The organism is Blautia pseudococcoides, assembly GCF_001689125.2.
Classification (GTDB): domain Bacteria; phylum Bacillota; class Clostridia; order Lachnospirales; family Lachnospiraceae; genus Blautia; species Blautia pseudococcoides.
The window spans coordinates 4,990,779-5,048,449 of sequence record NZ_CP015405.2 but is presented as its reverse complement, the minus strand read 5'-3'; the positions used below and the strand labels follow the sequence as shown (position 1 = coordinate 5,048,449).

56 protein-coding genes, 7 tRNA genes, 1 pseudogene and 1 riboswitch (2 of these 65 cut by a window edge) are annotated in these 57,671 nt (G+C 45.2%); of the genes and pseudogenes, 10 read left to right on the top strand and 54 right to left on the bottom strand.

All coding sequences use genetic code 11. The features are described 5' to 3' along the window. From A4V09_RS23690 to A4V09_RS23675, 4 genes are all read right to left on the bottom strand, one after another. On the bottom strand, nucleotides 1-341 hold the 5' end (the start) of the coding sequence (locus A4V09_RS23690; protein ID WP_065544500.1) for a 5-deoxy-glucuronate isomerase. The gene continues 445 nt to the left of window position 1, outside the view; only the first 341 of its 786 coding nucleotides appear in the window; it begins with the start codon at nucleotides 339-341; its stop codon lies beyond the left edge, outside the window. A gap of 208 nt (nucleotides 342-549) precedes the next feature. Further along, nucleotides 550-2,481, bottom strand: coding sequence for a 3D-(3,5/4)-trihydroxycyclohexane-1,2-dione acylhydrolase (decyclizing) (gene iolD, locus A4V09_RS23685; RefSeq protein ID WP_065544499.1), 1,932 nt, complete (start codon nucleotides 2,479-2,481; stop codon nucleotides 550-552). A 132-nt stretch (nucleotides 2,482-2,613) separates the two neighbouring features. Next, nucleotides 2,614-3,648, bottom strand: a complete 1,035-nt coding sequence (gene iolC, locus A4V09_RS23680; protein ID WP_065544498.1) for a 5-dehydro-2-deoxygluconokinase — start codon at nucleotides 3,646-3,648, stop codon at nucleotides 2,614-2,616. A gap of 470 nt (nucleotides 3,649-4,118) precedes the next feature. Beyond that, a complete protein-coding gene (locus tag A4V09_RS23675; protein WP_065544497.1) occupies nucleotides 4,119-5,156 on the bottom strand; it encodes a LacI family DNA-binding transcriptional regulator in 1,038 nt (345 codons plus the stop codon). Nucleotides 5,157-5,357: 201 nt separating this feature from the next. Here A4V09_RS23675 and A4V09_RS23670 point away from each other — a divergent pair, with 201 nt between their 5' ends. Beyond that, a complete protein-coding gene (locus tag A4V09_RS23670) occupies nucleotides 5,358-6,116 on the top strand; it encodes a polysaccharide deacetylase family protein (protein ID WP_065544496.1) in 759 nt (252 codons plus the stop codon). 81 nt (nucleotides 6,117-6,197) lie between these two features. Here A4V09_RS23670 and A4V09_RS23665 read toward each other — a convergent pair whose 3' ends face one another. Together A4V09_RS23665 and A4V09_RS23660 are read right to left on the bottom strand one after the other, a co-directional pair. Next, nucleotides 6,198-6,494, bottom strand: coding sequence for a hypothetical protein (locus A4V09_RS23665; protein WP_065544495.1), 297 nt, complete (start codon nucleotides 6,492-6,494; stop codon nucleotides 6,198-6,200). 9 nt (nucleotides 6,495-6,503) lie between these two features. Continuing rightward, on the bottom strand, nucleotides 6,504-6,671 hold the full coding sequence (locus A4V09_RS23660) for a hypothetical protein (protein ID WP_157123555.1): 168 nt from the start codon (nucleotides 6,669-6,671) through the stop codon (nucleotides 6,504-6,506). A 189-nt stretch (nucleotides 6,672-6,860) separates the two neighbouring features. Between A4V09_RS23660 and A4V09_RS23655 the strand changes: the two genes are divergently transcribed. After that, a complete protein-coding gene (locus A4V09_RS23655) occupies nucleotides 6,861-8,063 on the top strand; it encodes a coenzyme F420-0:L-glutamate ligase (protein ID WP_089280600.1) in 1,203 nt (400 codons plus the stop codon). Between the two features lie 133 nt (nucleotides 8,064-8,196). Here A4V09_RS23655 and A4V09_RS23650 read toward each other — a convergent pair whose 3' ends face one another. The 7 genes from A4V09_RS23650 to A4V09_RS23620 all read right to left on the bottom strand — a co-directional run bounded on the left by A4V09_RS23650 (nucleotide 8,197) and on the right by A4V09_RS23620 (nucleotide 14,299). Further along, nucleotides 8,197-8,949, bottom strand: a complete 753-nt coding sequence (locus A4V09_RS23650; RefSeq protein ID WP_084043759.1) for an IclR family transcriptional regulator — start codon at nucleotides 8,947-8,949, stop codon at nucleotides 8,197-8,199. Between the two features lie 106 nt (nucleotides 8,950-9,055). Continuing rightward, entirely contained in the window at nucleotides 9,056-9,904 is an 849-nt protein-coding gene (panB, locus tag A4V09_RS23645) for a 3-methyl-2-oxobutanoate hydroxymethyltransferase (RefSeq protein WP_065544493.1), read from the bottom strand. Further along, nucleotides 9,901-11,421, bottom strand: coding sequence for a tripartite tricarboxylate transporter permease (locus tag A4V09_RS23640; RefSeq protein WP_065544492.1), 1,521 nt, complete (start codon nucleotides 11,419-11,421; stop codon nucleotides 9,901-9,903). Before A4V09_RS23640 ends, panB begins: the two co-directional genes overlap by 4 nt. Before the next feature lie 22 nt (nucleotides 11,422-11,443). Then, nucleotides 11,444-11,869: a tripartite tricarboxylate transporter TctB family protein gene (locus A4V09_RS23635; protein ID WP_065544491.1), complete on the bottom strand. Its 426-nt coding sequence runs from the start codon at nucleotides 11,867-11,869 to the stop codon at nucleotides 11,444-11,446. 37 nt (nucleotides 11,870-11,906) lie between these two features. Beyond that, on the bottom strand, nucleotides 11,907-12,920 hold the full coding sequence (locus tag A4V09_RS23630; protein WP_065544490.1) for a Bug family tripartite tricarboxylate transporter substrate binding protein: 1,014 nt from the start codon (nucleotides 12,918-12,920) through the stop codon (nucleotides 11,907-11,909). A 15-nt stretch (nucleotides 12,921-12,935) separates the two neighbouring features. Continuing rightward, entirely contained in the window at nucleotides 12,936-13,565 is a 630-nt protein-coding gene (locus tag A4V09_RS23625) for a hypothetical protein (RefSeq protein WP_065544489.1), read from the bottom strand. Nucleotides 13,566-13,576: 11 nt separating this feature from the next. Next, complete coding sequence (locus tag A4V09_RS23620; protein WP_065544488.1) at nucleotides 13,577-14,299, bottom strand: ferredoxin family protein; 723 nt, start codon at nucleotides 14,297-14,299, stop codon at nucleotides 13,577-13,579. A 331-nt stretch (nucleotides 14,300-14,630) separates the two neighbouring features. On the opposite strand from A4V09_RS23620, the gene A4V09_RS25040 reads away from it, so the two are divergent. Next, complete coding sequence (locus A4V09_RS25040) at nucleotides 14,631-14,786, top strand: hypothetical protein (protein ID WP_171286271.1); 156 nt, start codon at nucleotides 14,631-14,633, stop codon at nucleotides 14,784-14,786. A 128-nt stretch (nucleotides 14,787-14,914) separates the two neighbouring features. Here the strand turns inward: A4V09_RS25040 and A4V09_RS26255 are convergent, their stop codons facing one another. From A4V09_RS26255 to A4V09_RS23605, 5 genes and pseudogenes are all read right to left on the bottom strand, one after another. Then, the gene (locus A4V09_RS26255; protein WP_330396589.1) at nucleotides 14,915-15,259 is read right to left on the bottom strand and encodes a recombinase family protein; all 345 of its coding nucleotides are present in this window, start codon (nucleotides 15,257-15,259) and stop codon (nucleotides 14,915-14,917) included. Nucleotides 15,260-15,271: 12 nt separating this feature from the next. Next, nucleotides 15,272-15,403, bottom strand: coding sequence for a hypothetical protein (locus A4V09_RS26250; protein ID WP_330396475.1), 132 nt, complete (start codon nucleotides 15,401-15,403; stop codon nucleotides 15,272-15,274). A gap of 75 nt (nucleotides 15,404-15,478) precedes the next feature. Further along, a pseudogene (locus A4V09_RS26930) lies at nucleotides 15,479-15,673 on the bottom strand (recombinase family protein); the annotation flags it as partial. A gap of 84 nt (nucleotides 15,674-15,757) precedes the next feature. Next, entirely contained in the window at nucleotides 15,758-16,798 is a 1,041-nt protein-coding gene (locus A4V09_RS23610) for a hypothetical protein (RefSeq protein ID WP_065544487.1), read from the bottom strand. Then, the gene (locus A4V09_RS23605) at nucleotides 16,795-17,148 is read right to left on the bottom strand and encodes a helix-turn-helix domain-containing protein (RefSeq protein ID WP_065544486.1); all 354 of its coding nucleotides are present in this window, start codon (nucleotides 17,146-17,148) and stop codon (nucleotides 16,795-16,797) included. The genes A4V09_RS23610 and A4V09_RS23605 overlap by 4 nt, the downstream gene beginning before the upstream one ends. 246 nt (nucleotides 17,149-17,394) lie before the next feature. Here A4V09_RS23605 and A4V09_RS26925 point away from each other — a divergent pair, with 246 nt between their 5' ends. Next, nucleotides 17,395-17,610, top strand: a complete 216-nt coding sequence (locus A4V09_RS26925) for an IS3 family transposase (protein ID WP_089280601.1) — start codon at nucleotides 17,395-17,397, stop codon at nucleotides 17,608-17,610. Between the two features lie 139 nt (nucleotides 17,611-17,749). Here the strand turns inward: A4V09_RS26925 and A4V09_RS23595 are convergent. From A4V09_RS23595 to A4V09_RS23500, 20 genes are all read right to left on the bottom strand, one after another. Then, nucleotides 17,750-17,833: transfer RNA gene (locus tag A4V09_RS23595), tRNA-Leu, on the bottom strand. Nucleotides 17,834-17,875: 42 nt separating this feature from the next. After that, nucleotides 17,876-17,948: transfer RNA gene (locus tag A4V09_RS23590), tRNA-Lys, on the bottom strand. Between the two features lie 16 nt (nucleotides 17,949-17,964). Beyond that, nucleotides 17,965-18,036: transfer RNA gene (locus A4V09_RS23585), tRNA-Gln, on the bottom strand. Nucleotides 18,037-18,055: 19 nt separating this feature from the next. Then, nucleotides 18,056-18,129 (bottom strand) — tRNA-His (locus A4V09_RS23580). Nucleotides 18,130-18,159: 30 nt separating this feature from the next. Then, nucleotides 18,160-18,233: transfer RNA gene (locus A4V09_RS23575), tRNA-Arg, on the bottom strand. 21 nt (nucleotides 18,234-18,254) lie between these two features. After that, nucleotides 18,255-18,325 (bottom strand) — tRNA-Gly (locus A4V09_RS23570). 27 nt (nucleotides 18,326-18,352) lie between these two features. Beyond that, nucleotides 18,353-18,427 (bottom strand) — tRNA-Pro (locus A4V09_RS23565). Nucleotides 18,428-18,654: 227 nt separating this feature from the next. Further along, the gene (locus A4V09_RS23560; protein ID WP_065544485.1) at nucleotides 18,655-19,137 is read right to left on the bottom strand and encodes a metallophosphoesterase family protein; all 483 of its coding nucleotides are present in this window, start codon (nucleotides 19,135-19,137) and stop codon (nucleotides 18,655-18,657) included. 22 nt (nucleotides 19,138-19,159) lie between these two features. Further along, nucleotides 19,160-19,759 (bottom strand): XTP/dITP diphosphatase, encoded by a 600-nt coding sequence (locus tag A4V09_RS23555; RefSeq protein WP_065544484.1) that lies wholly within the window; start codon nucleotides 19,757-19,759, stop codon nucleotides 19,160-19,162. After that, entirely contained in the window at nucleotides 19,728-20,915 is a 1,188-nt protein-coding gene (locus tag A4V09_RS23550; RefSeq protein WP_065544483.1) for a THUMP domain-containing class I SAM-dependent RNA methyltransferase, read from the bottom strand. Before A4V09_RS23550 ends, A4V09_RS23555 begins: the two co-directional genes overlap by 32 nt. After that, on the bottom strand, nucleotides 20,915-21,457 hold the full coding sequence (gene yfcE / locus A4V09_RS23545) for a phosphodiesterase (protein ID WP_065544482.1): 543 nt from the start codon (nucleotides 21,455-21,457) through the stop codon (nucleotides 20,915-20,917). The genes A4V09_RS23550 and yfcE overlap by 1 nt, the downstream gene beginning before the upstream one ends. Before the next feature lie 40 nt (nucleotides 21,458-21,497). Continuing rightward, a complete protein-coding gene (locus A4V09_RS23540; protein WP_065544481.1) occupies nucleotides 21,498-21,827 on the bottom strand; it encodes a rhodanese-like domain-containing protein in 330 nt (109 codons plus the stop codon). 150 nt (nucleotides 21,828-21,977) lie between these two features. After that, complete coding sequence (locus A4V09_RS23535; RefSeq protein WP_065544480.1) at nucleotides 21,978-22,283, bottom strand: hypothetical protein; 306 nt, start codon at nucleotides 22,281-22,283, stop codon at nucleotides 21,978-21,980. 517 nt (nucleotides 22,284-22,800) lie between these two features. Further along, entirely contained in the window at nucleotides 22,801-23,004 is a 204-nt protein-coding gene (locus A4V09_RS26920) for a tyrosine-type recombinase/integrase (protein ID WP_288868444.1), read from the bottom strand. 391 nt (nucleotides 23,005-23,395) lie between these two features. Beyond that, entirely contained in the window at nucleotides 23,396-23,680 is a 285-nt protein-coding gene (locus A4V09_RS23525) for an ISAs1 family transposase (RefSeq protein ID WP_065544479.1), read from the bottom strand. Then, a complete protein-coding gene (gene yicI / locus A4V09_RS23520; RefSeq protein ID WP_065544478.1) occupies nucleotides 23,677-25,929 on the bottom strand; it encodes an alpha-xylosidase in 2,253 nt (750 codons plus the stop codon). The genes A4V09_RS23525 and yicI overlap by 4 nt, the downstream gene beginning before the upstream one ends. A gap of 191 nt (nucleotides 25,930-26,120) precedes the next feature. Then, nucleotides 26,121-26,990 (bottom strand): carbohydrate ABC transporter permease, encoded by an 870-nt coding sequence (locus tag A4V09_RS23515; protein WP_242963898.1) that lies wholly within the window; start codon nucleotides 26,988-26,990, stop codon nucleotides 26,121-26,123. Nucleotides 26,991-26,996: 6 nt separating this feature from the next. Further along, on the bottom strand, nucleotides 26,997-27,884 hold the full coding sequence (locus A4V09_RS23510) for a carbohydrate ABC transporter permease (protein ID WP_065544477.1): 888 nt from the start codon (nucleotides 27,882-27,884) through the stop codon (nucleotides 26,997-26,999). A gap of 69 nt (nucleotides 27,885-27,953) precedes the next feature. After that, nucleotides 27,954-29,384, bottom strand: coding sequence for an ABC transporter substrate-binding protein (locus tag A4V09_RS23505; protein ID WP_065544476.1), 1,431 nt, complete (start codon nucleotides 29,382-29,384; stop codon nucleotides 27,954-27,956). A 93-nt stretch (nucleotides 29,385-29,477) separates the two neighbouring features. Next, the gene (locus A4V09_RS23500; RefSeq protein ID WP_065544475.1) at nucleotides 29,478-30,497 is read right to left on the bottom strand and encodes a LacI family DNA-binding transcriptional regulator; all 1,020 of its coding nucleotides are present in this window, start codon (nucleotides 30,495-30,497) and stop codon (nucleotides 29,478-29,480) included. A gap of 505 nt (nucleotides 30,498-31,002) precedes the next feature. Between A4V09_RS23500 and A4V09_RS23495 the strand changes: the two genes are divergently transcribed. Further along, nucleotides 31,003-33,495: a beta-mannosidase gene (locus A4V09_RS23495; protein WP_065544474.1), complete on the top strand. Its 2,493-nt coding sequence runs from the start codon at nucleotides 31,003-31,005 to the stop codon at nucleotides 33,493-33,495. Between the two features lie 250 nt (nucleotides 33,496-33,745). Here A4V09_RS23495 and A4V09_RS26915 read toward each other — a convergent pair whose 3' ends face one another. From A4V09_RS26915 to A4V09_RS23460, 7 genes are all read right to left on the bottom strand, one after another. After that, nucleotides 33,746-33,853, bottom strand: a complete 108-nt coding sequence (locus tag A4V09_RS26915; RefSeq protein ID WP_408606845.1) for a hypothetical protein — start codon at nucleotides 33,851-33,853, stop codon at nucleotides 33,746-33,748. 25 nt (nucleotides 33,854-33,878) lie between these two features. Beyond that, nucleotides 33,879-34,508, bottom strand: a complete 630-nt coding sequence (locus tag A4V09_RS23485; protein WP_065544473.1) for a D-sedoheptulose-7-phosphate isomerase — start codon at nucleotides 34,506-34,508, stop codon at nucleotides 33,879-33,881. Further along, entirely contained in the window at nucleotides 34,483-35,496 is a 1,014-nt protein-coding gene (locus A4V09_RS23480; RefSeq protein ID WP_065544472.1) for an ROK family protein, read from the bottom strand. The genes A4V09_RS23485 and A4V09_RS23480 overlap by 26 nt, the downstream gene beginning before the upstream one ends. Nucleotides 35,497-35,530: 34 nt before the next feature. Continuing rightward, entirely contained in the window at nucleotides 35,531-37,963 is a 2,433-nt protein-coding gene (locus A4V09_RS23475) for an alpha-mannosidase (RefSeq protein WP_065544471.1), read from the bottom strand. A gap of 158 nt (nucleotides 37,964-38,121) precedes the next feature. After that, entirely contained in the window at nucleotides 38,122-38,952 is an 831-nt protein-coding gene (locus A4V09_RS23470; RefSeq protein ID WP_065544470.1) for a carbohydrate ABC transporter permease, read from the bottom strand. Nucleotides 38,953-38,964: 12 nt separating this feature from the next. Further along, a complete protein-coding gene (locus tag A4V09_RS23465) occupies nucleotides 38,965-39,858 on the bottom strand; it encodes a carbohydrate ABC transporter permease (protein WP_065544469.1) in 894 nt (297 codons plus the stop codon). A gap of 60 nt (nucleotides 39,859-39,918) precedes the next feature. Continuing rightward, a complete protein-coding gene (locus tag A4V09_RS23460; RefSeq protein WP_065544468.1) occupies nucleotides 39,919-41,310 on the bottom strand; it encodes an extracellular solute-binding protein in 1,392 nt (463 codons plus the stop codon). Nucleotides 41,311-41,792: 482 nt separating this feature from the next. Between A4V09_RS23460 and A4V09_RS23455 the strand changes: the two genes are divergently transcribed. After that, nucleotides 41,793-43,022 (top strand): ROK family transcriptional regulator, encoded by a 1,230-nt coding sequence (locus tag A4V09_RS23455; protein WP_065544467.1) that lies wholly within the window; start codon nucleotides 41,793-41,795, stop codon nucleotides 43,020-43,022. A 13-nt stretch (nucleotides 43,023-43,035) separates the two neighbouring features. Here A4V09_RS23455 and A4V09_RS23450 read toward each other — a convergent pair whose 3' ends face one another. The 8 genes from A4V09_RS23450 to A4V09_RS23415 all read right to left on the bottom strand — a co-directional run bounded on the left by A4V09_RS23450 (nucleotide 43,036) and on the right by A4V09_RS23415 (nucleotide 53,065). Continuing rightward, nucleotides 43,036-43,506 carry a DUF1700 domain-containing protein gene (locus A4V09_RS23450; protein ID WP_065544466.1) on the bottom strand — a complete coding sequence of 157 codons (471 nt, stop codon included), beginning with the start codon at nucleotides 43,504-43,506 and terminating at the stop codon, nucleotides 43,036-43,038. Between the two features lie 183 nt (nucleotides 43,507-43,689). Beyond that, nucleotides 43,690-44,190 carry a COG2426 family protein gene (locus A4V09_RS23445; protein WP_065544465.1) on the bottom strand — a complete coding sequence of 167 codons (501 nt, stop codon included), beginning with the start codon at nucleotides 44,188-44,190 and terminating at the stop codon, nucleotides 43,690-43,692. Nucleotides 44,191-44,202: 12 nt separating this feature from the next. Beyond that, on the bottom strand, nucleotides 44,203-45,393 hold the full coding sequence (locus A4V09_RS23440; RefSeq protein ID WP_065544464.1) for a pyridoxal phosphate-dependent aminotransferase: 1,191 nt from the start codon (nucleotides 45,391-45,393) through the stop codon (nucleotides 44,203-44,205). A 109-nt stretch (nucleotides 45,394-45,502) separates the two neighbouring features. Continuing rightward, nucleotides 45,503-47,236: an ABC transporter ATP-binding protein gene (locus A4V09_RS23435; protein ID WP_065544463.1), complete on the bottom strand. Its 1,734-nt coding sequence runs from the start codon at nucleotides 47,234-47,236 to the stop codon at nucleotides 45,503-45,505. Between the two features lie 159 nt (nucleotides 47,237-47,395). Next, the gene (locus A4V09_RS23430) at nucleotides 47,396-49,138 is read right to left on the bottom strand and encodes a S8 family peptidase (protein ID WP_065544462.1); all 1,743 of its coding nucleotides are present in this window, start codon (nucleotides 49,136-49,138) and stop codon (nucleotides 47,396-47,398) included. A 97-nt stretch (nucleotides 49,139-49,235) separates the two neighbouring features. Continuing rightward, nucleotides 49,236-50,015 carry a formate/nitrite transporter family protein gene (locus A4V09_RS23425; protein WP_065544461.1) on the bottom strand — a complete coding sequence of 260 codons (780 nt, stop codon included), beginning with the start codon at nucleotides 50,013-50,015 and terminating at the stop codon, nucleotides 49,236-49,238. Between the two features lie 103 nt (nucleotides 50,016-50,118). Further along, nucleotides 50,119-51,804: a formate--tetrahydrofolate ligase gene (locus A4V09_RS23420; protein ID WP_065544460.1), complete on the bottom strand. Its 1,686-nt coding sequence runs from the start codon at nucleotides 51,802-51,804 to the stop codon at nucleotides 50,119-50,121. A 113-nt stretch (nucleotides 51,805-51,917) separates the two neighbouring features. Next, nucleotides 51,918-52,004, bottom strand: a riboswitch (ZMP/ZTP riboswitch). A gap of 92 nt (nucleotides 52,005-52,096) precedes the next feature. Next, entirely contained in the window at nucleotides 52,097-53,065 is a 969-nt protein-coding gene (locus tag A4V09_RS23415; protein ID WP_065544459.1) for a carbohydrate kinase family protein, read from the bottom strand. Between the two features lie 259 nt (nucleotides 53,066-53,324). Between A4V09_RS23415 and dltA the strand changes: the two genes are divergently transcribed. The 4 genes from dltA (at nucleotide 53,325) to dltD (ending at nucleotide 57,528) form a co-directional block, all read left to right on the top strand. Next, the gene (dltA, locus tag A4V09_RS23410; RefSeq protein WP_065544458.1) at nucleotides 53,325-54,869 is read left to right on the top strand and encodes a D-alanine--poly(phosphoribitol) ligase subunit DltA; all 1,545 of its coding nucleotides are present in this window, start codon (nucleotides 53,325-53,327) and stop codon (nucleotides 54,867-54,869) included. Further along, nucleotides 54,866-56,038, top strand: coding sequence for a D-alanyl-lipoteichoic acid biosynthesis protein DltB (gene dltB, locus A4V09_RS23405; protein ID WP_065544457.1), 1,173 nt, complete (start codon nucleotides 54,866-54,868; stop codon nucleotides 56,036-56,038). Before dltA ends, dltB begins: the two co-directional genes overlap by 4 nt. A 79-nt stretch (nucleotides 56,039-56,117) precedes the next feature. Further along, nucleotides 56,118-56,348, top strand: a complete 231-nt coding sequence (gene dltC / locus A4V09_RS23400; RefSeq protein WP_065544456.1) for a D-alanine--poly(phosphoribitol) ligase subunit DltC — start codon at nucleotides 56,118-56,120, stop codon at nucleotides 56,346-56,348. Between the two features lie 25 nt (nucleotides 56,349-56,373). Next, a complete protein-coding gene (gene dltD, locus A4V09_RS23395; RefSeq protein ID WP_065544455.1) occupies nucleotides 56,374-57,528 on the top strand; it encodes a D-alanyl-lipoteichoic acid biosynthesis protein DltD in 1,155 nt (384 codons plus the stop codon). On the opposite strand, the gene A4V09_RS23390 is transcribed toward dltD, so the two are convergent. Then, nucleotides 57,491-57,671 carry the 3' portion of a hypothetical protein gene (locus tag A4V09_RS23390; RefSeq protein WP_065544454.1) on the bottom strand. The gene runs 47 nt beyond the window's last position, so the window shows 181 of its 228 coding nt (coding positions 48-228); its start codon lies off the right edge, out of view; it ends in the stop codon at nucleotides 57,491-57,493. The genes dltD and A4V09_RS23390 overlap by 38 nt on opposite strands.

Here is a 57,671-nt window from a genome sequence, read left to right as displayed (position 1 = left end):
AACTCTGTATTGTTCTTTGTGCACTGTACTAAAATCTCGGAATCTGCCTCTGCAGTAACACGTACCTCTGTTCCTGTGCACACATGTACACACCAAGGCCCCTCTGTGAATACGTCCTTTCTGCTGACAGCCTCTTCATTTCCTTCCCATGTATAAACGATTTTTCCGGAGAGCAGAAGTACAGCCACTTCCTCACCGTCTCTTTTGAAGGATCTGGTCTCACCGGCTTTCATGCGGTAAACACGGATGTCCATCATCATGTCTTTGTATTCGTTGTCATAAGTTGTCAAAATCTTTTCACCATTTGCGTCAAACTCTGGGTATCCGAACACTTTTCCCATATCTAATATCCTCCTGCTACAATATATTTATGGTTCATATTCCTTACAGTCCGTAAGGGATCATCCATCTTCTTTTATATGCTGTTATCCTGCGGCAGCCTTCCGGTATCCAGCTGCAGCATCTGGTTTTGCCGCACCGGCCCGATTTCCCTGCAAGCCGCTGTTATTCCGGTTAAGGAAAAGGGCGGCCGTGTTGAGAGCGGATGGGTTAATAAGCTCTGGACTCATTACGTCCTGTCATAACGCCTTCGCAGGCTTTCTTTACGCTGTCCTTGTCAGATGTGGTAGCGATTCCTACGTTCCACCAGGATTCGTAACCGTCTGTCATGGTTTTTGGAATTACTTTCAGGTCAAAGAGGCAGGCAATATCCTGTTTCTTCGCATCCTCAAGAGCGTCAACCAGTTCAGCGATGGTTTTGCAGGTATATGTCTTCAGGCCATATCCCTCACCGATTTTTGCGTAGTCTACAGGAATCAGATCTCCGGTAGGTTTCTTTCCGTCTGTATAACGGAACTCTGTGGCAATACTTCCAATACCGTGGTTCATCTCCAGGTTGTTGATACAGCCGAATCCGCAGTTGTCGAATACTAAAATGTTTACTTTCTTTCTCTCCTGCATGATGGTCATGATCTCACTGTGGAGCATCTGGAAGCTGGAGTCACCTACCACACAGTATACTTCATTGTCCGGCTCTGCAAATTTTACACCCAAAGTCGCTGCAACTTCGTAACCCATGCAGGAATATCCGTACTCTGCATGATATCCGCCTCTCTTGTCTGTTCTCCACATACGCTGCATACAGCTGGGAAGGGAACCGCCTGCTGTGATGATGGTAGCGTCCTTGTCAATGGTCTTATTGATAGCAGCCAGTGCCGCGGTCTGTGTGATCTTACCGTTTGTCAGTTTTACGAACTCAGGAACTGTTCTGGGGTCTCTTGCCTTGATGATAGGCTCAAAGTCATCGCCTGTGTATTCGATGCCTGCCAGACGATCCCATTCTTTGTCCCATGCCTCCTTGGCTGCTTCGATCTCTCCGTTGTAGGAAGAAACATATCCTTTTGCGCGGAGCTTTTCAGCCAGGGCTTCCACAGTCACTTTCGCATCACCGATGGCTTTTACAGCGTCCATCTTGTATGCATGGTATCTATTGTTGTTAATGGTGACAAATTTCACGTCGTCATTTCTGAATAAGTGCTTGGAGCTTGTGGTGAAGTCGGAAAGTCTGGAACCTACAGCGATAACCACGTCAGCATCTTTTGCAATGACATTGGAGGCCAGGGTACCTGTCACGCCGATACCGCCTAAGCAGTAGGGATTGCTTGTCTGGCACGCGCTCTTTCCTGCCTGGCTCTCGCCGAAGGGAATATGGAATTCCTCGCAGAATTGCTCAACTGCCTCACCAGCTTCAGAATATTTCACTCCGCCGCCTACAATAAGCAGAGGTTTCTTTGCTTTTGCAATGATTTCGGCTACATCTTCCAGTTCTTCTTCCACAGCTACAGGACGTGTGATCCTGTGTACGCGTTTCTCAAAGAAATAATCCGGGTAATCATAAGATTCACCCTCTACATCCTGCGGAAGGGCGATACAGCAGGCACCTGTCTCAGAGGCGTCTGTCAGCACGCGCATTGCGTTGATCAGTGCTGTCATAAGCTGTTCCGGGCGTGTGATCCTATCCCAGTATTTACATACCGGCTTAAATGCATCATTTGTTGTTGTAGCCAGGCTGCTGCTCTGCTCTAACTGCTGCAGAACCGGATCAGGCTGTCTGGATGCAAAGGTATCAGCCGGGAATACCAGAAGCGGAATATTGTTCACTGTGGCTGTGGCGCAGGCTGTCACCATGTTGGCAGCTCCCGGGCCTACAGAGGAAGCACAGGGAATGATGCTCTTTCTGTTATTCTGCTTTGCAAATGCTGTTGCCACGTGGCACATGCCCTGCTCGTTTCTTCCCTGCATAACTCTTAACTGTCCCGGATTGGTATCCAGAGCCTCTCCAAGGCCCACTGCAATACCGTGTCCGAAAATGGTGAAGAAACCTTCTACGAATTTTGTCTCCACGCCGTCCATGGATACATACTGATTATCTAAAAATTTAACGATAGCCTGTGCAACCGTCATTCTTGTTGTCTTTGCCATGATTAATCTCCTTTCATTTTACCGTGCAGGCTTTGCCTGCGTTACGGGCGAGGGGGGAACTCCCGGCCCGCCCCGCAGTCAGTGTTTATGTTAGTATCTATGTCAACGGATCATATTTCCGCTATGATGCCTTTATACCCTTGCGATCATCTCTCCGAATTTTTCTTTTTCTTCTTTGATAAACGCGTGTACCGCATCCGGTCCCGGAAGGGAATCGGAACAGTTGTTGCTTCTTACCATCATGGAAGCCTCTGCGGAACCGAATTCCAGGCAGTCGATCACTTCCCATCCCTGATACAGGCCATATAAGAATCCTGAGCCGTATCCGTCTCCGCCGCCGAAACCTTTTCTGGCGTCGACCGGGAAGGGTTTGATGGAATATTTCTGTCCGTCGCAGGTGTAGGCTGTGGAACCTTTCATTCCGTGTTTGATCACAACGATCTTTGCGTTGTAACCCTGCCACAGGGCTGCGGACTCTTCATCTGTCATGCCCGGCTGAATCAGCTTTTCTGTCAGGTCAAACTCTTCTCTGGAACCCATAATGATGTCAGCCTCTTTTGCTACCATGGAATAATAGATCGCTATCTCATCACTGTTCTTCCAGTTGTATTCTCTATAGTCAATGTCAAAAATGATCTTTGTATTGTTTTTCTTGGCAAGGAGCACTGCTTTGATAGCGGCTTCTCTGGAAGGGCTCTCTGCCAGCGCTGTTCCGGAGATCAGGACTGCTTTTGTCTGTTTTATGTATTCCTCATCAATGTCATCCACATGAAGCTGTAAGTCAGCAATGCAGTTTCTGTACATCAGGATGCTGCTTTCCTTGGAGGATAACATCTCTGTAAATGTTAGGCCCAGCTTCTCACCGCCGGTGCATCTTGTAATGTGTGATGTGTCAATCCCCTGCTCATCGAAATAATCCACTACATAGTCACCAAACTGGTCATCAGATACTTTACCCAGAAAACCCGCTTTCATTCCGTGTCTGGTAACACCTACAGCGATGTTGGCCGGTGAACCGCCTACAAACTTCTCAAACATATGAACTTTCTTCAGAGGTTTGAACTCCTCTTTTACCTGGTCATTGTAAGCCGGGTTAAAATCAATTGCCACGCGGCCCAGTAATACCAGATCCATCGGTCTGCTCTGATCAAATTCTACATACTTCATAACAACTTTCCTCCTGTTTTCTCCATCCATGTTAGCGTGCTTTTTATTTATGTGTGCGTTTACGTGCTTTTCTTTTGTGCTTTTATAGTATCACACGCGCATAGAATGTGCAAGCACTTTTTTTGTTTTTACAACCTTTCTATCTTATGCACAAATATAAGGGTTGGTTTTGTGGCATTTTCACAATACTATGTGCGTGCTTTTAAATGTGTGCTTTTTAGCAGTGAACTTCCGACTGCAAGATTCCTGTGTTACAGAAGGCTTCACGAAGTCAGGCTTTTTCTCGCAAAATGTGTCTTTTGCCGGGGTCAAATATGATATATGAAGGTTTAAAGCCTTTGCCGGAAAATAAAAGCCGGGAATTATCGGAAAGAATGATAAGCGTACAAATCTCTTCCATTCTATCCGGAAATTCCCGGCTGCTGTCTCCTGGTTCCGCAGTGACTCTCCCATTGAAACCCGCAGATTTCCTATAGATTATATTTTGTCTTTATATTAATTTCCGTATACATATATTCCTTTTCCGGCCTTCTGCCCCTTCTTAACAAATCCGACAAAATGGACAAGGCCCGGTATCCCTGGTCATAGCCTTCCTGGTCGATGAGAAAATCCACGGTATCTTCCAGAAGCGCTTTCTCATTCTTAGGTGTCAGGTCATAGATGATGACATACGGACGTTTCTTAAGCTTCAGCTTGTCAAAAGCTTTTCTGACACCTGCCTGCCCGCCGGATGCCACAAAAACGCCCTCCAGATCCGGAAATGCTGACATAGCATTTACAATGATCTTCTCCACCTCATCCGTATGGTCAAAACTGCTCTGCACCCCCACCAGATCCATTTCCGGGAAACTTCTCTTTAGCTCCTCCACAAAACCATCCACCCTGCGGCTGCCTGCACTGTTGGAAAAGTATCCGGTGATGACCAGGACTTTTCCCTTCCCACGCATCATCATTCCCATAAGTCCAGCTGCCGTCCGGCCGCTTTTCCAGTTGTCAAGTCCCACAAAACAACAGCGTTTTGTGCCTACTATATCAGAGTTAAAGGTGACCACCGGTATGTTCCGCTCCTCTGTAAGTGCGTTGAGCTTAACCCTTACATTGTCGCAGTCCACAGGCATGACAGCCAGTCCATCAATACCTGCCTCCTCCAGTTCCGTGACCGCCTGCATCTGCTCGGATTCATCCACAGATGCATTTTCCTTTATAATTACTTCCATGCCCTGGTCCGCCAGTTTTTTGGCCGCATCCCGGATTCCTTTATTGACCTGCAGCATGAAGGATGATTGGGATAATTGGGTCACTACGCCGATCCGTTTCCCCCTGCTGCCCTGCTTTCCTGCGCTTTCTGCTTTTTTCCTGTGTTTTGGCACATATCCTATTTCAGACGCTATCTGTTCTATTTTTTTTGCCACCTCCGGGTTAATTCTTCCCCGGTTATTCAAAGCCCTGTCCACAGTTCCCCTTGAAACCCCTGCAAGCTCTGCAATCTGTTGTATTGTCCCCGCCATAATCCGCCTCCGGAATTTTTTGATTGATAGAATCTCTGCTGCACATGTAAAGCACATGTACATTCCCATTTAGCACGCGTTTTTTTCTATTATATCCTTTTGCACGCTCTTTTACAAGCAGTATATGAAAAAACATTTACTTCTTTTCCGCCCCCAAACGGCATATCATTATAACAACATTCTAATAGGGGGGATTCTCCCTTGCTTAAAAAATTGATCAATACCATTATCACACTTGGATTTGCCGGGGCACTGGTACTATGTGCTGTTACATATCTGCCAAAAGCCGTCTCTGTCAGCAGCACTGTCGGAAGCCGGGAACTCCCCATCTACTGTGTAAAGACCGATAAACCACAGATTGCCATCAGCTTCGATGCTGCCTGGGGCAATGAGGATACTGCCACACTCCTGGACATTCTGGCAAAACACAATGTCAAGGCCACCTTTTTCATGACCGGCGGATGGGTTTCCAGTTATCCTGACGATGTAAAAAAAATCTATGAAGCAGGCCATGACCTGGGCAACCACAGTGAGAACCACAAATACATGACCAAGCTCACAGATGAGGAAAAAACCCAGGAGCTCATGTCCGTACACAATAAAGTAAAAGAACTGACCGGTTATGATATGTTTTTATTCCGTCCCCCCTATGGGGACTATGACAACGATGTGGTTAAAAATGCCCGTGCCAATCATTACTACCCGATACAATGGGATGTCGATTCCCTGGACTGGAAAGATTACGGCGCTGACGATATCATAAAAAGGGTTACAGAAGATTCCCATCTGGGCAGCGGGAGCATTATCCTCTGCCATAACGGGGCCAAATATACCAAGGATGCACTGGATACCCTTCTCACTACTCTGCAGGAGAAAGGATATGAATTTGTTCCTATATCACAGCTTATTTACAAAGACAATTATCATATGGACCATGAGGGCAGACAGATCGCAGACTAAAAAAGACAGCGTACAGAACCGAAAACCGTATCCTGTTCCCTGTACGCTGTTTTTACCGCTTTCGCTTTCCCCCAGTCTTTCTTATAAAATGCCGGGCAGTTCCCTCATTTTCGCAGCCGCCCGGCTGTTAACAGTTTCCCGGCTGACCATTGTTTCATGAACTTTGTATCGGACCATCAAAATATACGGACCATTTCTTATAATGGATACCCGGTAAGTCACTTCAGGAACCTCCTCCCCGGACTTCCCCGTCTCCTTCCTATTCCAGTGATCCGGCTCATGATAAAAAAATCCCTGTACATATATGTTCCCATCCCAATACGCACCGGATTCTTGGTGATCCGGGCTGCTTTTGTTCAATTTCCCTATATAATTCAAAACACCTCTTTACCCGGACTTATATAATGTATAGGAAAATTCATTACCACTCTGTAATACACGATATCTTTCCTGTTCCAGCAGGATGCTGCTGCTGCTGTCGTGGAGTCCTCTTTGAACCACACCGGTTCCTCTGTCCTTTGCATCATTGTCCGGTAAAAGTACCGAATACTCCAAAAAAGGGCCATCCCCAGTCAACCTTGCGTCTTCCTCCGGATCTTCCATACCTGCAAGGGTATCTATTTTTCCCCTAATACAATTTTTTTGTCGGTTTCTGTCATGATTTACTTGCTTATTTTGGCAACAAACCGTAGAATAGTAATGGTGGCAGTGTCCACGAAAATGAAAAAATGGGGGAATATCATAATGTCTAAAATGGTAGGTACCATATCCCGCGGCGTCCGCGCTCCAATTATCCGTGAAGGGGACAACCTGTCGGAAATCGTAGTGGACTGCGTGCTGGAAGCTGCAAAAAGCGAACCCTTTGAGATTCGCGATAAAGATGTAATCGCTGTCACAGAGGCGGTGGTTGCCAGAGCACAGGGCAACTATGCCAGTGTGGAACAGATTGCCAAAGATGTACATGAAAAATTCGGTGATGATACCGTTGGTGTCCTCTTCCCGATCCTCAGCCGGAACCGCTTTTCCATCTGTCTGAAAGGAATCGCCAAAGGCTGTAAAAAAATCGTGCTCATGCTGAGCTATCCTTCTGACGAAGTGGGAAATCATCTGGTGGACCTGGACGCCATGGACGAAAAGGGCGTCAATCCCTGGACCGATGTACTGTCAGAAGAAAAATACAGAGAATTGTTCGGATACGAAAAACACGTATTTACCGGTGTTGACTATGTGGACTATTATAAAAATGTGATCCGTGAGAGCGGCGCAGAAGTGGAGATCATTTTTGCCAACAATCCAAAAGCGATCCTGGACTACACAACCAGTATCCTCACCTGCGACATCCACAGCAGAGAACGCACCAAACGCATCCTGAATGCCAATGGAGCCAAAAAAGTCTACGCGCTGGATGATGTTATGACACACAGCATCGACGGAAGCGGATACAATGACAAATACGGCCTGCTGGGCTCCAACAAAGCCACAGAGGATACCGTGAAGCTCTTCCCTATCCGCTGCGGAGAAATGGTTGATTCCATACATAAATCCGTTCTGGAAAAAACCGGCAGACATGTGGAAGTCATGATTTACGGTGACGGCGCCTTCAAAGACCCGGTAGGAAAAATCTGGGAGCTGGCTGACCCGGTAGTTTCACCTGCCTACACAGAGGGCCTGAACGGAACTCCTAATGAGGTGAAGCTGAAATACCTGGCTGACAATGATTTCGCTGATTTATCGGGAGATGAATTAAAAGCTGCCATTAAGAATTACATCCAGGAAAAAGATGAAAAAGCAGAAAACCTGAAGGGTACCATGGTAACCCAGGGCACGACACCAAGACGCCTGACAGACCTGTTGGGTTCCCTGGCAGACCTGACTTCCGGTTCCGGAGATAAGGGTACGCCTATTATCTATATCCAGGGATATTTTGACAATTACACAAAAGAATAATGGGTATAAAAAATCCAGGATTCCGGCCTTTTATAGACTGGAATCCTGGATTTTTGTCTGCCTGCCGGTTTCTGTATCCCCGGGGCATTCCTTCAGTCGGCACAGCAAAGGCGCCGCCCTGCAAATCTTTTTATCAAAGTTTTCTTCTGGCCTGTCCCGCATATTCATGCAGAAGCTTTCCTGACCGCCCGATCAATTCTTCCGTCATCCGTGTTGCAGGCCCGGAGACACTGATCGCACCTAACGGATAGCCATTTAAGTCCAGGATAGCTGCCCCCACACAGACCAGCCCGTATTCCAGCTCCTCCCGGTCTACCGCATAGCCTGCCTTTCTGATTTCTTCTACCTGCTGCTTTACCTGTTCCTGTGACTGCAGCGTATTCTCCGTATATTTGGTAAATTCCGTACCTTCAAGAATCTCTTCCAGTTCCGTTCCCGGCAGTTCCGCCATAATGGCTTTCCCCACTGCTGTGCAGTACATCGGCAGGCTTTGTCCGACCTTTGTACAGATCCTCATGGAATGGGGACTTTCTTTTTTCTCAATATATACCACATTTCCCTTCTCGCGGATGACCAGATTAACGGTTTCCTGGCACTGTCTGAGCAGTTCATCCAGATACGGAAGTACAATATTACGCAAATCAATCTGCACATGTGTGCCAAGGCGGAACAGTTCTATTCCCAGACGGTATTTTCCATCCGCATCCTGTTCCAGCAGCCCATGATATTCCAAGGTCCCCACCAGGCCGAAGGCTGTACTTTTATGCAGAGCAAGCATCTTGCTGATTTCCGTTATTCCGAGCCTTTGATGGTTTTCAAAGCATTTAAGAATAGATATGGCCCTTTCGACGGACTGTATAGTATTCTTTTTTTCTTTCATTTCCATGGTACTATTCTCCTAACATCCTTTAGTAGTTATTATAAGACAGCCTTAATTTGAAGTCCACCCAAATTTCCACTATTTTCCATATCCATCAAAATGCTTTTTATCTTCAGGCTTCTGTGATTCTTTGGAGCTTTTCCACCTCATCAGCACTCATTTTATATGTATGGACGCTGTCATCCGGAAAACTTCCGCTGCGCACTTCCCTGCAGTATTCCTGGAATGCCTCCTGCAGCTGCTGCCCCACATGGGCAAACTGTTTTACAAACTTTGGTGTAAAGTTGTCATACAGCCCCACCATATCCGCATAGATCAAGAGCTGTCCATGGGTATGGGATCCTGCTCCGATCCCCAGGATGGGAATGCCCGCCTGTCTGGTGACCGCCTCCCCCACAGCCGCCGGCACACCTTCCACCAGGATACTGCACGCCCCTGCTTCCTCCAGCTCTTTTGCCTGGCGGATCAATTTTACCGCGGCATCCGCACTCCTCCCCTGTGCCTTGTATCCTCCTAGCTCTGCCGCAAACTGAGGTGTAAGCCCGATATGTCCCATGACCAGAATCCCCACACTGCTGATGGCCCTGACCCGTCCTGCGATCTCCGGCCCTGCTCCCTCCAGCTTCACACAATCGCAGAGCGCTTCTTTTGTAAGCCGCCCTGCATTTTCCACGGCCTGCTGATCGGAGATCTGATATGACATATAGGGCATATCCCCCACAATAAAGGTCTCCGGCGCGCCCCTGCGCACAGCTTTGCAGTGGCTTATCATATCCTCCATGGTCACCGGATATGTCGTCTCATATCCCAACTGCACCATTCCCAGACTGTCTCCCACCAGGATCATGTCCACTCCGGCTTTTTCCTGGTATTTTGCGGTGAGGTAATCATAGGCTGTTAAATATACGATTTTTTTGTTTTCTTCTGCCATTTTTCTGAAATCTATTATACTTTTTTTCATACATCCTTATCCTTTCTTACGCTTAATTTTCGCTTCCGTATCTTTTTAACCGCAATTGGCATGATCATGAATAATACCATAAAAATCAACAGTGCCAACGAAATCGGTTTTTTAAGGAAGATTGCCGGGTCGCCGTTGGAAATCTGAAACGCCTGAGAAAAATACAGTTCCAATTTTGGTGTCAATACAAACGCAAGCAGCAGAGGGGCGGCCGGTATCCCACAGGTCTTTAAAATGTAGGCAGCAATACCTGCAATAAGCATAACCCCAACATCGAACATATTATTATTTGCGGAAAAAGCGCCTACAATACATAATGATGCAATGATCGGAGCTAAAATCCCGCTGGGAATACATAAAAGCTTCATTAAGAATGGAATGATACAGATCGCGACTAAAATACAAATAATATTACCAATATACATAGAAGCTATAAGCCCCCAAACAAACTCTGATTCCTGTGTAAATAATTGTGGCCCCGGCTTAAGCCCCCACATCATCAAACCGCCAAGTAAAACGGCTGCCGTACCCGAACCGGGAATTCCCAGTGACAGCAAAGGGGCAAATGCTCCGGCAGCCGCAGAATTGTTGGCAGATTCCGAAGCTGCCACCCCTTCTATAACACCTGTACCGAATTCTTCTCCATTCCTGCACATTTTTTTGTTTGTCATATAAGAAATAAAAGATGCTATCGTTGCGCCTGCTCCCGGTAAAATCCCAATAAAGGTGCCCATTATACCACCTCTCAGAGATATTGGCAGCAACGCTTTTACCTCTTTTCGGTTCAAAATACTCTCCCGTATACGGATTCTTTTCTTCCCCAGAAAATTAAAATTATTTTTATTGGTCACCATATCGATCACCTGGCTGAATCCAAACATCCCTATAACTAACGGAATAAATGTCAATCCACTAAGCAGATTCACATTTCCAAATGTAAATCTTGAATATCCTGATATAGGATCAAGCCCAATTAGAGCCAGCAGCGCACCAATACAGGTAGCCATAAGGCCTGGTTTTGGATCATCTCCCAGCATCCATCCAATTGAAGTAAGTGCTAAAAGTAAAAGAGATACCATTTCAGCAGGCCCGAATTTAAGTCCGATATCTGCCAATGTAGGCCCCAGAATGGTCAAGAGCAGAATCCCAATGGTTCCTCCTATAAACGAAGATAAATCCGCAGCAACTAAAGCTTTCCCCGCCTTATTTTTTCTGGTCATGGGATATCCATCTATGGCAGTCATGATAGCAGGAGAGTCACCCGGTATGTTTAGCAATATGGCGCTAAAAGACCCTCCATACATGTTTGCGTAATAGATTGCTGCCAGCATGATAATAGCTGTTGTAGGATTCATTTTAAAAGTAAGCGGTAATAAAAGTGCACAGCCTGCTAAAGACCCGATTCCCGGCATAGCTCCAATAATGATCCCCAATCCTGCTCCCAAAAGAGACGCTAACAGATTTTCAAGGGTAAGTGCCGTTTCAAAACCCCTAAACAATAATTCAAAATTTTCCAAACATCTCACCTCTTTTCAACCTCTATAGTATCCCTGCTACGCCAGCAGGCAAAGGCACTTTCAGCCATATTCCAAATACTGCATAAATAATGATCCCTGTCAAGACTGATACGAAGAGTGATTTAAAAATTTTTGACTTTTCCAAAAACTTCATCCATCCGAATACCATAAAGCTTACTGAAAAAGTCATTCCCACAATATAGATTCCGATTACCGCAGCAATTATGATTCCCACTGGGATCATTCCCTGCACCTCAAACTTTTTCTCACTTTTGAGCTTTTTATCCTTTATCATAAACAAACTGATGATGATCAGTAATACTCCTACCAAAACAGGCATAAATCCAGCTCCCGGTTTTGTCACCTCCCAAAATGTATATTTAGTAATTCCCAGTATCACGCTGACAGCACCGACTGCCATAAAAAAAAGTTCTATTACAAATAGCATGACGCCCCATCACCTCTTTTCCTGATCGATCAGCGTTTCATTCCAGAGCACCTGTTGCTTTGAAGATCGTTTCATATTTTTCCGCCTCACCACCAAGAAATGTCTCAAAATCTTCTCCTGCTATATATTTACTCGTCAGACCATTGGAATCTAAATATTTTTCTTTCCACTCATTGTCCTCTGTAACCTTCTTAAATACGTCAGCCCAGTAAGTCACAGCTTCTTCTGACATTTCAGGTGCTCCAAATATTCCCCTGAACTGCTGAAAAACAATATCCGGATAACCCAGTTCCGTAAAGGTTGATATCTCCGGCAGGATACTGACCCTTTCAGGCCCAAAAGCAGCCAGCAAGCTGACCTGGCCTGCTTCCGCCTGACTGAGGCATTCATTGGGATTATAAATCCCTGCCGTAATATGCCCGCCCAACATAGCACTCATGACTTCTGAGGAACTGTTATAGGAAACGTATTCAAACTGCGCATCTCCATATTTATTCATCATTCCTGTTACCAATTCATCCTCTGTACCCTTGCCAGATCCCCCAACTGTAATACTTCCCGGATTTTCCTTTGACGCCTTCATTAAATCCTCTGCCGTCTGGTATGGTGAATCTGCATTAACCCCTATCAAATATTCATCCATTGCCAAATTGCATATAGGCGTTAAGTCTTTATAGGTTACCTCTGTCTTATTCAACATTGCACTGGTTATTTGCGCTGATACATAAGTTGTAATGGTTTCACTGCTTCCTTTTTTGGAAAATGTGTATGTATCCCCAACCGAACCACCACCGCCAGTTTTGTTAACCACCATGATCGGCTGATCACACCATCCATTCTTCTGTATGATATCCGCTGCCATTCTTGCATATAAATCGCTTCCGCCGCCAGCGCTGAAAGGACAAATAAACTCCACATCTTTTTTCAGCTTAAAATCCCCTGCCGCTTTTCCACTTTCACTGTTCTCTTCTGAAGTGGATGTGGTACCGCATCCCACTAGTAAAACAGAAGCCAAAAGTGACCATAAGAAAAAAGCTACACCCTTTTTCATGAAAAATCCTCCCTCTTATTCCTTCTCCACAATTTTTGCTATCAGCTTCTCGGCCCTGTCCGTATTAAAAATCCCGCACATACAGGGCTTAAACAATTCCTGTGCCGCCTCTGCAGATGTCATCTTACCCTTCTGCACCTGCTCTATCATTTTATATATCAGATTCACTGCTACCATGGAATGTCCGCACATGGTTGAAATCTCCAATATTTCTGAAGGCGGCAGCTTATCTGTTTGGCCCCATCTACCAAGGGAATGTTCCACTGTATGGGGTTTCAGACCTGATTTGCAGCAGCACTCCTTTGCTCTGTCTGTAAGGCCTGATACGACAACTGACATTCCCAAATCCTCTTTTTTCAAATCCTTCAGCATGTTTACCACGTCTTCCTCGCAGTTAAAAACTGCCGTGATAACTGCCCTGTCCTCCACTGTCTCTATCATTTTTCTGCGGCTGCCCTGATAATACTCGTTTCCGCTGCGGCAGTCTCCCATTGTGACACAGTGATTCTTTTCACTCAATTCAAAAAAACGTTTCAATTTTGGTGCGGACCCAACATGATTGACATCTTTGCCGGGCATACATAAAATAACCCAATCGTTTTTCAAATTTTCCACACTTCCGGCTCTATGCAGTGTATGTGTCATATCTTTCCCCCTTATCCTTCTTTTTGAAACAGCGGTCTTCCCAACCCTACATTTGTTTTGGCATTTGGAGAGATCCACATTCCCAGTTCTTTTACTGGCTCCACGTGTGGAATGCTTCCGTCCTCAGCCACCTTGGAACAGATATCCAGGCTGAAAACCGTATGAATTTCCTTCGCAGCCTCCCGAATCACTCTGAGAACGGATTTGACCCTTGCAATGGGAACCGGGAACTCAAGAATTGCGGAAAGAACACGTTCATTTAAAAGTTCCTCCTTGAATTTCCCGGTCTGGGGGTTCTCCATCATACTTGTGACAGGGTTCTGCACTTCAAATTCTGCGCCCTCTTTCGCCACCGCCATGGCCATCCGTTCCACGTCATACATTCGGGCAGCAACCCCAGGCCTTCCCATTTCGATCGCAATACCCACCCATCCATCTTTGAATCTTCCGGTCACCTCATTTGTTTTCATCTCCTCTGTGCCGCGCCCTGATATCTGGGATTCCTCGGCAATTGTCAGAACATCACTCATAATACTTCTGATTGTTCTGGGAAATACTAACTTCTGCTGATAAATGGCATCTTTTGGACAGACAGCAGAACGTCTGCAGACTCCGCACTCTACACATGCATCAAAATCCATGACAATCTGCCTCTCAATCCGCTTTATTGCATTTACCGGGCAGTAATCCATGCATTTACCGCAGTTGATGCATAAATCTTTGTTAATTTTCATTTCCGCTCCCTTCTGTGCTATATTATAGCACATTGTATTATAATATCGTACTTCATATTGTAATTATAACAATCTTAAAGTATCGTGTCAATATCTTTACAAATTTAAGACTCTGTCTGCTATATTTTCGTTAAATTTGCCCATATACCTTATTAAGTCAAAAAGCAATGCAGTCCAATACTATGTATATGCATATAAATTTATCTCATATTATGATCTTCCTTAGTATCACATGTAAATATTCGACAAAAATCGACTGGGCTTCAAAAATCACGCACCAGTTCCGCATATTTTATTGTGGGCAGGTGCATCCTATTATTGAGGTGATTTTATGGCATCCTATATATCCCCGGCAATCCGGGAAAAATTTGAAACTCTGTCTGTTGATTTAAAAAACTGTATTCTGGAACGAAATGTCCACTTAGAATCCCTGCCTGATCTGATAAAAGTTTTAGAAGATATAGTGGCAGAGTCAGAAGGCAGATAAGCGCCTGAACAGAAAAAAGGATTTCCTTCTCAGTACATACTGAGCCGGAAATCCTTTTTTGCCCCATTTTTATGTTTTCGTAAACAAAAAAGTGCCAGAACTCCTTGTAAAATAAGGATTCTAACACTTTAGTACAGTGCACCGAGTACGGATAAATCCGAACCCTCCACCTCTGCAAGATTAATCGTCTTAGAGCCGTTTTTATTCTTCGCCAGCCGTTCCTGTACCCGTTCAAACAATTCTTTCGGTACAATCGCCGGAATACCGTCCTCCTTAACCACATCACGATAGCTGTATTCTCCCATATAGCGGCGGTTCTTCAAAAGATGGTACATAATATTCAACGTAATTTTCCCGCCACGAATGGAACGCATACCCCTGTCGTTTAACAGATTGACAAGTTCCTGCATGGTTGCGCCCTCGCTGTACTTCGTGAACATTTCCAGCACCATAGGGGCAGTTTTGGGGTCGATTTGATAATACTGCTATTCATCAATGTAATAGCCCATAGGAACAGTGCCGCCGTTGTATTTGCATTTCAGCGCATTGTCTGTTAATCCCCGGATAACCTTTTCTGAAAGTTCCGCAGAATAGTATTCCGCATACCCCTCCAGCATGGCTTCCAGTATAATGCCCTCGCTGCCCTCGGAGATATTTTCCCTTGCGGAAATGACCTTGACACCATTCTTTTTCTAAAGATTTTTATAGCGTGCGCTGTCATAACGGTTTCGGGCAAAACGGTCTAACTTCCATACAAGCACAACATCAAACAAGCCCTTTGCGCTGTCCTTAATCATGTGTTGAAATTCGGGGCGGTTATCTGTTTTTGCTGACAATGCCCGGTCAATGTAAGTTCCTAAAATGGTAATGTCGTTGCGCTCAGCATACTCCTTACATTCCCGCTACTGTCCCTCAATGCTTTCTTCTCTCTGATTATCCGAAGAATAGCGGGCGTAAATAATCCCTTTCATTTATCTCCACCACCTTTTATAAACAGGCCTATTGATGTTTTCGATTGATGCCACATATTTTCTTGCCAAGTACTTTTCTTTGATACTATTTACATATTGAGGAAGATTGGAACACGTATCTCTAACTGTAATACCATCCATAACAGCAGAGGCCACCGCCGGAACAATCGCATTATGTTGGCCATTGAAAAGCGAATAAAAACTAAAACAGCTCACTATTGCTGAAGCTGTAAATGCAAAAGATTGTTGACCAATTTTAATGAGATCTTTTTTATATGATAAAAGATCTTCTAATGAAAAAAATTCACCACTTTCTTGATGTGCAATCAGCTGTTCAATCTGCGACATGTAAGCTTTTCGTGCGGTATTGAAACTACGATCTTTTCTTAATTGCACAAACTGTTTAAGAGGAATGTGATTTAAGTTAGCAGGCAAAGAAAACTCAATATTGTTTTGAGCTGCCATAATTCTCTTTTGATTCTCTCTGGAAACTGTCAAATCCTTGTTAATTAAGTACCGAGAATATTTCTGAACATCGGTAATCATTTCATATTCCTGTCGCTTAGAAATGATATCTGCAAGAATACTCATATATACAAATGCCAAATCATTTGAAATGTGAATTCCCTCTCGGCACGGTGTTGCGATATTATTATCTATACAAAAGTCGAAAAATGTCTGCGAATACTTTCCACTAAAAAGCGTACAATCTTGATGATTTTGATTTTTCCATTTTTCAATATATGCTCCAGATTTGCTTCCGTAAAAATATGCGCCATACCTCCCGGGATGTAAAAGAAATTTTTCGAATTCTTCACATGCCAGAATAGAGGCATGGAAACCTTCTTCATATTCAGGCCGATATGGTTTAATAAGGTCGGTTTCTCCCATAACATATTGGAATGTATCACTGAGATACCTTTCCTCGGAATAAATTGTGTATGGGATTATGGGTCGAAGTGTATCGAAGTAAAGTAACGCGAATTTTAACCAATTTTCATCTCTAGTTTCAAAACCAGGATAATATATCATATCTTTCATTTGTCCACCTCCATCATTTGAAGAAGTGTTTGCTTTAGTTTCTCACTCATGGGAGATTGCGGGTCAAAGCACATTTCAATGAATTGCTTCATTTCTTCACTCCCCGCTGCAATCTTGGGGTGGTATTCATACAGCTTGCCCTGTGGCTTATCAGTGCGGGCAAAAATATAATCCATAGACACATCAAAATATTCCGCATACTTCACAAGCGTTTCTAAAGAGGGAGCCGAAAGCCCTTGCTCATAGCGGTTGATACTGGACTGCTTCACACCTAACAGCTCCGCCATTTTTACCTGTGACAACTTCACGCTCTCCCGCAGCCCCCGCAGGCGTTCTCCTAACTCTTTCATAAGCTGTGACCTCCTCGTTTTCTCTATGATTATTATATCATTTATACGTTTGTATTTCAACCCGTAACAAGCATAATAATTATAAAAATAATTCATAGACAGCATAGAGAAAGCAGGGCTGCAGAAACAAAATAAGCGGTCAATCCGGCTGTGTTTCTAACAGCAGATTGCAACCGCTTATTTTGTGTTTTGGAGGAAGTGTGGCTACACACGACTACAAAACAGGGTTTCCAAACAACACAGAGTATGTCCCGGCCCGGCCGCTGCATTGACAATGGCCCTATGGAGGGCTTCTGGGGCATTCTGAAAGCAGAAATGTATTATTTACAGCAGATTCATACCTTTGGGGAATTACAGCAGGCCATTGATGAATACATTCTTTTTTACAATACCAGACGACTTCAGTCGAAGCTAAAGGGTCTGGCTCCCCTTGACTTTAGGAACCAGACCCTTGCTGCATAACTTTTCTTTTTTTCGTCTGTCTACTTGACAGGGGGCGGTTCAGTTCACTCACGATACCGCCGTTTTTGCTTTAGCACTTAAGATATACTAAAAATCCGAAGCCGTCCCCGATTGGAACCGGGTTCGGATTATCATTATCTGGTGCGGATAACAGGAGTTGAACCTGCACGTCGTAGACACCAGAACCTAAATCTGGCGCGTCTGCCAATTCCGCCATATCCGCATATTACAGAAAAAAATAGGAACAAGCACTTGCTTGTTCCAGTGAAGCATCGGGGATTCGAACCCCGGACAACTTGATTAAAAGTCAAGTGCTCTACCAACTGAGCTAATGCTCCATATTCAAACTTTGAACTGGGCTAGCTGGATTCGAACCAGCGAATGCAGCAGTCAAAGTGCTGTGCCTTACCGCTTGGCGATAGCCCAAGAGCGCCGTAACGGCAAGGGTGGGTAAAGGGATTCGAACCCTCGGCCTCCAGAGCCACAATCTGGCGCGCTAACCAACTGCGCTATACCCACCATGATACATTATGCATCTTTCGACACAAGCGTGCTTGAAGGGATTCGAACCCCCGACCCACGGCTTAGAAGGCCGTTGCTCTATCCAACTGAGCTACAAACACATCCTCGGTTTTAAAACCGAAAGCGGGTGATGGGAATCGAACCCACATATCCAGCTTGGAAGGCTGGTGTTCTACCACTGAACTACACCCGCACGGGCATTACTGCACTTGTTGAAACATCGGGGTGACAGGATTTGAACCTGCGACCTCCTGGTCCCAAACCAGGCGCTCTAGCCAAGCTGAGCCACACCCCGAAAGGCTATCTTACCGTCTTACGCAAGTGCTCTTGCCTGACGCAAGATAAAATATACCATAGGGAAAGTGAAAAGTCAACACTTTTTTTAGGAATATTTTTATCTATTCCATTTTCTGACATATTTCCCCGGTTTTCCCTATCTCCCATATCAGTTCCCGTCAAAATACATACCTTTGGGGGATGGCACCTGTGGGTCCCCCCAGATGCCAATATATGCTTTTTCTTTTATTTCAGATAATTAATTGTGTAGTGAGCTTCCCCGTCCCTGTCGATTTCCATAAGAATATAACTCGGTTCATGTCCCCACTGTCTGGGATAAGAGATACTTCCCGGATTTAATACGGTCAGATCTTCCTCTATTTTCAGCTCAGGTCTGTGGGTGTGCCCGTACATGACAATTTGGAATCCCCTGGCACGTGCTTCCTCCTCCAGACGGCTGGTCCCCATGGATACGCAATAATAGTGTCCATGTGTGAGCAGTGCATGGTAATCCTCCAGCCACAGCTCCTCCTCCCTGGGAAGCTCGGAAAAGAAATCATTATTTCCTGCCACTATATGTACGGGACATCCTGAGATTGCCTCAATATAGTCCTCATGCCCTTCCACATCTCCCAAATGGATCAAATGCTGGATATCTCCCACTTTCCCCAAAACCTTCTCCAGATTTCCTTCATGACCATGGGTGTCGCTGACAATTAATACCTTCATATTTGAAAGTCCTTTCCATTTATTATAATAAATGTTCCTTCTCCAGCAAAGCTTTCATGCTGCGCAGGGCATTTCCCCTGTGGCTCACGCTGTTTTTCTCATCCGGCGGAAGCTGGGCAGTGCTGCAGCCCCTGTCAGGAAGATAGAAAATGGGATCATATCCGAATCCGTTCTCCCCTCTTTCCTCATAACCGATAATGCCCTCAATTGTCCCCCGTGTCACCAGCTCCCTGCCATCCGGAAATACAGCCGCAATGGCACATACGAATCTGGCCATACGTTTTTCATCCGGCACCCCCTCCAGACGATCAATGATATTCTGGTTCTTAATCCTGTAAGAGGTATCCTCTCCCATATAACGTGCAGAGTAAATACCCGGTTCCTTGTTGAGATGATCCACTTCCAGCCCCGAATCATCTGCAAGCACCATCTCACCGGCCAGCCTGCAGACAGCCCGTGCCTTGATCAGAGCGTTCTCCTCAAAACTCATTCCGTCTTCCACAATGTCAGCCTCAATACCTGCTTCTTTCATAGATAAAATATCAACCGGAAGGCCTTCCATGATCTCCCTGATCTCTTTCATCTTATTTTCATTGCCGGTTGCAAAGATCAATCTTTTCATCTGCTGAACTCCTCTTTTTCTTTGGGGGTTTCGGCCCCAAAAACTGATAGAAATACGTTTTTATCATGCCATTGTATATCTTCCTGTTTTTATCTGCTTTTCTTCCTATGCAGCGCTCTGCGTCCTGATAGGCTGTGATCAGATACATGGACCAAGAATCCAGCGCCTGATAACGCTCCCCTATGGTCTCGTAAAGGGAAGGAAGGTTCTCCTTATCTTCCAGACGTTCTCCGTATGGAGGATTGGTGACAATAAAGCCGTATTTCTTAGGATGGCTCAGGTCTTTGATATCTCTCTGCTGAAAATGTATCAGCTTGTCAACACCTGCCCTCTCCGCATTTTCCCTGGCTCCCTTCACCATTTCAGGGTCCAGGTCATATCCCTGTATATCTGTATCCACAGATAGATTGATCATTCCCTGTGCTTCCTCCCGAACCTCATACCAATGTTTTCTTGAAATGAGATGTCTCCAGTCCTCACAGAGAAAATTCCGGTTCAGTCCGGGTGCAATATTAGCGGCAATCATAGCTGCCTCAATAGGAAAGGTTCCGCTTCCGCAGAATGGGTCTACCAAAATACGGTCCTTATTCCAGGGTGTCAGCATGAGCAGCGCTGCTGCCAGAGTCTCTGTTATGGGTGCCTTGCTGATCATCTGCCTGTATCCTCTCTTGTGGAGAGAGATACCTGATGTGTCAATGCCAATGGTAGCCACATCTTTCATAAATGCTACACGAACCGGAAAACTGGCCCCGTCCTCCTCAAACCAGTCCACATGATACACTGCTTTCAGGCGTTCCACCATGGCTTTTTTCATGATAGACTGAATATCAGATGGGCTGAACAGCTGGCTTTTTACAGAATTTGCCTTGGCCACCCAGAATTTTCCGTCCTGGGGGATATATTTTTCCCAGGGAAGGGCTTTTGTTTTCTCGAATAACTCCTCAAAAGTGACGGCCTTAATTTTAGCCACCTTTAAAAGTACCCGCTCCGTTGTGCGCAAAAACATATTTGCCCGGACAATTGCCCCGGCATCTCCGAGAAATGTCACTTTCCCGTCCTCTACTTCACTGACTTCGTATCCTAAATCCTGTATTTCCCGTTTTAATACTGCTTCCAGTCCAAAATGACATGGTGCGATCAATTCATATTTTTCCATTATAATTTTAACTCCTTAACAATTTCCCCGTCAAATCCGCGGATTGAGAACAAGCCGTCCTCCAGCACCGCATAGGTGGGGATATTTCCTTCCTTGGGAATAGAAACAGAACCCGGATTCAGAATAGTATAGTTTTCCTTCTTATCTGCACGCAATACATGGGTGTGGCCGTGTATAAAAATATCCCCATTTTTCATAGGCGGCAGATTCTCTTCATTATATATGTGCCCATGGCTGGCGTAAATAGTGCGCTCCCCATCCATGATCATGCAGTAATCAGCCATAATCGGAAACTGGAGCACCATCTGATCCACTTCCGCGTCACAGTTGCCCCGTACCACATACAATTCATTTTTGTATCCATTGAGCAAAGCGATGACTTCTTTTGGCGCGTAATCTCTGGGAAGGTCATTTCTGGGACCATGGTACAGCAGATCCCCCAGCAGAATCAGACGGTCTCCATTTTCCGCCTTATATGCTTCCAACATCCTTTTACAGAAATAGGCTGAACCGTGGATGTCTGATGCGAACATGTATTTCATAAATATATTCTCCTCTGTTTTTCTCATTAAGCTGCTTCGTCTACTTTATTTTACTATGCTCTGCGGGAAAATACAAGTTCGTTCCTTTATATGCGTGGAAACCGCCTACAACGGATTTAACGCGGTAGCCTCTCTGCATCAGCTCCCTGGCCGCCAAAAGGCTGGCGCTTCCCCTGTCGCAGTAAAGAACAAAGGTCTTATTGGCGGGAAGCGCTTCAAAGATATCCAGCTCCTCATACGGAATGTTTACAGCCCCATCAAAATGGCTTGCTTCATATTCCTCTTTGTCACGCAAATCTATGATCATAACATTCCTGTCTCCATAATATTTATCTAGATCATGGGCTGAAATTGTTTCAATACCAGTCATATGAAATACCTTTTTCTTCTATTATATGCATACCAAATCCAGGACGCAAATAATAGAAACCACGCCACGCGCGGTTTCTATTATCATAAATCAGGGAGATTTCGGATGGTTGTCCGAAATCTCCCTGACTGTATCCTCTTTTAGTTCTAATTAATAGTTGTACTCTGAGGATGTGTTGTTTTTAGAAGAGTTTTTGCTGTTGGAAGAAGACTCATTCTGTGAGTTTCTTGTTCCGCAGTTCTCTGTTCCGTTTTTGCTTCCTGAATAAGAGTTCTTCTGAGAGTTCTGAGAATTCTGAGAGTTCTTGGAGTTCTGAGAGTTCTGAGAATTCTGAGAATTCTGGGAATTCTGGGAGTTCTGGGAGTTCTGAGAATTCTGGGAGTTCTGAGAATTCTGGGAGTTATTTGCATTAGTGGATTTGTTGTTGCTTGACTCATTGCTATAATTTTTAGCCATGACTTTACCTCCTGGTTGTACATTTTTATTTACAGTCTTATTATGTCTTTTCTGCCCCAAAATATTCGCCGCTGTTCAATTCTTCTTCTTTTCGTCAATTTATCCGGCTAAAATCATTAATATTTCCTTTTGTTATGCGTATCTCGTCAAAAAAGGATTGCATTTTTTTTCCTTTTATATTATAATATGGGTTGTAAAAAGAATTTACCCTTCAAAAATTTTTTTTACATTATAACCCCTTATTTAATTATTTATACTCCCCTCGAAACACCCTGTAGCTCCCCTACAGGGTGTTTCTCTGTCTGTTTATAAGGGGGTAAGGGAATTTCCGGGTTTTACATCTCCTGGATGTGAACAGCGGCAAGGACGTTTTTACACCACTTTTACATCACTAAGGCTTTATTGAGAAAATTTGCTTCTTAATATCCATCAAAAGCAAAGCCAGGCCTACACCTTATGCACCACTTCCCACAAGATTATCCAAACAAGTTTCCCATTTTCTTTATCTCTTCTGCTTTCATATTTGGAAACACATTGTCATGGTTATGCTCGTATGTCCTAACAATTCCTGCATAACTTCTGGCTGTATACCATTCTCCAGACCTCTGGCAGCAAAGGTATGCCTGAGCACATGAGGGTAAATATGTTCAAAGTCCTTTACAGTATCTTTAATCTTTTCCTCTATCTTTTTCATAACTTGATCAATAGCAGTATGGCTGATATGTTATCCATAGGGATTTGTGAAAACTAAATCCTCAAAATCAGGTGCCCACATCTCACCCAAAATGTACCCTTACTATGAAAATACCGCATGGTTTGATAAGTCAACCTTTTATCAAAATCCACATCCTTCCACATCAGTCCGTGCAGCTCCCCAATACGCATACCCTTGAAAGATTACCAATCGCAGGGCAAGCGCATAAAAATATCCATCTGGGGAATGAAACCCCTGGATGGATATTTTTAAATGTTTTCTGCAATTTTCTGAAAAATCAATTCCTGCACATACTCTAAATGACAGGTATATAACATGCTCATCTTCTTATAAGTCATCTTTTACTTTTTATCAAATCGTTTATCCAATTTCATTAGATTATAACAAATCTTGCGAATCAATGACAGATTTTGCATTGCCTTTTTTTCTTTGATCTTTCTTTCCCCGTAAGATAATCAATCTCTAGTGAAATCAGATACTTCCGTTTTTCTATGCGTCCATAGTCTTTTTCGATTGTCTGATAAGTACTGAGTCTTTCCGGCTCTTCTTTTTCAGCATAAGAAAAATAGTCTTTTATCTCTTCATACAAAATTGCCTGGTTTGTTTTTACTGCAAGACAATAATGTCCTTTCTGTTCCACAATCTGCTTTGCAATCTGTTTTTGGCAGCCCAAAAAACTCATGCCTTAACAATTTCCAATTTCTGGTTTGCCAACACTTGGATTTTGACATTCTCATCTCTTCCCTCAGTATATACTTTAAGGGTGTTTCCTTCCCTCACAGCTTTAACAGCCAGTGCTGTTCCCCCTGTCAAATCTGTCACACAAGCCTCCGCTTTCTCGCCGTCCTCAAAACAGGATAAATACAAAGTCACACCTTCTGCGTAATCATAATCTGGACGCTCCATATTATTTCCTACTGCCAGAATTGTATTTGGCCGCACTAAAAGAGGCATATTAAAATAATCATACGTTTCCTTATGCCAACTTCCTCCTTTAACTATTTTTCCGGTCAGAATATTAAACCACTCTCCTTCAGGCACATAATACTCCACTTCACCGGATTCCTTAAAGACAGGTGCTACTAGCAGTGAATCTCCAAGCATATATTGTCTGTCCAGGGTTTCACATGCTCTGTCCCCTGGAAATTCTACAAACATAGGCCGCATCATAGGCGTTCCTTCTTCATGGGATAGAACAGCTTGTCGATACAGATACGGCATCAGACTGCATTTTAATCTCACAAACTTTCTTAGAATATCACAGGCTACATCATCAAACAGCCAGGGCACTCTGTAGGATGTAGATCCATGAAGCCTGCTATGAGAGCTTAAAAGCCCAAACTGACACCACCTTTTATAAATATCTGCCGGAGCCGTATTCTCAAATCCGCTGATATCGTGACTCCAAAAGCCAAATCCTGCACAGGCAAGTGAAAGTCCGCTTCTTAAAGTTTCTGCCATAGAAGGATAGCTTGCAGAACAGTCACCACCCCAGTGAGCCGGGAATTTCTGTCCTCCCACCGTAGCAGACCGCGCAAATAAAACTGCTTCCCCTTCTCCACGTTCCTGCTCCAGAAGTTCAAAAACTGCCCTGTTATATAAGTATGTATAATAATTATGCATTTTTACTGCATCGGAGCCGTCAAAGTAAGCAATATCCTTTACCGGTATCCGCTCACCAAAGTCTGTTTTAAAACAATCCACACCCATATCCAGCAGCATCTTTAACTTCTCCTGATACCATGCAGCCGCATCTGGATTCGTGAAATCCACCAGTCCCATTCCTGCCTGCCACATATCCGTCTGCCATACATCACCGTTGGTTTTTCTGATTAAATACCCCTTCTCCATTCCTTCCTTAAACAGAGGTGATTTCTGAGCAATATATGGGTTGATCCAGACACAGATTTTCAGACCCCTGTCATGGTACCGTTTCAACATTCCTTTAGGATCCGGGAAAGTTTTCGGATCCCATGTAAAATTGCACCACTCAAAAGCTTCCATCCAGTAACAGTCAAAGTGAAATACATGAAGCGGAATATCCCTGTCTTCCATTCCCTGAATAAAACTGCCTGTAGTCTCCTCATCGTAATTCGTAGTAAAAGAAGTTGTCAGCCAAAGTCCAAAAGACCAGGCAGGGGGAAGCGCCGGTTTACCTGTGAGTTCAGTATATTTCTGAATCGTCCCCTTAGGAGTCCCGCCATTGATCACGTAGTAATCCAGCCGCTCACCTTCTGCTGAAAACTGGATCCTCTCTACCTTCTCACTGGCTATTTCATACGAAACATCACTTTCATTATCCACCAAAACTCCATAGCCTTTATTTGTAATGTAAAAGGGAATGTTCTTATAAGATATTTCACTGGCTGTACCGCCGTCTTCATTCCACATCTCCACTACTTGACCGTTTTTCACAAAAGGAGTAAATCGTTCACCAAAACCATAGATGTATTCATCTATGTCAATAGCAAGAGCATCTACTGTATACTTATTACCCGTCTGGTTATTTAACATGTAAGCCATATTCCTGAAACCTGTATTCGTAAGCTCCTGTTCCCCTGACAGGAAACGGATCCCCCAAGAATCAGCACGTTTATCTACTACGGCCCTTGTACTTCCTGACTGATATATAAGAAATTCCTCACTTTCCTCAATCGTCACATGAGGAGATGCCTTTATAATTTCCGCAAAAGGACCGCTATAGGCAGACCCCTGAAAATGAATCACAGATACTTTCACCACATCCTCCATAGGACTGGAAAGCCGTATGGTAAGCATTCCCTGATTCAGACAATCACCCCGATGGGATATATGCTTTCCGGGAGCATAGAGCACCAGGTCATCTCCTTCTCTTCTGCTGTCTGCATATTCCACTGCATAAAGCGGTGTTATTTCCTTTTTCATATTCCAATATCCATCTGTAAATTTCATAATCTTTTCTCCTCTATTATTCTATACATAGCACTCTGCTCTGGAGTAAGACCGCTGGGAGAGTTTGCTGCTATAGTGGCATAATACCGGTAATCCTCTTCATCAGATAAAGCTTCTATCCTCACGAATTTCAAAAACTACATTTATACCGTTTTCTTCTGTTATAATCTGTTTTCTCATACTATTTACATCTACCCTTTCACAGCCCCAGCAACCATACCCTTAATAATCTGCTTGCTGAATGCAAAATATAATACAACAATAGGTGCCATAGTAATCAGCATAGCAGCCATGATCTTGGGATAGTCCGAGGAAAACTGCCCTGTAAACTGTGTCATAGCAAGAGGTACTGTCTGAAGTGCTGTATCCTTAATCAATACCAAAGCAAAAGAAAACTCATTCCAGCAGCTAAAGGTCTGCAAAATTGCCACTGTAACCATAATCGGTCTGCAGATAGGCATAATTACCTTAAACAAAGTTCCTGAAAATGAAGACCCATCAATAGCAGCCGCCTCTTCCAAAGCCGTTGGAATCTCCTTAATAAATCCCTGACACAAAAATACTGCAATAGGAAGCCCAAATGCCACGTAAGGAATAATCAGAGTAAACCACTGATTTGACAGCCCTGTTTTATTAAATACCACATAAATAGGAACCAGAAGTGAGTGCACCGGGATCAGCATTCCCATGAGAAGCATAACCCATATAATCTTGCTTCCTGTAAAGCGGATTCTCGCCAGAAAATATCCTACTATAAATCCAAACAATACAATAAAAAACACAGAGAGAACCGTTGTTCTGACACTATTCATAATGGAATCCCCGATATGATAGTCAGGATTTGTCAGCACTTTTACAAAGTTCTCCAGAGTAGGATTTGAAGGAAGTCCGATAATATCTCCGTTAAACTCTCTCTTTACCTTTAGAGAAGAATACAGCATCCAAACCAGTGGAAAAATACAGGACAGAGAAAAAATCCACATGATCAGATTCAAAACCACTGATGTTATTCCGTTTCCAATTCTTTTGCCTGTTGTCATACCATAAGATTTTCCGCTCATACTCTATTACTCCTTTTCCCTGATGACTGCACTCTGGAAGAACTGCATGAGTCCGATGATCAACATACCAAGTACAAAGATACCTACAGAAATAGCACTTCCGTATCCCATATTCTGCTGTTTAAAGGACACCGTATACCCATACATTGCCATAACCATAGAAGAATTACCCGGACCTCCGGCTGTCATAACATAAATATTATCGAATGCCTTCATATTACCTGATACACAGAGAACAATACACACAGCAATGGTATTTTTAATCATAGGCATAACCACATAAATAGCACGCTGAAATGCCGTTGCTCCGTCCAATTCTGCCGACTCCAGAATCTCCTTATCAATAGCAGAGGTTGCGGACAGCAGAATGATCATATAATATCCAATAAACTGCCAAATCAAAGGAATAGCTACCAGGGTCATAACAAGCTTTGGGTTATTCAGCCACACCTGGGTCTTGTCCTCCTGTCCCATAGTTTCCAGAAACCAGTTAAGAATACCCCTTCTGTTGTCATACATCATCGTCCAGATAAAACCTACCGCTACAGCGGAAACCGTACTGGGGAAAAATCCGAAGGTTCTGTGAACTCCTTTTCCCTTTATAAACCGTGTGCTGATAACCATGACAAATACAAATGCAATCCCCACCTGCCCGATAACACACAAAATAACCAGATAAATATTATGACCAAATGCCTGCCAGAAGGTAGTATCCTTCAGCAGAGTCACATAGTTTTCTAATCCGATAAAGCTCTTATTAGGACCGCCTTTCCACTCAAATAAGCTGTAAAACAAAGAAGTGCCTAAAGGTACAAATACGGCGAATATGTACAATAATAAAGGAATAATCAGGTACCCTATAATCACTTGGGTCTTTGGCTTTTTTGATAACATAAAACTGCCTCCTTTTACTTGAAAAGGGGCTGACGCTTACGCCGCCCCTTCTGCTGACAATGTTGAAAATCAATAATTTTCTTCGTATGCAGCCTGTGTCTTCTTAACAACCTCTTCAGGTGTTGTATCCCCATTTAACATACTCTGTACTTCTGTATTAAGCACTTCCCAAACTGCACTGTTGATATAAGAATCGTAGATTTCACATGTTTCTGTATCTACATAAGAATAATTATAGAAATCCTGCGTATACTGGTCAAAACCACTTAAATCCACTTCTGTCTGTGTAAGTCCCTGAAGAGCATAATTTTCTCCCACATACTTTGCAAATGCAGGTCCTGTTACATATTCTGCAAAATCAATTGCTGCCGCAAGCTTGTCCGGGTCATCTGCAAGCTTTGCACTAATTGCCACTGCATATCCCAGTCCGATATTCTGTGTATCTGAAGCACCATCTGCTTCTTCCGGCTGAGGAAGAACTGCAAAACCTGTGTTTTTATAAAGCTCAGGGTCCTCTTCCTTTAAGGTTGCCTGGATATAGCTTACATCCCAGTTACCACAGATATAAGAAGGAGCATCCTGTGAAATATAGTATTCACGGGCATCCTCGTTTCCAATAGCATTGAAATCTTCATTAAAGATTCCCGATGCAAAAATATCCTGTGTAAATGTCAATGCATCCACAAACTTCTGATCTTCAAAAGAAGCTCCTCCCTTGTCAACTAAAGACTGGAACCAGTCACTGCCTGTAAAACGGTCTCCGATAACAGACAAGAAGCAGGAATTAATCTGCCATTTGCCTCCGTTTCCAAATGCAATAGTTTCAGAAAACCCGTTTTCCTTAAAGTATTTGTCAGCCTCCTTTACGTCCTCCCAGTTATCCGGAAAAGAATCATATCCCGCATCTTTCCATGCCTGTTTGTCATACATTACAACTGTACAGGTACCTGTTGTCAAAACCGGAAACCCGTAAGTTTTTCCATCCACTGTAAACGGAGTAAAAAAATCTGTATTGTAGGAATCATAGTAAGGCGATTCCTTAATAATATCTGTCATATCCAAAACAAGCCCCTGCTCTGCCCAGGCTCTTGTATTCATTCCCTGAAGCAGAAATATATCCGGCAGGTCATCTGCTGCTGCCTGTGTAGCAATCTGTGTCTTATAATCATCATTAGAAAGTACGCTTTGATTCAGTGTAATATCAGAATGTGACTTCTCCCACTGAGCAATTACAGAACGGAATCCGTCAGAGCCTCCATTTCCTTCTGATTCTTCTGAAGTAGAATAATGCATAAGAGAGAGCTCACCTTTATAACCCAGTTCATTGTCCGCACCCTCTGCTAATGCTGAGTCATCTTTTTCACTTTCTTTTTCATCGCTCTGTGACTCTGCTCTTTCCTTGTTCTCCTTAGTTTCTCCGCTTCCTCCGCAACCTGCCAGCATACTTGCCGCTACCGCTGTGCTCAATAAGATACTGATCATTTTACCGCGCTTTTTCATTTTAATCTCCTCCTGTAAATATATTTAATCTCTCTATCTATAACCAGTAGAACGTGCTACTGACTATAATCTTTAACACTGCTTCGGCAGACATTATATAACAGAAACCGACTCTCCCGGCTCCACTCTTCCGTCCACCACAACCGTTTCTCCTTTTGTTTCCATTTCGGGAAATTCTATTCTGTTGATCAGCTTATTGCCTGCCTGTATTCCCATAGAAACTGTATCTTGATTAATCGTCGTAATTCTGGGTCTGATAATGCTTGCAATGCTTATACCATCATACCCGGCAATAGATATATCTTCCGGCACACGAATACCCATTTCCTGTATAGTGCCCATCCCTCCTACTGCTGTCAAATCATCTGGATACAGAATACATGTGGGCTTCTCAGGCACAGATAGAATTGCTCTGGTAAAAGCCGCGGCACGCTCCACATCACGGTAAGGACAGCTATATATATACGCTCTCACCAAAGGAAGATCGTGCACCCTCATAAAGTTCTTGTAAGCTTCCAGCCTATCTCTTGTAACTTCACAGTTCTGACCATGAATATAAGCAATTCTCCTATGTCCTCTCTCATAAACGAACTGTAGCAGTCTGCGCATATCTCCACGCTGATTAGAAGCAATATTGATATGCTTGGGAAGTACATGATCTACAACCACCAATGGTATATTGGAAACCAGAAGATCTCTGACCTCGCTTAGGTGATAATCCGCACAAAGAATAAACACTCCGTCAAACCTCATGTACTTACACTGTTCCATATAGGAAAGCCTGTTGGGAGAACTACTGGCATTTAAAAAGGTCAATACATATCCTCTTTCTTCTACCGTATCCTTAAAGCTGTTCAGAATTCTTGCTAAATGTTCATGCATAAGCCCCTGCCCCGTTGTCTCAGACAGCAATACTCCGATGTTCCTTGTATGTTTACTTTTCAACGTTGATGCCATATAATTTGGTACATAGTCCATTTCCTTTGCCACTTTGCGTATTTCCGCCTTCTTTATACTGCTGATATCCGGCCTGTCATTCATGGCTTTACTGACTGTAGAAATAGAAACATTGCACATTCTGGCTATATCTTTTAGTGAAATATTCTCCTTCATCTGCTTCCATCTCTTTCTTCAATTACCAAATCGTTTTCTTAACTAATATTGTCGTTTATAAACTATATTTTCGCAATATTGTTTTCGTAATTGCCATTTTTTTGTGCAATAGTTACAGATATACTTTTGATTTCCTATCTTTTCTTTTGCTAAATCTTATATATTTTCATTTTTTCGATTATATTTTTACGAAAACTTTTCGTAATTTTAAGAATTTTTTTCTTATTTACTTTATTTTCTCTTGTATTATTTTATTTTTCTTGTTATAATCGCCTTGTATTTGGGTTCAAATACATATTTTCTATACAATCTGCCCGATTATACCTGAAGATGTAACTAAATCGTTTTCTTTTGTAGATTACCGATCAGGAGGGTTCTTATATGATGAAACATGGATTTTCCATAATTCTTTTCAGGGAATATACCAGGATTCAGAAGATTCTCTCTCCCCGCTTTTAAGTGAAATTCAATAATTCTATATTCGTAAACATTTAGGAGGAAGACGATGATAAAACAATCTTTAAATGCCCAATGGCTCCTGCAGAAAAAAGGCTCCGCAGAAGTATTCCCTGCCTCTGTCCCTACCAGTATCTACACCGTATTGGCAGAAAACGGACAGATACCCCAGCCTTACTGGAAAGGAAACGAAGACCTTGTAAGGGATGTAATAAACGATGACTTCATTTACACCTGTACCTTCACTCCCTCAAAGGAACTTCTCAAAGAGGATACTGTATTTCTGCATTTTGACGGGATTGATACTCTAGGTGATATTTATCTCAACAACGTTCATCTCGGAAAAACTATAAACATGCACCGCACCTGGGAATTTGATATAACCTCTCATTTAAAAGAAGATGGAAACCAACTGCAGGTTGTACTCCACTCACCTTTACTGGCGGCAGAGAAAGCCTTTGACCAATGCCCTACAAGAGGCACCGAGGATGCTTGGGACGGTTTCAGCCATATCCGCAAAGCTCATTACATGTACGGCTGGGACTGGGGTGCACACTTACCAGATGCCGGAATCTTCCGCGATGTCACACTCCTGGGTATTACAAAAGCACGAATTGATTCCATGTATATAACCCAAAGACATGAGAGCGATAAAGTAACCCTTAAATTCTCTCCCACCTTTCTATGCGCAGATAATTTAAACAACTTCTGTACACTGAAAGAGCTAAATACTCCCGACAGCCCGGATTTTTCCTATTCCGTCACTATAACCGACCCTGACGGCACTTCCGTTATCCTGACGGAGAACCCGATAGAGGCAGACATCCAATCCCCGAAGCTCTGGTATCCCAACGGACTTGGAGAACAGCCCCTTTACACGGTCACCCTGGCCCTTACATATAAAGGAAATATCCTTGATCAGTGGCAAAAGAAAATCGGACTGCGTACCCTGACTATGTCTACGGAAGCGGATGAATGGGGAAACTCCTTTGCTCATGAGATAAACGGTATCAAAGTGTTTGCTATGGGCGCAGACTACATTCCTGAGGAACACCTTCTGGGAAGAATCAGTTCTGAAAAAAGACGCCAGCTTCTTATTGACTGTAAACTGGCTAATTTCAACAGCGTCCGTGTATGGGGCGGTGGTTATTATCCTGATGATGAATTTTTTGATCTTTGTGATGAGCTTGGTCTGATTGTATGGGAAGACTTTATGTTTGCCTGCTCAGTATATGAGCTGACACCAGAATTTGAAGAAAACATTACCCAAGAATTTATTGACAATATTAAGCGTATCCGCCACCATGCCTGTCTGGGACTGTGGTGCGGCAACAATGAAATGGAATCTTTTGTAAATGACGGAGAATGGGTATCGAAGCCCTCTGAGGTCCGGGACTATTTATTTATGTATGAGCGGATTATCCCCCAGGTTCTGAAGCAATATGACCCAGATACGTTCTACTGGCCCTCCAGTCCCTCCTCAGGTGGTTCTTTTGACGCGCCTCAGGACCCGGACAGAGGAGATGTTCATTTCTGGCAGGTGTGGCATGGAAACAAGCCGTTTTCCGAATACAGAAAATACTTTTTCCGTTACCTCTCAGAGTTCGGCTTTCAGGCTTTACCTTCTGTGAAAACCATTCAAGAGGGCATAAGCGATGATCCGGATGATTGGAATATATTCTCCTATGTTATGGAAAAGCATCAGCGGAATAACGGGGCAAATGGTAAAATAATGGGATATCTCCAGCAAACTTATAAGTATCCATACGACTTTTCCTCTATGATATATGCCTCACAGCTTTTACAGGCTGACGGCATCCGCTATGGGGTGGAACACTTCAGAAGAAACAGAGGAAGGTGTATGGGAGCCGTATACTGGCAGTTAAACGACTGTTGGCCTGTAACCTCCTGGTCCTCCATAGATTATTACGGGCGGTGGAAAGCACTTCATTATTACGCCAAACGCTTCTTTGCCCCTGTGATGATCTCCTGCGAGGAGCAGAACTGGATGACAGCCTCAGCAGACATGAACCGACAGCACTTTGCTTTTGAGAAATCTATTCATCTTAATGTAACAAATGAAACCACCCTCCAACGTCATGTAACCGTAAAATGGGCACTGCGCAATGCTGATGCTTCAATTGTCAAAGAAGAACTACAGGAAATTACAGTGGCCCCATTTTCTGCTTACTGGCTTGATAAGGTTCTTTTACCTGAAATAGACGTGTTCAATCAGTATATCAGCTATGAAGCAGCGGAAAATAATGAAATTTTCTCACAGGGAACTGTGATTTTCTCCTATCCCAAATACTTTAACTACCTAAATCCAAATCTTCAGGCAACAATTAAAGGAAATGAAATCATAGTTGAGGCGGACACTTATGCCAAAAGTGTGGAAATCCTGAACAAAAAGGAAGACCTGGTACTGGAAGATAACTATTTCGATATGAACAGTGGAATACGAAGAGTCAAAATTCTCAGAGGTAAACCGGAAGAACTTCGTATTAGAAGTGTCTATGATATTGGAAGAACTTGCTGTTAGCCTAATACACAGCGCCATCTCTATTTTGAAAATATCTGACACAACTATATCCAGAAACCACTACAACATAACAAACAGGAAACCGCAAAAAAGGCCGTCTATACCCGGAAAAACTCGGACAGACCGCCTGGCTTAAATCCCCTTATTTAATTATTTTTACTCCCCTCGAAACACCCTGTAGCTCTCCTGCAAGGTGTTTCCCTTTGTATTTATAAAGAAACCGGGCGGCGTTGGAATTCTCGCCCGTTTGTTATTGAGTTAGTCTGTTCTGAACTTGGATCGTCTCAATACGCCTAGCCTGGCTTGTAGTGCCTGCCACAGCCCCGTCACAAACCCAGAAAGACCAACCATTTTTCATCACCCCCGCGGAAGTTTTCAAACTATTATCCAAAAACTGCCTCCTCCAGCATGGCACACAGCGTATGATACAGGGGCAGGGTATACTCCTGAACGCGGTACGTCTCTGCTGACGGCATCCGAAAACATATATCACAATATTTTGAGAGCACGGATTCCTTCTCCCCTGTGATTCCCAACACTTTCATCCCTTTTACTTTCGCGGTCTTCGCTCCCTCCACAATATTTGCAGAGTTTCCGGATGTAGTGATGGCTATGAGCACATCCCCCTGCTGTCCGTAAGCATATACCTGCTGCGCGAATATCATATCAAAAGAGGTATCATTTCCCACTGCTGTCATCAAAGACGTATAGCTGTTAAGGGAAATAGCGGGAATCCCCTGCTGCAGCCTCCCTGATAAGGCCTCTCCCCCTTCCAGGTTCCTGAACTTTTCCTTCTCCTCATCCGGCAGTTCGCGCTTCAGCAGAAAGCCTTTCATCAGTTCTCCCACAATATGTTCCGAATCCGATGCACTGCCTCCATTTCCGCAGACCAGGATTTTTCCACCGCTTCGGCAGCTCTGCAGAAGCAGCTCAAAAGCTGCCCAAACAGGCTGGTCCTTCAAAACAGGATGATCCTCCTGGAATTTTTCATACACTGCACACTCTCTGCCCATTTTTACCTCCCTGGATCCCCACGGAAAGTGCCGCATAATCACCGATTTTATTTCCCAGTTTTGCGGGTACGATCCTGCATCCTTCTCTTGAAATAGCCAAAGCCTCCTGCTCGATCACTCTCTGCGCACATGGCCATAACAAATCTTCACTTCTTTCATAGACGCTTCCCAGCACAATAATCTCCGGATTCAGAATATCTATAAGGATTGCAAGTCCTCTTCCCAGATAGTATCCACTGGTTTTATAAATATCAAGCGCCAGAGGGTCACCACTCTTTGCAGCAAGAGCTACCGTCTTAGCTGACAATTCCTCAATCTGTTCAAAGCTCTGGCAAAAAGATGGGCGTTCACCTATCTGCAGCTTCTCCAGCACCTTCATCCTGGCGATCTGGGCAATTCCTCCGCCGCTGCAGAACCCTTCAAAAGAACCGGATTTGCCAAACCCCACAGGACCGCTCTCTGTCATTCTCACATGTCCGACTTCCCCGGCCATATTGTTAGCGCCATTATACAGTTTTCCATCCAGTATAAGGCCGGCGCCCATACCTGTGCCATATGTAAGGAATATCACATGCTGATATCCTCTGGCTGCCCCGAATTTCCATTCGGCCAGCGCACAGGCATTGGCATCATTCTGTATGTATGCGGGAACCTGAAACTCCTTTTCCATAATATCCACAATAGGTATATTGTCCCATCCATATAAATTGGGGGGATTTTTCACCACCCCCTTTATATGATCCAAGGGGCCTCCGCAGCTTATGCCTATTGCCTGCAGCCGCTCTTTCCAAATATGGTTTTTTCCAAGCAGTGCCCGGACTGCACCAAATAAATCCCGGATCACACAATCCGGCCCTCTCTTAGCCTCTGTAGCAAAGCATACTTTGTCCAACACCCGGCAGTCCTCGTCCGCTTTTCCAGCTTCACCCAGCACCACTGCGCATTTTGTGCCGCCTATATCAATACCGATCACATAGTCGTCTTTCATATTTCAATCTCCTCGCAGGCATTCTATTGGGGCATCACTCTTCCCATTCCAGGAAATTCACCTTGGAAGGCTCTGCATCCATGGATTCACTGACAAAAAATGTTTTGATCTCATACGGTTTAAACTCCGCATGAATGGTTTTTTCAAGGAAATGCAGACAAATATCAGCCCTGCATTCCTTTCCCTCTGTCTCATAAAGCCTGACAATATATCCCCTGTCCTTCTCCGCCTTTTTCAGGGCAGACAGCACCACATGGGACTCACTCACTGTCATGAGTTCTGCCTTCTGGGGATAGTCACCTTTGTGATACGTCTCTATGACTGTGACACAGGGCTGGTTTAATTCTTCTGCCCGCTGCACCAGATGTGCCTCTTTCCCAGTTCCCAGATGGGGAACGATGGTATAACAGAAATTCTGTATTCCCTGGTCTGTGAACTGATAGTCATCCTCCTCCTCATCCAGAATATAAGGATTATGATGTGCATACACAGGACTTCTCAAAACTGTCATTTCCATGCAGTTGTGCTCCATGCAGGCACTGTATTTACAGTCATTTAAAATACCCACCCCACAGATAACCTTATGATTGCCCTCCTGCATTCCTGATAGGTCCATCCAGCGCTGTACCGGTTCCTCCTCCCCATTGCAGGCTTTCTCAATACAGCCAAATGGAATCTCGTATATTCCTCTGTACTGGTCCAGCGCAACCGGGAACTGGATTTTTACACACCGGAAGTTTTCCTGCCAATTGATTTTTGCAGACACCCTGACAGAACTGTCTTCCTTATATAATGTATATATCTGTACCAGTGTGGAATTTTTGTATTTGCTGATGACCCGGATACTGCTCCTTACCGGCCCGTCCTCTGTCTTTTTCACGGACTGCGGGACAAAGAATCCCTCTGTCTCATGAAACCTTGTGACACCATGGCTCCACGTATCCGAATTGTCCTTAACTACCACAGCTCTTCCGAAAACCCCGTCGCAGTATTCAATCTTGTTTTCCTTATCCCAGATTGAAACCATTGCCCCTGTCTTCTCCTCAAACTGTACACGGACTTTTTCATTTTCCAAAACCAGTGCACAAGGGGCATGTTCCTGCTCCTGTTCCGGCTCCACTGCATAAATGCGGAACACAGCATAACCAAGGGAGGGCACACAAGCCTGAAACACAATGCGGTTTCTTCCGTTCACCTTAGCATCGGAAGAAATTTTTTGTGACGGTACCACATGGCCGCTGCTGTCTTTTACAATATAAGATTCTCCTCTGCAGGAATTGCCGAACATTCCTGTCTCCACTTCCACGTATTCCTCCACTTCCCATCCATGGGGATTAAACACCACTGCAGGAAGCATATTCTCTTCCTGCTCAATTCCAATATGGAAGGAGATGGCCTGCAGGCTGTTATTCTCGTTTCTGGCTGCGATCGACAGCGCCTCCCCGAATTCATTTCTGGTATCTTCATATGCCTTTTGAATACTGGTCCCTGCCAGGATATCATGGAACTGGTTAAACAGGACACGCTTCCATCCCTCTGTCAGTCCCTCCGTATAGCCATGTCCGGTAATAAGCTTTGACATAACAGAAAATTTTTCTGCCCTCAAAAGAGCATTCTCCGCCTTCCTGTTGTAACGCTTCACCTGAGATTCCGCACTGTAACAGCCACTGGAATGATGCTGCAAGTCTCCATGTACTACCGGAAGTTCATATTTTCTTTCCCTGAGTTTCTCAAAGTAAAAATCCGGGTCAGCAAAGATAATCTGGATGTCATCCCATTCCTTTTGAAGCTTTTTCACAGTCTCAATATTTTCGATGGTTGGGCCGCCTCCATGGTTTCCCACACCATAAAAACACATCAGCTCATCCACACCGGCGTCAAACTCTTCCTTGCAAGCCCTCATATGGTCCTCCAGCCTGCCGAACGTACAGTAGGAAAATGGAAGCCGAAAAGCGTGCACCTTTGAGCCATCATCTGATTCCCAAATAAAATTTCTGGCGGGCAGACCCTTTTCATGAGGCCCCGGACGCATAAACACATAATTTTCCATGCCTGACAACTGCAGAATCTGAGGCATCATACCCTGATGTCCAAAGCTGTCCACATTATATCCGGTTTTGGCAGTCACACCAAATTTCTCTTTAAAATAATTCTGGGCAAGCAGGGCATGGCGGGCAAACGATTCCCCACAGGGAATATTGCAGTCCGGCTGCACCCACCAGCCCCCGCAGATCACCCAGCGGCCTTCCCTTACTCTCTTTTCAATCTCTGCAAACATCTCCGGATCATTTTTTTCGATCCACTCATAAAACTGCGCGGAACTTGACGTAAATATTACATCCTCATATTCACTCAGCCGTTCCAGCACTGATCTGCAGGTGGCTTTATTTTCCTGGAATCCCTCCTGCCACGGCCAAAGCCATACAGGGTCCAGATGCGCATTTCCGATCATATACAATTTTTTCATAATTGTAACCTCCCAATCTTAGAAATATAGACATTACGGTTCTTACGCTTCCATCCTCAAGCCCGACAGTAAGTTCCTGGCTCAGTATGCTCCATATCTGTGCACGGGGAAGCGTGTTGCCGGCCACGGAGTGAACCGTAACGTGCAGGTGATCGCAGTCAGCCTTTTGAGGCTCCGGTCATTGCAAATCCCTTTGACATATAGTTTTGTGAAAAGAAATATAAAACAAATACAGGAAGCATGTAGACAATGGAATAAGCCGCCAGTTGTCCATAGATAACCTGTCCGCGTTCCCCAAAGAAGCGGTAAATATTCACGGCAGCCGGTATTTTCTCTGTGGACTGCAGTAAAATGAGCGGTACAAAAAAGTTTCCCCAGCTCCCCACAAATGTGAACATGGCAACTGTAAATAAACCGGGAAGCATCAGCGGCAGCACCACATGTATCATACTCTTGACTGCGGACGCACCGTCAATCCACGCCGCCTCCTCCAGATCAACGGATACCCCGTCCAGAAAATTTTTCATCATCCAGATGCCATAGGGAAGCCCTGATGCTGAAAGGAAGATAATAGTTCCCCACAAGGAATCAACCAGCTTCATCATAATAAACATCTGATAAACAGGCACCATCACCGCTGTTATGGGAATAGAGGTCAGGAACAGCATCCCCATGGTGATCTTCTGTCCTGTCTTCAGCTCATATCTTGACAGGGGATATGCTGCCAGCAGGGAACACACCAGAACAACGCCTGTCTGTACAACAGAAATAAACAAACTGTTCAGGAACCCCCTCTGGTTTTTGGCATCTGTGAGGATGACCCTGAAATTTTCAACACTCATATGCTTTGGCACTGCGAACGCCTGACTGGCTTCCGGATTAAAAGCAGCAAATACCAGCCACAGAAGTGGAAGCAAAAATGCGCCTGCAATTATCAGCAAGATCATATAGGGAATAATTTTCTGTACGTTTTTCTTGTTTTTCTTCATGATGATCCCCTCCTAATTGCCGTCGTTTGCACGAATCAGCCTGATATATACAAGACTCAGCAGAATCCCGATCGCCAGAATAAAAAGGGCAATGGCCATGCCGTATCCTATCTGATATGCAATGAACGCTTTTTGATACATAAATATAGAAAGTGTTGTTGTCATAATAGCCGGTCCGCCTCCTGTCATGGCAAACACAAGGCCAAATGCTCCCAAGGTTGACAATGTCACGATCACGAATGTAGTGGCCATAGTGCTTTTTATCATGGGCAGTGTAATTCTGAGCAATATCTGAAATCCATTGGCACCGTCAATTTTAGCTGCCTCCACAATATCATCTGATATGTTATCCAGGGATGCCTGGAACATCATCATGGAATAGGCTGATCCTTTCCATATATTTGCTATGACAACACAGGCCATGGGAAATGTAAAGAGCCAGGAAACCGGCGATATCCCCAAAATACCCGTGATCTTATTCAATGTACCTGCATCGGCAAAAAAGGAGCTGAACATAAATGCCGCGATCACTTCCGGGGTGATCCAGCCTGCCACTACTGTAAAGCCGACAAATTTCCGAACCAGTCTGTTCTTCCCTCTCATTAGGGATGCCAGCAGAAATCCCAGACACTGCTGCCCAATAATACCTGAAAACACCAAAAATACCATCGTATTCTTTAATACAGTAAGAAGTTTCGGGTCTTTGAAAATCTCAATAAAATTCCTGAACCCTACGAATCTCATTGCCTGTGCGGAACTTCCCGTCAGTGAAATGTCCGTAAAAGAAAAAAAGACAGTCATGATCATGGGGCCTATAAAGAATACGCCAAGCAGTAAAATTGATGGGGAGAAAAAAAGTGCCGTCTTCCATATCTTTCGTTTTTCTTGATTTCTTGTTCCAACCATCCTCAGTCTCTCCTTTAAAGATTCAGCTTGGAGCAATGCTCCAAGCTGAATGTAGATCCTTTATTTCACAGTCACGTTTTCCTCGCCCACAATTCTTTTCATCTCTGACTCAAAAGCCGCTGCCGCATCATCCGGACTAGCGCTTCCCATGGCAATACTCTCCACCACCTCTGTAAACATGGTTGTCAGAGTGGAATATCCCTCTACGGACGGTCTGAAATGTGCATACGGCAGCATCTCGCCGGCCTCTTTTACTACAGACATTTTCTGTGATAAGTATGTTTCATCCTCCATCACGTCTTTACGCACAGCCAGGTCTCCTGAGTACATGGCGTATTTAAGCTGGCTTTCTTTCCCTGCAATGAATTTCAGAAGTTCTTCCCCGCCGGTTTTATTATTGGCATTCTTTGGAATCGCCCAGGTCCAGCCGCCGGACATGGTGCTGAAACCGTCACCGCTTCCGTCATATGTGGGAATCTTAGCAGCCGCCCAGGTATCAAGACCTTCCGGCCATTCATAGGTTCTTCCCTCTCCCCAGTTTCCGGGTACCCAGCTTCCCGTGAAGATCATGCCCAATTTTCCGTTTTTCATATAATCACTAACGAAAAGGTCTTCCACCTTCTGCTGTGATACAATACTGAGAGGCGCACCGATTTTCTCCACATTGTAAACATCATTTACAAAATTATAGACCTTCAGTAAATTCTCTTTATCAACAACCCATTTCTTTGTATCAAAATCATATAAGGTTCCGCCTGTTCCTGAGTAAAGCTCCTGGAAGGTTCTCATAGAGGTCTCCTCCGGTGAAGTTTTGGATGCATACAGGAAAAATGGGATAAATCCTTCGCCTCCAACCTCTTTCAGCTTTTTGCCGGCCTCAATGATCTCATCCCAGTTCTTTGGCTGGAAAGGTACAGAAACCCCTGCTTCCTCCATCAGCTTCTTGTCATACCAGAGACACTGAGTGTCCGTGGAAAACGGAACCCCGTACTGCACACCGTCAGCACCTTTGGCGCCGTCCAGGATAGCCTCCTCAAACTGGCCCGCATCCTCCCAATTCTTCATAAATTCATCCAGCGGTTCCAGATAACCGGCCTCCGCGTCAGACATGATCATAAACCCATCCTCGGTTATTAAATCAGGAGATGTCTCCTTTGACTGCATCATCATTGTGATTTTTGTGTACATGTCAGAGCCATTGACGATTTCAATGATCTCCACCTTCTTTCCCGGGTTCTGCTTCTCATACTCATCTGCCAGCCCTCTGTAAAATTCAACACGGTCTGCCCCCACAGCCATCTTGATCACGTCAGACTCAGCGGAACTGCCGCCGCTTTCCTCTGTCTCTGCTTTTTTTGTCTCATCTGCCGGTTTATCACCCCCGCTTCCGCATCCAACCAATGACACACACATCATCGCTGCCAACAGACCTGCAATTTTCTTTTTAAACATATAAATACCTCCTCCTTTACACCAAAACCAGCTTTCTGGTTTCTCTTTTTGATGAGTACATAGTAACATCGTTTTACTATAAAGTCAATTTATTTTACTATATAATGTGCATTTCGACATTTTTAACATTTATTCAGCAAATAATTTGTACAGTTTTCATCTTTTATACCTATATTACCGGTATATAAGTAAACTATCCGTACTATTGCCTTTTATTAACATCTATACTATAATGAATTTAAGAATACAAAGTCACTATGCATTATGGGGTTTTATGCTTCTTTTCTGCCTGCTCTCCCACAAACGCAAAGTCTGATTTCTGTAACTGTTCGGTAGATCTGCGCATTCCCTGTGCTGACCGCAGGAAAGCATTTTGCGTCCAGGCAAAACTCCCATCGCCAATGACGATTCTGTACGGATTTTTGCCTGTAACCGTAAGGGTGCCGGACAGCTGCAAATTTACTATATAAAGGCGGTATTATATGATGGAAAAAACCGGATCAAATATTCAGGACGTGAAATCGAAAAATAGAATGCTTGTTTTAAAGCATATAGCAACAAGCAGTGGAATTTCAAGAGTGGATATTGCCCGGAGTACCGGGCTGTCAAAAATGACGGTAGGCAACATTGTTACAGAACTGCTCAGCTCCGGTCTGGCAGAAGAAACCATAAATGTTTCCAATAATACTTCTGCAATTTACGGACGCAGACCTATCCTTCTTACCCTGGCCCAAAACTCCCCCTGTATCTGCGGGATGCTGATCAAAAGAAAACTGTTTCAGATCATTCTCTCTGATTTGGGCGGCAGGATTTTTAAACAGGTGGATTATCCTTATGACACACTGGACAGCTCAGAAGACCTGCTTCAGATTTTAACAAAAGCCTATTCAGAATGTGCGGAAAGCACGAAACGGCGTATCATTGCAATTGGTATCGCTTCCCTTGGGCCATTGGATTCCTCAAAGGGAATCATACTGAATCCCCCTTATTTCTATGGTATCGAGAATCTGCCCATTGTTTCTATCATCAGTGAAAAGACCGGCCTGCCTGTATTTCTGGTGAACGACGCCACAGCAGGGGCTTTTTCAGAAAAACTGTTTGGATCGGGCACCTCCATATCTAATTTTGCTTATCTTCATATTATGAATGGAATCGGAGCCGGTTTTATTTTGAATCATGCTCTATATGACGGGGATTCGGGGCAGAGCGGCGAGATAGGCCATACCTCTATTAATTTTGACGGCCCCCTCTGTGCCTGCGGCAACCGGGGATGTCTGGATCTATATGCCAACCTGGATAACCTGCAGCAAAGGATAAAGGAACTTGCCCCCTTTTACCCCAGCTCTCCCTTATCCATCCCCAAGACACCAGGCTGGCTGGATATTATATCCTGTGGCAATCAGCAGGACCCCCTTGCAGTCACCGCGCTGGAGGGATTCTGCTCCTACATCGCCTATTCCCTCAGCAACACCCTGAACCTGCTCAACCTCTCCACGATCATCGTGGGGTATGATTCTGATGGAACCAACACCATCATCGAGGATCTGCTGTATCACAAACTCTCCAGAATTACCCTGACAGCCAAATTCAATCCTCTTTCTATCCTCCATTCCACATTCGGAGGCAACGCCCCGCTCATTGGCTCCGTAGCCCTGGCAGCGGACAAGGTTTTCAGCGGTCATCTGGCACTGCTGGAACTGGAGACACTATAACGCATAAATGGTGCTACATCCTTCTGCGCAGGAAGGAAAGCAGGATCAAAACTGCCACAATAGGGAGCACCACCGGTAAAAGCGCACTGACAATACTGATGATCAGAGCGATCACACCCAGCACGATCAAAATCCCCAGCGCCAGATGTACGGTTGGGTTATTGTGCATCTTTTCCTGCACATGGTGGAAACCGCCGCCGGAGCTCTCACTCCCGCTCTGGCTGTAGGTGGTCTGGTTGTATGAAGACTGGCTCCCATGACCTTCCTGGTGACCAGTGCCGGACGCGCCGGAAGTCTCCAGTATCGTGCGGGCGATCAGCCGGGGATCTCCCAGGCGTCCTGTCACCTCCGCCTCAGATGCACCTTTTTTTGTCTCATCGCTTATATATTGGTCGTAATATTGTACATGTCCATTTACCACATTTTGAGGAAGCTCTGAAGCTAGCGTTTCCCGCAGTACCTCTAAAAATTCTCGTTTGCTCATGGCATCAAAATCCTTTCCTGTTATACCGCCATCTTATCATATCTTTCCCAAAAAGTAATGATAAATCATTAAAGTTTTTATTAAAAGAAAAGAAAAATCCGCTTGTCACTGCCGGGGATTTCCCAAATATAAAAACTCCCTGCGGAAACTGCATCAACAGTTTCCCACAGGGTGACCTCAATTCTAACGTAATACGGAACCAAGCGCTCCATATCCCAAAAAGCACATGATGATCGTGGCTATACAGAGTCCCAGCAAAATGGCGGGAACGGACTTCTTCAAATCCACTTCCAGAAGGGATGCGATCAAAGCTCCTGTCCATGCTCCGGTACCCGGCAGCGGGATTCCCACAAACAGAACAAGTCCCCAGAACTCATATTTTTTAATCTTGTCACTCTTTCCCATGGCCCTTTTTTCCAGCTTCTCGATCAGAGGGCGAAACACTTTTGTCTTCTTCAGCCACTTAAAAATCTGTCTGATAAAAAGCAGAATGAACGGGATAGGGATGATATTCCCCAGAATACAGGCAATGACAGCCTGAAGCATGGGAATTTTCAATACGGTTGCCAGTAAAAGTCCGCCCCTCAGCTCCAGTATGGGAACCATGGAAATCAAAAAGACGGCTGCTTCCGGTGTCAGGAAGGACGGCATGTTTTCAGCAAACCAATGTACTACGGATTCCATTAAAACCTCCTGTTACTTTACCTGGAATTCTTCAGCCAGGGCTTTGAAGCCAGGCATAGAATTCATGATTGTTTCGTAGGATACACAGTAAGCGATCCGCACATAACCAGGGCAGGCAAAGGAAGATCCCGGAACGATCAGGATATTATGCTTCTTCGCCGCCGCACAGAAGGTCTTCTCGTCCTCCACCGGGGATTTTACGAACAGGTAGAATGCGCCTTCCGGTTTAATGCACTCAAATCCCAGTTCTTTCAGTCCATTGTATAAGGCTTCCCGGTTACGGTTATAAAACGGTACGTCTACTTGGGCATCCAGACACTTTGCGACAACTTTCTGCATCAGGGACGGGGCATTGACATATCCGAGAATACGGGTAGCCACGTTCGCTGCTGCAATTACATCCTCAGCCTCACTCACTTCATCCGGAATCACCAGATATCCGATACGCTCACCCGGAAGGGACAAGGACTTGCTGTAGGAATAACCAATGATAGCATTTTCATAGTATTTTGTCAAATACGGAACCTCAATTCCATCATAAACCAGTTCTCTGTAAGGCTCGTCCGAAATGAGATAAATATCGCTTCCCAGCTCTTTTTCTTTTCCGCGGAGGATATCTGCCATCTTCTTGATCGTATCCTCAGAGTACACAACACCTGTGGGGTTATTGGGGGAGTTGATGATCACAGCCTTGGTTCTGGCAGTGATCTTTTGCTCCAGTTCTTCCAGGTTCGGCTGGAATGTCTCTGTATTCGGGCTTACAACCACGATTTTACCGTCATAGTTTGTGACATAGCTGTTGTACTCACCAAAATACGGTGCAATGACGATCACCTCGTCCTCCGGGTTCAACAGGGTTTTCAGGATAACGTTCAATCCTCCTGCCGCACCTACCGTCATAATGATATTCTGTTCTCCAAAAGAAGTGCCGAATTTTTTATTAATGGATGCGGCGATAGCTCCCCTTACATCCTCGTATCCGCTGTTGTTCATATATCCGTGCAGCACAACCGGATCTTCTTTCTCCAGCTCCTCATAGACTGCCTGCTTCACCTCCGCCGGCGCCGGGACATTGGGGTTTCCAAGGCTGAAATCATATACATTCTCAGCACCGTATTTGGCGGCCATAATTTTGCCTTCCTCAAACATAGCCCGGATAGCTGAACTGTTTTTTACCAAATTCACCATTTTATCTGCTATCATATCATTACTCTTCCTTTCTATGTAGTCTTTTATTCGGATACCTACGATTATACCATTTTCCGTCCGCCAAAATCAACGTTTTAACACATTAAATCAAAAAATTATTTTTTTACACAAAGGACAGCTTATAGAGGCTGCTGTACAGACCCTCTCTCTGCATCAGCTCCTCATGGGTCCCCTCCTCTGCAATCCCATCGTCAGTCAGGACGAGTATCCTCTCTGCCTTACGGATCGTGGACAATCTGTGCGCAATGACAAAGGTTGTCCTGTCTTTTGCCAGGCTTTCCAATGACTGCTGTACGATTTTTTCGCTCTCATTGTCCAGTGCGGATGTGGCTTCATCAAAAATCAGGATCGGGGGATTCTTCAGGAATACTCTGGCGATGGAAAGCCTCTGCTTCTGCCCTCCGGAAAGCTTGACCCCTCTTTGTCCGATATCCGTGTCATAGCCATCCTCCAGGCCCATAATAAAATCATGCGCATTGGCGGCCCTTGCTGCACGAAGCACCTCCTCGTCCGTTGCATCCGGTTTTCCATAACGTATATTCTCCATGACCGTTCCCGCAAACAGATATACATCCTGCTGTACAATACCAATATGATTTCTCAGACTCTGCAGCTTAATGTTTCTCACATCCATGCCGTCCAGACACACACTTCCGCCGCTCACATCGTAAAACCTGGGGATCAGACTGCAGAGGGTTGTTTTTCCCGCACCGGAACTTCCCACAAGAGCCACATATTCTCCTGCCTTTACCGTCAGATCCACATGGCTGAGCACTTCCTCCTGGCTCTCCTCATAGTGGAAAGAGACATCCCTGAATGCGATCTCTCCCTTCACATCCCCCAGTTCCACTGCATGGGGTACGTCCTTAATATCCGGCGCGATGGCCATGATCTCCAGGAACCGGGAGTAACCGCTGTATCCGTTCTGGAACTGCTCTGTAAAGGTGATCAGCTTTTTCACAGGATCTGTAAAGTTATTGATATACAAAAGCACGGTCACCAGGTCCTCCACAGGCATTTTCCCTCTAGTCATAAAAAACGCACCTACCAGAAGCACCGTGATGGTGATCAGGGTAGTGAATGCGCCCATGCCGGAGTTATAGGTTCCCATGTATTTATAACTACGTTTCTTGGAGTCCACAAAGCGCTCGTTGCCTTTCTGGAATTTCTTCATCTCTTCCTTCTCGTTGGCAAAAGATTTCACCACACGGATACCGGAAAGGCTGTCCTCAATCTGGGTATTGATATCCGCGATCCGCGCCCTGTTTTCCCTGAATGCTGATTTCATCTTCCTGTTATAAATAAAAGCATAGATAAGAAGGAACGGCACAAACAGGAAGGCTGACAAGGCCAGTTTCGTGTTAATAAACATCAGAATAATAAACGCACCGATAAATTTAATGATAGAGATCACCAAATCCTCAGGTCCATGGTGCAGCAGCTCACTGATGTCAAACAGATCAGAGGTGATTCTGGACAGAAGATGTCCAACCTTTTGGTTATCATAAAATGCAAAAGAGAGCTTCTGGTAATGCCCAAATATCTCGTTGCGCATATCCCGCTCGATCCTTGCCCCCATAATATGACCGTAATAGGCAATATAATAGTTACAGAATGCCTCCACCAGCACAAGGGCAACCATAAAGATCCCCAGCTTCATGATCAGTTCTGTGGCCTCCCGCACAGGCTGGTTCACCACTGTGCTGGTGATATAGCGTACAATCAGAGGAATCACCAGCGTGATCCCCGCTCCTAAAATCGCAAAAAACAGGTCAGAAAAAAACAAACCCTTATAGGGCTTATAATAGCTGACCAGTTTTTTCAGTGTATTTCTCATCTCTTTTTGTCTCTCCTTTTCTTTCTCGTGTCTATTCTGGGTTTTCGTATAATCTCAGACAACTATTCCGTAGATCTGCGCATTTACTGCGCTGACCGTAGTTACAATCACAGTATAAAACAGGACACTGCTTTTGGCAATGTCCTGTTTTATAAACTTTCACACAGGGAAACTATCCCTGAGACATAAGGCTCCATACCCCGTCTGGTTATTGGGATAAGGCCCTCCCAGGAGATGGCGTGCCCCCCTTCGCAGATATGCCTTCACTTTTTCCCCGTAAAGAAACGGATCATTTCCTCTGACGATCCCCCATTCCATCAGCAGAGCCGCCGAACCGGTGACAAAAGGCGCCGCAAATGAGGTGCCGGTTCTGGAGGTATACCCCCCGTTTGGCGCTGCTGTTGTAATATCCACACCCGGGGCAGCGATATCAGGTTTTACCATATTGGTGATCCTGGTAAAACCCCGCCCTGAAAAATCAGCGTAAGCCTGGTATCTGGAATTATATGCCCCAACCGAGATCACCCTTGCGGCTGTGGAGGGGATGGTAAGCGTTATCTCCGGCACGGGAAACAGGAAACGCGTACCTTCATTCAATGCCGCGCCTCCCGGCATCCACAAATTGTATCTGCCGTCCACAATCCTCCCCGGTATCAGGTTGATTTTCCACACGCCGCTGTCAATGTAAGTATTCTGGGGGATAAAGTCAATGAAAATCTCCTGGGACAGACTGAACGGACTAGGTTTCCCATAATAGATCAAAATCTGGGTGGTTCCCAGATTAAAGCGCTGAGGCCCCAGTATTTCCTGAAACGGCCCGGCCACCTGACCGTTAGGATGCTGAAGGGAAATATCCATCTGGTCCACATACTGCTTCCAGATCTGTATATTCATCCCAGTCTCATAAGCGCCGATCTGAAACGACGCCGCCTGGCTTTCCCCCTGCCGGAGGGTCCCTGAGGTGTGCACTGCCTTGTTTCCTTCATTCCCCGTTCCCACGCATATAACTGTCCGCCCAAGATTGGAGGCGTTGTCCAGATATGCCTCTATGAGAGATTCCCCGCTGTGGGAACCATAATTATTGCCAAAGCTCAGATTCAGGGCAAGCGGCATTCCCATGGCGATGGACTGGCGGATGCAGTAGTCAATCCCCTGCATCAATTCCGTGGTCCTTGGAAATCCCTCCATCTGCGGCGTCCCCAATTTCACCGCTATGATCTGGCTCTCGGAGGCCACACCTCTGTGAAGCCCCCCGGAAGCCCTGCCGTTTCCTGCGGCGATTCCCAGAACACCTGTGCCATGCCCGCTCAGATCACGGCTTGGGACCGCTGCATACCGCTCCGCCGCCGTCGGTTTCTGAAGCGCCTCATCAATCTGCTCCTTTGTATACTCTGTTCCAATGACATAACCAGCTGGGGGATTCCCGGGCACAGTCTGGTCCCACAGTCTCAGGATGCGGCTGCTCCCGTCTGCATTGCGGAAATCCGGATGGGCATAATCCACCCCCGAATCCACACAGCCCACAAGAACACCTGCCCCAAAAAGCGGCTGTCCCAGTGGTGAAAACCCGCTCTGCACCGGATTAATGCAGGAAGCCGCGCGCCCCTGCTCCACCGCGAAAAATAACCGCTTGGGCATTTCAATAAATTCTACCTGGGGATATTCCGAAAGACTGTCAATCTGGCTCTCCGGAACCGAAAGTATGGCAAATCCCCCCAAAAGCTCCACAGCCTGTATCTCCGGGTTCAGCGCCCCCTGTAGACTTCCGGAATATTTTACAATTAAATCCCACCTTCTCTCTTCCGGCTCAAACCCCACATCCAGTACAAGGGACTTTTCCCGTTCCTGCGGTGTGGCATCCAGGGCCAGATTCAAAAGATTTTCCAGCTTCTGATCCTGCATAACAGCTCCTGGTTTTTTGCGGTATCTCTCCATTATATGCAAAAGGGGCGGCCAAAATCTGTCTTTTTCCAAACAGATTCTGACCGCTCCCTTTATATTATGTATTTAGCGCTTTTGTCTTGGTCATAACATGGTACGGACCTGCCACGAAGAACACACCGCCTATCATATTACCGATGGTCACAAATAAAAGATTATAGAAATAACCTCCTACACTGACTGCTGCATCCCCTGCGTTTAAGATTCCAACTGCCAGAATACTCATATTGGCAATACTATGCTCAAATCCGCAGATCATAAATACGAAAATACACCAGAATACCATGATCAGCTTTCCTGACTCGGATTTCATCTTTAATGCGCACCATACGGCAAGACATACCAGAATATTACAGAAGATTCCCCTTACCAGAAGCTGTACGGGTGTCAGAGACATCTTTGTGGCAGCTACCTGTGCAAAATAAGCTCCTATATCTCCTTTTGGTACTCCGGTAAGCTGGAAGCCAACAACACCTAACAGGGAACCGATAAAGTTTCCGATATAACATAAGATCCATGCCTTGACTGTCTTGCCCCAGGGTACACATCCACTGAAGGATGCACTTCCAAGAACCATATTGTTGCCTGTAAACAGCTCGGCACCCGCCATAATAACAAGGCTCAATGCTGCCGCAAACGCAAAGGCCTGCACTGCTTTCAGCATTGGGGAACCCGCTGCGTTCAATGGTGTTCCCAGAGTAAACGTTACAAAACTTCCGAAGGCAATGAAAAGCCCTGCAGTGATGGAGGATACCATAAAACCAAAGGTATTGTTCTCCATGAAGTTTATCTTACCTTTCGCCGCATTACAGACTGCACTGAATTCATCAAAATACATATATTTTCCCCCGCTTCTTACGCTAACGTATGCATACAAAATTCAGGTACGGCTTTAACCGTACCTGATTTCATCTTTATTCAGTTTTCAATATGGAATTTTATTAGAACAGACCGGAGATCTTTCCTGTCTCATCAACATCAATTCTCTCTGCAGCCGGAACTTTCGGCAGACCTGGCATGGTCATGATCTCACCGGTAAGAGCAACAATGAAGCCTGCACCTGCGGAAATCTTCAGGTTACGAACTGTTACTTCAAAGTCTTTCGGTGCGCCCAGTTTTGTCTGGTCATCTGTCAGGCTGTACTGTGTCTTAGCCACACAGATCGGGCAGTTTCCATATCCAAGAGCTTCCAGCTGAGCAGCCTGTTTCTGAGCATTTGCTGTCAGAACCGCTTTTTTGCCGCCGTAAATCTTCTGAACGATCTGGTTTAATTTGTCCTCAATGCTTCCTTCCAGCTCATAGGAGAATGTAAAGTCATTCTTCTCTTCCACAAGACGTACCACTTCTTTAGCCAGTGCAACGCCGCCTTCGCCGCCTTTTGCCCAAACTTCGGAAAGTGCAACATTTACGCCCAGTTCTTTACATTTTGATTCTACCAGGTCAAGCTCTGCCTTGGTATCTGTGGGGAATGCGTTGATCGCAACAACACACGGAAGTTTGTAAACGTTTGTGATATTGCTTACGTGTTTCAGTAAGTTCGGGAGACCTTTCTCCAGAGCTTCCAGATTCTCGTTATTTAAGTCTGCTTTCGGTACGCCGCCGTTGTATTTCAGGGCACGTACAGTCGCTACGATAACAACTGCGCTCGGTGTCAGGCCAGCCATACGGCACTTGATATCCAGGAATTTCTCTGCACCTAAGTCAGCGCCGAATCCGGCTTCTGTGATAGCATAGTCACCTAATTTCAGTGCCATCTTGGTAGCGATCACAGAGTTACATCCATGAGCGATATTAGCGAATGGTCCGCCGTGAACGATTGCAGGTACATGCTCCAGAGTCTGAACCAGGTTTGGTTTCAGGGCATCTTTCAGCAGTGCACACATAGCCCCTTCTGCATGTAAGTCATGGGCTGTAACTGGTTTCTGCTCGGAAACCTTGCCATATGTATAACCAACGATGATTCTTCCCAGTCTCTCCTTCAGGTCTGTAATGTCTTTTGCCAGACACAGAACAGCCATGATCTCGGAAGCAACTGTGATATCGTATCCGTCTTCCCTCGGACAGCCGTTAGTCTTTCCGCCAAGTCCATCAACTACAAAACGAAGCTGGCGGTCATTCATGTCCACGCATCTTCTCCAGGTAATCTTTCTTGGGTCAATGTTCAGGTCGTTGCCCTGATAAATGTGATTATCCAGCATTGCTGCCAGCAGATTGTTGGCTGCACCGATCGCATGGAAATCACCTGTGAAATGCAGGTTGATATCTTCCATTGGAACTACCTGTGCATATCCGCCGCCTGCGGCACCACCTTTTACACCGAATACCGGTCCCAGGGATGGTTCACGGAGCGCTACCATTACATTTTTTCCTAATTTCTGAAGGCCGTCAGCCAGACCTACTGTTGTTGTGGTCTTTCCTTCACCGGCAGGTGTCGGGTTGATAGCTGTAACCAGAACCAGTTTTCCGTTCGGTTTATCAGATTCTTTTAACAGATTGTAGTCAATTTTAGCTTTGTACTTACCGTACTGCTCCAGATATTTGTCATCAATACCTGCTTTTTCTGCAATCTTTGTAATTTGCTCCATTGTGCACTCCTGTGCGATTTCGATGTCTGATTTGAATCCCATGTTAATACCCTCCTTTTCATAGCAATAGCTTTGTCTTCTGCGTGCATGCCACCACGGTCTGTGTATGAACCTCTTTGAAAAAAAAGGGCAACATTTGTCAATTACACAATTACAAACGTTGCCCAGACGGTCGGCTCTCACTTACATTTTGACTTCACTGTGGTGCTCCACATTGTAATCCGTCAGAAATCAAAACTATTATTTTGTTATGTCTATAATTTATCACAATTTCCGATTACTGTCAATGCTGTATTATATTAAAGATTCACAACAATATTTCGACAATTTTACTCTATTTTCCAGCGATAAACGCCAATACCTCTTCTTTTTTAGGCATAACGCGGAGGGCGCCCTTCTTTGTAGTGATAAGAGAGGATGCACCATTGGAGAATTCCAGCATTTCATAGAGCTGTTTCTCTGTAAGGCCTTCTATTCCGTGCTCCAGCACATAATTCAGCGCACATGCGCCGAAGGTATCGCCTGCCCCTGTCGTCTCAATTGTATTCTCCTGTAAAAACGGCGCATGGAATACTTCTCTGCCCTCATGGAACGCAGTGCTGCCCTCTTTTCCCATTGTTACATTCATCAGCTTCAGATTGGGATACTGAGCAAGCAGTATACGCGCGCCTTCTTTCACATCCTTGGTCCCGGTCATGAATTCCAGCTCTTCCTCTGAGATTTTCAGCAGATCACATTTTGAGAGGCCGTAGGCGATCTGTTCTTTTGCAAGCTCCATGCTGCTCCACAGAGGAGGACGCAGGTTGGGGTCAAAAGAGATGAGAAGCCCGGCTTCTTTTGCAACATCAATGGCTTTGGCAGTGGCTTTGCGCACCCCTTCATGGGTCATGGACAGTGTTCCGAAGTGGAATGCCCTGGCTGATTTTATGTACGCTTCATCTATCTGCTCAATATTCAGCATCATATCCGCACCGGGATTTCTGTAAAACGCAAAGTCCCTGTCCCCGTCCTCAAACGTATGGACAAATGCCAGTGTTGTGTGGACTTCCTGGTTTTCATACAGATGGCTGGTGTCAATACCCAGGCTGTTCAGTGTACTTCTCAGAGATGTGCCGAACTGGTCCTTTCCCACAACTCCCAGAAAAGATGTGGTTTTTCCAAGGTTATTCAGCATAGCCAGCACATTACACGGCGCCCCGCCCGGATTTGCCTCGAAGATGGGATTTCCCTGTCCGCTCACACCGTTCTCCGTAAAGTCGATCAAAAGCTCGCCCAGTGCGATAACATCAAAATTCTTATTCATATATGTTCTCCTTGTCCGTTTTATTCTACTGTGAATTATATTCGTTTTGCCTGCTTTACGCAAGTACCGCGGCATAATTATTCATAAAAAATACATTGGATGTAGAATTTTTGTCACTGCGCAGCTATAGACAGTCTTTTGATTCTTAATGAATCGAAAGGTTTTCTTTAGAATTTCTTTTAAATTGAGCCTGCAATTTCTTTTAAATTTTATGATGTAATGAAAAGGTAAGAAAAATGTCGAAACTGAGGTGATTTTTATGAATATATTGAACCAAATATCTGAGTATGCCTCCATTTGCCCGGAAAGAACAGCCATCTGCTGTGACGGCTTGTCTGTTACTTACGGGGAGCTGGAGTTATATTCTTCCCGCCTGGCCTGCCATCTTGAGCAGCTATGCGGTCAGAACCGTTCTCCCATCGCAGTGTACGGGCACAAACATCCCCTGATGCTTGTATCCTTCCTGGCATGTGTGAGATCGGGCCGGGCCTACTGCCCCATTGACACCTCCGTGCCGGATTCCCGTGCGGAAATGATCCTGGACGCCCTTGATTCACCTGTCTTTTTATCCCTCTCCCCCCTACGGGCTGAATGCAGGGATAAACGCCCCCTTTCCCTGGAGGACATTGATATTATCGTGCATACAGATTTGTCCTGTATGAATGGCTGCCTGGAAAACAGCAGACTAAAGCCGGTTTCCGGGGATGATATTTTCTATATAATATTTACTTCCGGAAGCACCGGTACCCCAAAAGGAGTTACCATCACGGAAACCAATTTAAGTAATTTTCTGGACTGGTCCATCACCCTTGGAACTCCGACCAATGCCAAAAAGGGAAAGGTGTTTCTGAATCAGGCTCCCTTCTCCTTTGATTTGTCTGTTATGGATCTGTACACCTGTCTGGCAGTGGGCGGAACGCTTTGGTGTCTGACAAAAGATGTACAGAAGGATTACCAGAGACTGCTGGATTCCCTGAAACGCTCCGGGGCCTCCATTATGGTTTCCACTCCGTCCTTTGCGGATGTGTGCCTGTCAGACCCTGCTTTTGCCCAGGCCAGCCTGCCCGACCTTGGTCTGTTTTTGTTCTGCGGGGAAACCCTTACGAACCGGACAGCCCGAAAGCTCCTGGAACGCTTTCCTGCTGCAAAAGTCATGAATACATACGGCCCCACCGAATCTACCGTGGCGGTCACCCAGGTGGAGATAACCCCGGAACTGGCAGCCAGTCCATCTCCTCTCCCTGTGGGCAGGGCAAAACCTGGGACCCTGCTGCAGGTCTGCGGTCCGGACGGCAGTGTACTCCCGGAAAGGGAAAAAGGGGAAATAATGATCATAGGCGATACGGTGAGCCCCGGCTACTATCAGAATCCCACACAGACCAAGAGCCGCTTCTTCCCGTATACCAATAAGGGCATCATCATGCCGGCATACCGCACAGGTGACAAAGGGTATCTGAAAGACGGAATGCTCTATTACTGCGGACGCATAGACCTGCAGATCAAGCTGCACGGATACAGAATTGAGCTGGAGGATATTGAAAATAATCTTCTCCGCCTCCCCCAGATAGAAAAAGCCGCTGTACTCCCAAACACGAGGGACGGGCGTGTCAAAAGCATCAGTGCCTATCTGGTCTGCCCCGGCATGACGGCGCCGGAGCGCAATTACGCAGAAACTTTAAAAGAGGGACTGCGCACATTCCTTCCGGAATACATGATACCTAAGAAACTCGTATTCATGGACTGTCTTCCCATGACCGGAAACGGAAAAGTTGACAGAAAAGCGCTGGGAGACCTGGTTCTTTGAGTTTTTATGAAGGGCTCTCCTTCTTTGTCTGCCTTTTTCTCTTCCTGATCCCCGCCGTCATTCTGGGCATCATGGAAAAAAAGATGGGCCACTACACCCTGGCCGTCTCCCTTGTGTTTATCGTCCTGGTTTTCGGCCACAGTCCCAGACAGTTCCTCTACCTGCTTTTGTTTTACGCATGGTCTTACCTGGTGGTACGCGTCTATGCGGCTGTCCGCAGAAAAAACGGCAGGAATGAAAAACAGTATTATCTGTTTCTGGCAGCCATGCTGCTGCCGCTTATATTATGTAAACTATCGCCCCTGTTTCACATGAACATTTTCGGATTCACGGGCATTTCCTATATGAGTTTCCGCAGTATTCAGATGGTCATAGAGATATATGACGGAATCATTGAGGAGGTTCCCCTCCTGGAATTTTCAGGATTCCTTCTTTTCTTTCCCTCCATCAGCTCCGGACCCATTGACCGGAGCCGGCGTTTTCACGATGACTGGGAGCGCACCATACCAAGGGCGGAATACCTGGAAATGCTGGGGGAAGGCATTTTTAAACTTCTGCTGGGCCTGGTCTACAAACTGGCGCTGGGCACTCAGCTCTACACACTGCTCACCATATGTGAACAGTCCATGGGGCAGCGCGGCGCCCCATGGTATTTTGCCGCAGGGTATGCCTGGCTGTACGGTTTCTACCTGTTCTTTGATTTTGCAGGATATTCCCTTATGGCAGTAGGAACCGCTTACATTCTGGGCGTAAGACTGCCTGACAACTTCCGGGCGCCTTTCAAAAGCCTGGATATAAAAGAATTCTGGGACCGCTGGCACATAACCCTGTCCCACTGGTTCCGTGATTTCCTCTTCACCCGCTTCATTATGAAATGCTCAAAGAAGAAATGGTTCTCAACCCGCCTGAACAGAGCCTGCGCCGGATTTATTGTCAATATGGGGGTCATGGGATTATGGCACGGCGTCACTCCCTCCTACATCCTCTACGGCCTCTACCACGGCATCCTGCTGTCAGCAACAGAGATCTACCAGAAAAAATCAGGCTTCTACAAAAAATACAAAAACCAAAAACTATACAAAGCAGTCTCCTGGCTGCTTACCATAAACCTGGTGATATTCGGCTTCTTTATCTTCTCCGGAAAATTCCTGGAGCTCTTAACCGCCTGATATCCGGCAGCGGCACCTATGCGCAGCAAACACGCTGCCCGGTGGCCATCAATTATACTTAAAAAAGGAGAAATGAAAAATGGAAGAAAAAATTTTAGATTTATTAGCAGAAATCTGTGAGGATGACATTGTAAAAGAAGACCTAAAAACCGAACTTTTCCAATCCGGTCTTCTGGACTCTCTGGGATTTGCCGAACTCCTAGCCGGCCTTGAGGAGGAATGCAGCGTTGTCATCGCCCCCTCAGAAGTCACCAGAGAGGAGATGGATACCCCGGAAAAAATTCTGGCTCTCGTGAAATCCAAATGCTGACCCAGGAAAGGCAGGCGCAAGAAACATGAAAAGACTGACTGCATTTTTCACGGCTTTCGTACTATTCCTTGTCACTGCGGCAGGCATTCATCTGACTGTCCGTGACAAGAAGATCCCGGACTCCCATACATTTTCCACATGGGCCAATGAGACCAAAACACGATCCCGTGAAACCATAAAACAAAACCTGAACTCCCACAGCCTTCTGGTATTCGGTTCCTCCGAGTTCATGCATGGACAGGACACCCCCTACCACCCCTCATCCATGTTCGCTGACAGTGACTTTCAGCCCATGCTCATAGGTGCGGGCTATTACCAGTCCCTGAGCCATGCCATTGCCCTCAGCGCTTTAGGGGAGGGGCAGAAAAAAGCCGTTCTGTTCCTGTCCCCACAATGGTTCAGAAAACCCGGTGTCCTGCCCCAGGCCTTTGCATCCCGTTTCTCAGAAAATGACTACATGGGTATGCTGCAAAATGAGGCCCTTTCAAAAGAGACAAAACAATACATCATAGACCGCACCCACACCCTTCTGAAAGACGACCCCAAAACCCAGAACCGTCTGACCACCTACGAACGTGTATGGAACACCAAGACTGCAACAAGCCAGGACACACTCATAGCCAACGCCTGGCAGAGCTTCCTGAACGAGAAAGAAAAAATAACGGTTCCCCTTCTCTTTGACCTAACCGCCAAAAAGCCAGGCCCACCCGCCGGCAATCTTTCCATCAACTGGACCAAATGGCTTTCCAAAGCCGAAGAAGACGGTGCCCGCTATCAGGAGAACCAATTCTACATAGATGACAAAAACTACAAAAAACTAAAACCGCGCCTTTCCAAAAAGAAAGACTGCAACAAAAAAGCCATCCACGGCTACGGTTCCTCCCCGGAGTACGACGACCTCCGCTGTTTCCTGAATGTCTGCCGTGACATGGACATCAAGCCATTACTTGTAGTCCTCCCTGTAAACGGCTACTACTACGACTACACCGGCTTCCCCCAGACCGCCAGAGAAACCTACTACTCCAACATCCAAAGCCTGGCCGAAACCTACAACGCCCAGCTTGCCGATTTCTCAGCCGACGAATACACCAAATACTTCTTTGAAGACCAAGTCCACATCGGACGGAAAGGATGGGTACTGATCAATGAAAGCCTTTACAACTTTTATAAAGAGCCTTAAAAATAGTCCCAAAACCCGCTTCCTCCTCCAAGTCCTCTCCTTCTACGCCCTCCTTATGCTCCTCTACCTCTACTTCATGACCGCCAACCTCTCCACCGCTCCCCCCTTCCTCTACTCCCAATTCTGAAGCCGCCCCGCGGCTT

Coding starts and splice junctions, on each gene's coding strand:
- A4V09_RS23415 (WP_065544459.1), bottom strand. CDS start 53,065: ATGAATAAGAATTTTGATGTTATCGCACTGGGCGAGCTTTTGATCGAC.
- A4V09_RS23435 (WP_065544463.1), bottom strand. CDS start 47,236: ATGAGAAATACACTGAAAAAACTGGTCAGCTATTATAAGCCCTATAAG.
- A4V09_RS23555 (WP_065544484.1), bottom strand. CDS start 19,759: ATGAAAAGATTGATCTTTGCAACCGGCAATGAAAATAAGATGAAAGAG.
- A4V09_RS23485 (WP_065544473.1), bottom strand. CDS start 34,508: ATGGGCAGAGAGTGTGCAGTGTATGAAAAATTCCAGGAGGATCATCCT.
- A4V09_RS23480 (WP_065544472.1), bottom strand. CDS start 35,496: ATGAAAGACGACTATGTGATCGGTATTGATATAGGCGGCACAAAATGC.
- A4V09_RS23465 (WP_065544469.1), bottom strand. CDS start 39,858: ATGGTTGGAACAAGAAATCAAGAAAAACGAAAGATATGGAAGACGGCA.
- dltC (WP_065544456.1), top strand. CDS start 56,118: ATGGAAGAAAAAATTTTAGATTTATTAGCAGAAATCTGTGAGGATGAC.
- A4V09_RS23630 (WP_065544490.1), bottom strand. CDS start 12,920: ATGAAAAAGGGTGTAGCTTTTTTCTTATGGTCACTTTTGGCTTCTGTT.
- A4V09_RS26250 (WP_330396475.1), bottom strand. CDS start 15,403: ATGCTGGAGGGGTATGCGGAATACTATTCTGCGGAACTTTCAGAAAAG.
- A4V09_RS23540 (WP_065544481.1), bottom strand. CDS start 21,827: ATGACTGGTATTGAAACAATTTCAGCCCATGATCTAGATAAATATTAT.
- A4V09_RS23620 (WP_065544488.1), bottom strand. CDS start 14,299: ATGAAAATTAACAAAGATTTATGCATCAACTGCGGTAAATGCATGGAT.
- A4V09_RS23635 (WP_065544491.1), bottom strand. CDS start 11,869: ATGCTATTTGTAATAGAACTTTTTTTTATGGCAGTCGGTGCTGTCAGC.
- yicI (WP_065544478.1), bottom strand. CDS start 25,929: ATGAAATTTACAGATGGATATTGGAATATGAAAAAGGAAATAACACCG.
- iolD (WP_065544499.1), bottom strand. CDS start 2,481: ATGGCAAAGACAACAAGAATGACGGTTGCACAGGCTATCGTTAAATTT.
- A4V09_RS25040 (WP_171286271.1), top strand. CDS start 14,631: ATGGCATCCTATATATCCCCGGCAATCCGGGAAAAATTTGAAACTCTG.
- A4V09_RS23420 (WP_065544460.1), bottom strand. CDS start 51,804: ATGGGATTCAAATCAGACATCGAAATCGCACAGGAGTGCACAATGGAG.
- A4V09_RS23605 (WP_065544486.1), bottom strand. CDS start 17,148: ATGAAAGAGTTAGGAGAACGCCTGCGGGGGCTGCGGGAGAGCGTGAAG.
- A4V09_RS23460 (WP_065544468.1), bottom strand. CDS start 41,310: ATGTTTAAAAAGAAAATTGCAGGTCTGTTGGCAGCGATGATGTGTGTG.
- A4V09_RS23525 (WP_065544479.1), bottom strand. CDS start 23,680: ATGAGTTTTTTGGGCTGCCAAAAACAGATTGCAAAGCAGATTGTGGAA.
- A4V09_RS26915 (WP_408606845.1), bottom strand. CDS start 33,853: ATGAAAAATGGTTGGTCTTTCTGGGTTTGTGACGGGGCTGTGGCAGGC.
- A4V09_RS23445 (WP_065544465.1), bottom strand. CDS start 44,190: ATGGAATCCGTAGTACATTGGTTTGCTGAAAACATGCCGTCCTTCCTG.
- A4V09_RS23655 (WP_089280600.1), top strand. CDS start 6,861: ATGTCTAAAATGGTAGGTACCATATCCCGCGGCGTCCGCGCTCCAATT.
- A4V09_RS23430 (WP_065544462.1), bottom strand. CDS start 49,138: ATGCAGGATCAGAAGCTGGAAAATCTTTTGAATCTGGCCCTGGATGCC.
- panB (WP_065544493.1), bottom strand. CDS start 9,904: ATGAAAAAAAGTATAATAGATTTCAGAAAAATGGCAGAAGAAAACAAA.
- A4V09_RS23510 (WP_065544477.1), bottom strand. CDS start 27,884: ATGTTATCAAAAAAGCCAAAGACCCAAGTGATTATAGGGTACCTGATT.
- A4V09_RS23470 (WP_065544470.1), bottom strand. CDS start 38,952: ATGAAGAAAAACAAGAAAAACGTACAGAAAATTATTCCCTATATGATC.
- A4V09_RS23500 (WP_065544475.1), bottom strand. CDS start 30,497: ATGAAGGAGAATATTTCACTAAAAGATATAGCCAGAATGTGCAATGTT.
- A4V09_RS23505 (WP_065544476.1), bottom strand. CDS start 29,384: ATGAAAAAGCGCGGTAAAATGATCAGTATCTTATTGAGCACAGCGGTA.
- A4V09_RS26925 (WP_089280601.1), top strand. CDS start 17,395: ATGTCCCGGCCCGGCCGCTGCATTGACAATGGCCCTATGGAGGGCTTC.
- iolC (WP_065544498.1), bottom strand. CDS start 3,648: ATGAAGTATGTAGAATTTGATCAGAGCAGACCGATGGATCTGGTATTA.
- A4V09_RS23610 (WP_065544487.1), bottom strand. CDS start 16,798: ATGAAAGATATGATATATTATCCTGGTTTTGAAACTAGAGATGAAAAT.
- A4V09_RS23495 (WP_065544474.1), top strand. CDS start 31,003: ATGATAAAACAATCTTTAAATGCCCAATGGCTCCTGCAGAAAAAAGGC.
- A4V09_RS23550 (WP_065544483.1), bottom strand. CDS start 20,915: ATGGAAAAATATGAATTGATCGCACCATGTCATTTTGGACTGGAAGCA.
- A4V09_RS23675 (WP_065544497.1), bottom strand. CDS start 5,156: ATGGCGGGGACAATACAACAGATTGCAGAGCTTGCAGGGGTTTCAAGG.
- A4V09_RS23560 (WP_065544485.1), bottom strand. CDS start 19,137: ATGAAGGTATTAATTGTCAGCGACACCCATGGTCATGAAGGAAATCTG.
- A4V09_RS23475 (WP_065544471.1), bottom strand. CDS start 37,963: ATGAAAAAATTGTATATGATCGGAAATGCGCATCTGGACCCTGTATGG.
- yfcE (WP_065544482.1), bottom strand. CDS start 21,457: ATGAAATACATGTTCGCATCAGACATCCACGGTTCAGCCTATTTCTGT.
- A4V09_RS23625 (WP_065544489.1), bottom strand. CDS start 13,565: ATGACACATACACTGCATAGAGCCGGAAGTGTGGAAAATTTGAAAAAC.
- dltA (WP_065544458.1), top strand. CDS start 53,325: ATGAATATATTGAACCAAATATCTGAGTATGCCTCCATTTGCCCGGAA.
- A4V09_RS23650 (WP_084043759.1), bottom strand. CDS start 8,949: ATGGAAATGAAAGAAAAAAAGAATACTATACAGTCCGTCGAAAGGGCC.
- A4V09_RS23450 (WP_065544466.1), bottom strand. CDS start 43,506: ATGAGCAAACGAGAATTTTTAGAGGTACTGCGGGAAACGCTAGCTTCA.
- A4V09_RS23515 (WP_242963898.1), bottom strand. CDS start 26,990: ATGAGCGGAAAATCTTATGGTATGACAACAGGCAAAAGAATTGGAAAC.
- A4V09_RS23535 (WP_065544480.1), bottom strand. CDS start 22,283: ATGGCTAAAAATTATAGCAATGAGTCAAGCAACAACAAATCCACTAAT.
- dltD (WP_065544455.1), top strand. CDS start 56,374: ATGAAAAGACTGACTGCATTTTTCACGGCTTTCGTACTATTCCTTGTC.
- A4V09_RS23425 (WP_065544461.1), bottom strand. CDS start 50,015: ATGTATTTTGATGAATTCAGTGCAGTCTGTAATGCGGCGAAAGGTAAG.
- A4V09_RS23440 (WP_065544464.1), bottom strand. CDS start 45,393: ATGATAGCAGATAAAATGGTGAATTTGGTAAAAAACAGTTCAGCTATC.
- A4V09_RS23455 (WP_065544467.1), top strand. CDS start 41,793: ATGATGGAAAAAACCGGATCAAATATTCAGGACGTGAAATCGAAAAAT.